This is a genomic window from Mesorhizobium sp. M0923 (assembly GCF_040319365.1).
Classification (GTDB): Bacteria; Pseudomonadota; Alphaproteobacteria; order Rhizobiales; family Rhizobiaceae; genus Mesorhizobium.
Map to the genome: position 1 here is coordinate 108,578 of NZ_JAMYNW010000016.1, position 51,980 is coordinate 160,557.

Annotated in this window: 44 protein-coding genes, 1 tRNA gene and 2 pseudogenes (1 of these 47 cut by a window edge); 19 read left to right on the forward strand and 28 right to left on the reverse strand. The window is 63.7% G+C overall.

Annotated elements, in window-relative coordinates:
* Positions 1–666: the 5' portion of an Ivy family c-type lysozyme inhibitor gene (locus NKH89_RS24710; RefSeq protein WP_352516119.1), read on the reverse strand. Its footprint begins 264 nt before the window's first position; only the first 666 of its 930 coding nucleotides appear in the window; the start codon lies at positions 664–666; the stop codon falls past the left edge of the window.
* 60 nt (positions 667–726) lie between these two features.
* The gene (leuD, locus tag NKH89_RS24715) at positions 727–1,332 is read right to left on the reverse strand and encodes a 3-isopropylmalate dehydratase small subunit (protein ID WP_023721924.1); all 606 of its coding nucleotides are present in this window, start codon (positions 1,330–1,332) and stop codon (positions 727–729) included.
* A 166-nt stretch (positions 1,333–1,498) separates the two neighbouring features.
* On the opposite strand from leuD, the gene NKH89_RS24720 reads away from it, so the two are divergent.
* Complete coding sequence (locus NKH89_RS24720) at positions 1,499–1,924, forward strand: GNAT family N-acetyltransferase (protein WP_352496013.1); 426 nt, start codon at positions 1,499–1,501, stop codon at positions 1,922–1,924.
* A gap of 16 nt (positions 1,925–1,940) precedes the next feature.
* On the opposite strand, the pseudogene NKH89_RS24725 reads toward NKH89_RS24720, so the two are convergent.
* The 8 genes and pseudogenes from NKH89_RS24725 to NKH89_RS24760 form a co-directional block, all read right to left on the reverse strand.
* Positions 1,941–2,106, reverse strand: a pseudogene (locus NKH89_RS24725) (IS630 family transposase); the annotation flags it as partial.
* Between the two features lie 58 nt (positions 2,107–2,164).
* Positions 2,165–3,040: an MBL fold metallo-hydrolase gene (locus tag NKH89_RS24730; RefSeq protein ID WP_352481087.1), complete on the reverse strand. Its 876-nt coding sequence runs from the start codon at positions 3,038–3,040 to the stop codon at positions 2,165–2,167.
* A gap of 235 nt (positions 3,041–3,275) precedes the next feature.
* On the reverse strand, positions 3,276–3,671 hold the full coding sequence (locus NKH89_RS24735) for a hypothetical protein (RefSeq protein WP_352481088.1): 396 nt from the start codon (positions 3,669–3,671) through the stop codon (positions 3,276–3,278).
* A gap of 210 nt (positions 3,672–3,881) precedes the next feature.
* Complete coding sequence (locus NKH89_RS24740) at positions 3,882–5,048, reverse strand: NAD(P)/FAD-dependent oxidoreductase (protein WP_023721929.1); 1,167 nt, start codon at positions 5,046–5,048, stop codon at positions 3,882–3,884.
* A 31-nt stretch (positions 5,049–5,079) separates the two neighbouring features.
* Entirely contained in the window at positions 5,080–6,579 is a 1,500-nt protein-coding gene (locus tag NKH89_RS24745) for an ATP-binding protein (RefSeq protein WP_502896940.1), read from the reverse strand.
* A gap of 74 nt (positions 6,580–6,653) precedes the next feature.
* Positions 6,654–7,346 carry a response regulator transcription factor gene (locus NKH89_RS24750; RefSeq protein ID WP_352481091.1) on the reverse strand — a complete coding sequence of 231 codons (693 nt, stop codon included), beginning with the start codon at positions 7,344–7,346 and terminating at the stop codon, positions 6,654–6,656.
* Positions 7,346–8,509 carry a DUF4153 domain-containing protein gene (locus NKH89_RS24755; protein ID WP_502896941.1) on the reverse strand — a complete coding sequence of 388 codons (1,164 nt, stop codon included), beginning with the start codon at positions 8,507–8,509 and terminating at the stop codon, positions 7,346–7,348. Before NKH89_RS24755 ends, NKH89_RS24750 begins: the two co-directional genes overlap by 1 nt.
* A complete protein-coding gene (locus tag NKH89_RS24760; protein ID WP_352910374.1) occupies positions 8,434–8,904 on the reverse strand; it encodes a hypothetical protein in 471 nt (156 codons plus the stop codon). Before NKH89_RS24760 ends, NKH89_RS24755 begins: the two co-directional genes overlap by 76 nt.
* 278 nt (positions 8,905–9,182) lie before the next feature.
* Here NKH89_RS24760 and NKH89_RS24765 point away from each other — a divergent pair, with 278 nt between their 5' ends.
* Together NKH89_RS24765 and NKH89_RS24770 are read left to right on the forward strand one after the other, a co-directional pair.
* The gene (locus NKH89_RS24765) at positions 9,183–10,064 is read left to right on the forward strand and encodes an HpcH/HpaI aldolase/citrate lyase family protein (protein WP_352910377.1); all 882 of its coding nucleotides are present in this window, start codon (positions 9,183–9,185) and stop codon (positions 10,062–10,064) included.
* Between the two features lie 24 nt (positions 10,065–10,088).
* Positions 10,089–10,295, forward strand: a complete 207-nt coding sequence (locus tag NKH89_RS24770) for a DUF1737 domain-containing protein (protein ID WP_023721934.1) — start codon at positions 10,089–10,091, stop codon at positions 10,293–10,295.
* A gap of 87 nt (positions 10,296–10,382) precedes the next feature.
* Here the strand turns inward: NKH89_RS24770 and NKH89_RS24775 are convergent, their stop codons facing one another.
* Positions 10,383–10,805, reverse strand: a complete 423-nt coding sequence (locus NKH89_RS24775; RefSeq protein ID WP_352910380.1) for a metallopeptidase family protein — start codon at positions 10,803–10,805, stop codon at positions 10,383–10,385.
* 183 nt (positions 10,806–10,988) lie between these two features.
* Here NKH89_RS24775 and NKH89_RS24780 point away from each other — a divergent pair, with 183 nt between their 5' ends.
* From NKH89_RS24780 to NKH89_RS24790, 3 genes are read left to right on the forward strand one after another with little or no spacing between them, the layout of a single operon-like run.
* The gene (locus NKH89_RS24780) at positions 10,989–12,041 is read left to right on the forward strand and encodes an ImuA family protein (RefSeq protein WP_352910383.1); all 1,053 of its coding nucleotides are present in this window, start codon (positions 10,989–10,991) and stop codon (positions 12,039–12,041) included.
* Positions 11,974–13,452 carry a DUF6504 family protein gene (locus NKH89_RS24785; protein WP_352481095.1) on the forward strand — a complete coding sequence of 493 codons (1,479 nt, stop codon included), beginning with the start codon at positions 11,974–11,976 and terminating at the stop codon, positions 13,450–13,452. Before NKH89_RS24780 ends, NKH89_RS24785 begins: the two co-directional genes overlap by 68 nt.
* Positions 13,449–16,751 (forward strand): error-prone DNA polymerase, encoded by a 3,303-nt coding sequence (locus NKH89_RS24790; RefSeq protein ID WP_352496001.1) that lies wholly within the window; start codon positions 13,449–13,451, stop codon positions 16,749–16,751. The genes NKH89_RS24785 and NKH89_RS24790 overlap by 4 nt, the downstream gene beginning before the upstream one ends.
* 90 nt (positions 16,752–16,841) lie before the next feature.
* On the opposite strand, the gene NKH89_RS24795 is transcribed toward NKH89_RS24790, so the two are convergent.
* The 4 genes from NKH89_RS24795 to NKH89_RS24810 form a co-directional block, all read right to left on the reverse strand.
* A complete protein-coding gene (locus NKH89_RS24795) occupies positions 16,842–17,078 on the reverse strand; it encodes a Trm112 family protein (RefSeq protein WP_023720580.1) in 237 nt (78 codons plus the stop codon).
* A gap of 205 nt (positions 17,079–17,283) precedes the next feature.
* Positions 17,284–17,955, reverse strand: coding sequence for an LON peptidase substrate-binding domain-containing protein (locus tag NKH89_RS24800; protein ID WP_023720579.1), 672 nt, complete (start codon positions 17,953–17,955; stop codon positions 17,284–17,286).
* A 163-nt stretch (positions 17,956–18,118) separates the two neighbouring features.
* On the reverse strand, positions 18,119–19,111 hold the full coding sequence (trxA, locus tag NKH89_RS24805) for a thioredoxin (protein WP_352910388.1): 993 nt from the start codon (positions 19,109–19,111) through the stop codon (positions 18,119–18,121).
* An 86-nt stretch (positions 19,112–19,197) separates the two neighbouring features.
* A complete protein-coding gene (locus NKH89_RS24810; RefSeq protein ID WP_352910391.1) occupies positions 19,198–19,695 on the reverse strand; it encodes a prolyl-tRNA synthetase associated domain-containing protein in 498 nt (165 codons plus the stop codon).
* 231 nt (positions 19,696–19,926) lie between these two features.
* Here NKH89_RS24810 and NKH89_RS24815 point away from each other — a divergent pair.
* The 3 genes from NKH89_RS24815 to NKH89_RS24825 all read left to right on the forward strand — a co-directional run bounded on the left by NKH89_RS24815 (position 19,927) and on the right by NKH89_RS24825 (position 22,173).
* Positions 19,927–20,001, forward strand: a tRNA-Gly gene (locus NKH89_RS24815).
* A gap of 278 nt (positions 20,002–20,279) precedes the next feature.
* Entirely contained in the window at positions 20,280–20,618 is a 339-nt protein-coding gene (locus tag NKH89_RS24820; protein ID WP_023720576.1) for a hypothetical protein, read from the forward strand.
* Positions 20,619–20,934: 316 nt separating this feature from the next.
* Entirely contained in the window at positions 20,935–22,173 is a 1,239-nt protein-coding gene (locus NKH89_RS24825) for a M24 family metallopeptidase (RefSeq protein ID WP_352910394.1), read from the forward strand.
* A gap of 15 nt (positions 22,174–22,188) precedes the next feature.
* Here the strand turns inward: NKH89_RS24825 and NKH89_RS24830 are convergent, their stop codons facing one another.
* Entirely contained in the window at positions 22,189–23,061 is an 873-nt protein-coding gene (locus tag NKH89_RS24830; protein WP_023720574.1) for a helix-turn-helix domain-containing protein, read from the reverse strand.
* Positions 23,062–23,167: 106 nt separating this feature from the next.
* On the opposite strand from NKH89_RS24830, the gene NKH89_RS24835 reads away from it, so the two are divergent.
* The 6 genes from NKH89_RS24835 to NKH89_RS24860 all read left to right on the forward strand — a co-directional run bounded on the left by NKH89_RS24835 (position 23,168) and on the right by NKH89_RS24860 (position 31,822).
* The gene (locus NKH89_RS24835) at positions 23,168–24,439 is read left to right on the forward strand and encodes an extracellular solute-binding protein (RefSeq protein ID WP_352910397.1); all 1,272 of its coding nucleotides are present in this window, start codon (positions 23,168–23,170) and stop codon (positions 24,437–24,439) included.
* A 261-nt stretch (positions 24,440–24,700) separates the two neighbouring features.
* Positions 24,701–25,561 carry a carbohydrate ABC transporter permease gene (locus NKH89_RS24840; RefSeq protein WP_352481102.1) on the forward strand — a complete coding sequence of 287 codons (861 nt, stop codon included), beginning with the start codon at positions 24,701–24,703 and terminating at the stop codon, positions 25,559–25,561.
* On the forward strand, positions 25,558–26,424 hold the full coding sequence (locus NKH89_RS24845; RefSeq protein WP_352481103.1) for a carbohydrate ABC transporter permease: 867 nt from the start codon (positions 25,558–25,560) through the stop codon (positions 26,422–26,424). Before NKH89_RS24840 ends, NKH89_RS24845 begins: the two co-directional genes overlap by 4 nt.
* An 8-nt stretch (positions 26,425–26,432) precedes the next feature.
* Positions 26,433–27,530 (forward strand): ABC transporter ATP-binding protein, encoded by a 1,098-nt coding sequence (locus tag NKH89_RS24850; protein ID WP_352481104.1) that lies wholly within the window; start codon positions 26,433–26,435, stop codon positions 27,528–27,530.
* A gap of 56 nt (positions 27,531–27,586) precedes the next feature.
* Positions 27,587–29,620: an aldo/keto reductase gene (locus NKH89_RS24855; protein WP_352910399.1), complete on the forward strand. Its 2,034-nt coding sequence runs from the start codon at positions 27,587–27,589 to the stop codon at positions 29,618–29,620.
* Positions 29,621–30,040: 420 nt separating this feature from the next.
* Entirely contained in the window at positions 30,041–31,822 is a 1,782-nt protein-coding gene (locus tag NKH89_RS24860; RefSeq protein WP_023720567.1) for an NAD(P)/FAD-dependent oxidoreductase, read from the forward strand.
* A 168-nt stretch (positions 31,823–31,990) separates the two neighbouring features.
* Here NKH89_RS24860 and NKH89_RS24865 read toward each other — a convergent pair whose 3' ends face one another.
* From NKH89_RS24865 to NKH89_RS24875, 3 genes are all read right to left on the reverse strand, one after another.
* Positions 31,991–33,226, reverse strand: coding sequence for an amidohydrolase/deacetylase family metallohydrolase (locus NKH89_RS24865; RefSeq protein WP_023718737.1), 1,236 nt, complete (start codon positions 33,224–33,226; stop codon positions 31,991–31,993).
* Between the two features lie 22 nt (positions 33,227–33,248).
* Positions 33,249–33,614: a RidA family protein gene (locus NKH89_RS24870; RefSeq protein ID WP_023718738.1), complete on the reverse strand. Its 366-nt coding sequence runs from the start codon at positions 33,612–33,614 to the stop codon at positions 33,249–33,251.
* A gap of 342 nt (positions 33,615–33,956) precedes the next feature.
* A complete protein-coding gene (locus NKH89_RS24875; protein ID WP_023718739.1) occupies positions 33,957–34,385 on the reverse strand; it encodes an Lrp/AsnC family transcriptional regulator in 429 nt (142 codons plus the stop codon).
* Positions 34,386–34,508: 123 nt separating this feature from the next.
* Here NKH89_RS24875 and NKH89_RS24880 point away from each other — a divergent pair.
* Positions 34,509–35,610 (forward strand): annotated as a pseudogene (locus tag NKH89_RS24880) (saccharopine dehydrogenase family protein).
* Between the two features lie 171 nt (positions 35,611–35,781).
* Here the strand turns inward: NKH89_RS24880 and lpdA are convergent.
* The 4 genes from lpdA to NKH89_RS24900 form a co-directional block, all read right to left on the reverse strand.
* A complete protein-coding gene (gene lpdA / locus NKH89_RS24885) occupies positions 35,782–37,179 on the reverse strand; it encodes a dihydrolipoyl dehydrogenase (protein ID WP_023718741.1) in 1,398 nt (465 codons plus the stop codon).
* A gap of 237 nt (positions 37,180–37,416) precedes the next feature.
* Positions 37,417–38,796 (reverse strand): dihydrolipoamide acetyltransferase family protein, encoded by a 1,380-nt coding sequence (locus NKH89_RS24890; RefSeq protein ID WP_023718742.1) that lies wholly within the window; start codon positions 38,794–38,796, stop codon positions 37,417–37,419.
* Between the two features lie 11 nt (positions 38,797–38,807).
* The gene (locus NKH89_RS24895; protein ID WP_352496005.1) at positions 38,808–39,821 is read right to left on the reverse strand and encodes an alpha-ketoacid dehydrogenase subunit beta; all 1,014 of its coding nucleotides are present in this window, start codon (positions 39,819–39,821) and stop codon (positions 38,808–38,810) included.
* Positions 39,822–39,823: 2 nt separating this feature from the next.
* Complete coding sequence (locus NKH89_RS24900) at positions 39,824–41,056, reverse strand: 3-methyl-2-oxobutanoate dehydrogenase (2-methylpropanoyl-transferring) subunit alpha (RefSeq protein ID WP_023718744.1); 1,233 nt, start codon at positions 41,054–41,056, stop codon at positions 39,824–39,826.
* A 314-nt stretch (positions 41,057–41,370) separates the two neighbouring features.
* Between NKH89_RS24900 and NKH89_RS24905 the strand changes: the two genes are divergently transcribed.
* Positions 41,371–42,321 carry a hypothetical protein gene (locus tag NKH89_RS24905; protein WP_352496006.1) on the forward strand — a complete coding sequence of 317 codons (951 nt, stop codon included), beginning with the start codon at positions 41,371–41,373 and terminating at the stop codon, positions 42,319–42,321.
* Between the two features lie 53 nt (positions 42,322–42,374).
* Positions 42,375–43,418, forward strand: coding sequence for a DNA polymerase III subunit delta (holA, locus tag NKH89_RS24910; RefSeq protein WP_023718747.1), 1,044 nt, complete (start codon positions 42,375–42,377; stop codon positions 43,416–43,418).
* Positions 43,419–43,733: 315 nt separating this feature from the next.
* On the opposite strand, the gene NKH89_RS24915 is transcribed toward holA, so the two are convergent.
* From NKH89_RS24915 to mnmE, 5 genes are all read right to left on the reverse strand, one after another.
* Positions 43,734–44,615, reverse strand: coding sequence for a ParB/RepB/Spo0J family partition protein (locus NKH89_RS24915; protein WP_023718749.1), 882 nt, complete (start codon positions 44,613–44,615; stop codon positions 43,734–43,736).
* 45 nt (positions 44,616–44,660) lie between these two features.
* Entirely contained in the window at positions 44,661–45,461 is an 801-nt protein-coding gene (locus tag NKH89_RS24920; protein WP_084642633.1) for a ParA family protein, read from the reverse strand.
* Between the two features lie 37 nt (positions 45,462–45,498).
* Positions 45,499–46,137: a 16S rRNA (guanine(527)-N(7))-methyltransferase RsmG gene (gene rsmG / locus NKH89_RS24925; RefSeq protein WP_023718751.1), complete on the reverse strand. Its 639-nt coding sequence runs from the start codon at positions 46,135–46,137 to the stop codon at positions 45,499–45,501.
* On the reverse strand, positions 46,134–48,023 hold the full coding sequence (gene mnmG / locus NKH89_RS24930; protein ID WP_352910403.1) for a tRNA uridine-5-carboxymethylaminomethyl(34) synthesis enzyme MnmG: 1,890 nt from the start codon (positions 48,021–48,023) through the stop codon (positions 46,134–46,136). Before mnmG ends, rsmG begins: the two co-directional genes overlap by 4 nt.
* A gap of 416 nt (positions 48,024–48,439) precedes the next feature.
* On the reverse strand, positions 48,440–49,768 hold the full coding sequence (mnmE, locus tag NKH89_RS24935) for a tRNA uridine-5-carboxymethylaminomethyl(34) synthesis GTPase MnmE (protein WP_352910406.1): 1,329 nt from the start codon (positions 49,766–49,768) through the stop codon (positions 48,440–48,442).
* A gap of 59 nt (positions 49,769–49,827) precedes the next feature.
* On the opposite strand from mnmE, the gene NKH89_RS24940 reads away from it, so the two are divergent.
* Positions 49,828–51,843, forward strand: coding sequence for a thioredoxin domain-containing protein (locus NKH89_RS24940; protein ID WP_352496011.1), 2,016 nt, complete (start codon positions 49,828–49,830; stop codon positions 51,841–51,843).
* Positions 51,844–51,980 lie beyond the last annotated feature (137 nt).

Sequence of the window (51,980 nt, forward strand, 5' to 3'; positions counted from 1 at the left end):
AAGCAGCGTCTCCGCTTGCTTGTAGACAGCCTCGTTGTGGAAGGCGTCGATGATGTTGTCGTATTTCGACGGATCGACGTCTTTCCAGTCGGTGCCCGGCTCCGGCATGTAGGTGAGATTGCCGGAAGTCATCAGTCCGGCTGTCGGCGACCATTGCAGCGCCGGCTTGGAATCGCCCGGCAGCAGATAGGGCACGAAATAGATGGCGCTGTCGGAGATCGCGGTCGGCGGCGCGCCGCATTCGTCCTGCTCGACCGTGACCGTCTGGATCGTGCCGCCTTCCGGCTTCCACACGATCACCTTGGCCGGGCCGCATTGATTGCCGCCGTCGCCGACATCGATCAGCGCCACCTTGACGCCGCCGACCTCGACGATCTTGTCGAAGAAGACGTCGTAATTGCGCGCCAGTTCCTTGCCGTCGAAGGCGAGCACCCGTTCCCCGTACTCTTCCTCCTGGGTGATGGTCAGTTGGCCGCCCTCGAACGGGATCGGCGCCTGTTTGTCATTGTCGGCTAGGGCCGCATTGCTCAACGCGCCCTGGTCGGCGGCCCTGCCGGGCGCATCGTCAGCCGGCACGAGCACCATGTCGGTCTGTGCATGCGCGCCAGCCACCGGCATCAGAATCCACGCCAGCGCGCAGGCGCCGACAAGAAGCGAACGTGTCATGACTGTCCCTCCGTTCAGCCGCCACGAACCCGGCCTGTCGCGGCCGGGGCATCGTACCGCTCAGGCCCAGGGGCGCTCAGCGGCGTTCCTCTTCTCGAACGAAGCGATGGCGCCGGCTTTTTCCATGGTCAGGCCGATATCGTCGAGCCCGTTGAGCAGGCAATGGCGCTTGAACTCGTCGAGGTCGAACTTGACCACGCCGCCGTCAGGCCCACGGATTTCCTTGGCCTCCAGATCGACCGACAGCGTCGCGTTCGAACCGCGCGAAGCATCGTCCATCAGTTTCTCAAGATCTTCCGGGCTGACGGTGATCGGCAGGATGCCGTTCTTGAAGCAATTGTTGTAGAAAATGTCGGCGAACGAGGTCGAGATGACGCAACGGATGCCGAAATCGAGCAGCGCCCACGGCGCATGTTCCCGGCTCGAGCCGCAGCCGAAATTATCGCCGGCGACCAGGATCTGCGCCTTGCGGTAGGCCGGCTTGTTGAGCACGAAGTCCGGGTTTTCCGAACCATCGTCCTTGTAGCGCATTTCGGCGAACAGGCCGGTGCCGAGTCCGGTGCGCTTGATCGTCTTGAGATAATCCTTGGGGATGATCATGTCGGTGTCGACATTGACGATCGGCATCGGCGCGGCGACGCCGGTGAGCTTGGTGAATTTTTCCATGTCCTTGCCCGTCTTCTTCTTGTTGCGGGAAATTGCTGGCGCCCGGTTTACACAAAGCCGCGGGCAAATAAAAGGCGGCTGTTTTTGGACCTCCGTCGTCGATCGAAACGCAAGATCGGTACAAAACAGCTTCAAAACCACCGGCCCATGGTGCACTTTTGTCGACATGACAACGCGATCCAAGGTCCTCTACGCCAGCGAACCGGGTCTCGGCATCGCCGAGTTCCGCCGCGTTCTGGTGGAATCCGGCCTCGGCGCCAATCGCCCCGTCGATGACGACACCCGATTGAACGCGATGCTGTCAGGGGCCAATTTGGTGCTCACCGCGCGTCTCGATACAGAAGGCAAGCCGCTGGTCGGTGTTGCCCGCGGTGTTACCGATTTCTCGTGGGTCTGTTACGTTTCCGAGCTCGCCGTTTGCAAATCGGCGCAAGGGCTCGGCATCGGCAAGGGCCTGCTTGATGAAGCGCGCCGGCAACTCGGGCCTTCCGTTGCCATAAGCCTGATTTCCATGCCCGACGCCGTCGGCTTTTATGAGCGCATCGGCATGAAGCGCGTGTCCGACGCGTTCTGGTTCGACCGCAAGCGCTGACGCGTTGCCTTGCCAGCTAGTGGATCGAATCTAACGTTTGGTGCCCGCGTTTGACCGCGGCGGCGATCCTGTCGGGGTCGGCGGTCCAGATGAAGGGTCTGGGCTGCTGGTTGTGCTCGGCGAGGAAGGGGTAGATTGCCGCCCTGGAGGTCGACCACCGAGTGAAAGACGCCGCGCTTGAGCGGCGCTTCGACAAGTGCGGGTGGCCGAGGGCGATCGCCCAGTCGGCGTCCTCGGCGACTACGGCGGCTGCTGATCCTCGAACCAGAATGATGACTGGCGTCGCGAGATGGTTCCCACCGACGGCAAGGGAAAATGCGACGTCATTACGATGCGGCCATTGTCCGAGCAAGCCTCCAGGAATGCCCATCTCGTCCGACGTGCCTGGTCAGGGTCCGTGTCGTACCGAAAGCTCCAGTCAGGGTATATGCATTGCATCGGCCAATGCATGAGATCGCCGGAAAACACTGCCCCTACGCCTCGAGATTTCAGGCCGATGGCTACGTGCCCCGGGGTGTGGCCCGGCGTCGGTTCCAGCCACACTTCGCCATCGAGTTCATAATCCATATCGACAAGCACAGCCCGACCAGCCTCGACGATTGGCAACACATTGTCCTCATAGGTCCGATCTTCGTCATCACCGGAGGCCGCCTGTGCGGCCTCGAACTCGCGCCGCGCCATGATGTAGCGGGCGTTCGGGAATGTCGGTATCCAACGCCCGTCCACCAATCGTGTGTTCCAACCGCAATGGTCGACATGAAGATGGGTGCACAGCACATAGTCGATCTGCTCGGGAGCAACACCTGCATTTGCCAGGCGCTCCAAAAAGGTGCCGTCATTGCGGCGATGCCAATGGGGGAAGTATGCGAACGTCTTATCGTTGCCGACGCAACTGTCGACCAGAATGGTGTGGTGTCCGGTACGAACAAGAAAACTCTGGATGGGAAGAATAAGCCGGCCGGTTGCAGGCGATATTAATCGCGGCGTGAGCCAATGAAGATGCGGTTCGAGCGCTTCATCGGTGCAGTCGGGAAACCATTCCGACGGCGTCCGCAGGGGGTCGCACATCTCCAGAATTCTGGTTATCCAGATATTCCCGATTCTCCAGTCATCCACTGACTGCATCCTTCTTCGATCGAGGACGGATCACTAGAGATAACATTTGCGGCCAGATGGCGTCAGACATTTCTGCCTGTAGGAGAAGGAGCGCTCGCGATGTGGCCGCGCTCACGATCGGGTACCAAGCGTTAGAACTTAACCACTAGTGGTCGAAATCTGACGCTTGGTTCCGGGGCCGTAAGCCCGCTCAGGGTGGAAAGCGGACGCTACCATGTACTTTTTGGCAAAGCGCTCAGTGCGCGCGTGACGCAAGGTGAATTTCAAGCGGCTTTGAGATGAGGCCTTTATCAACGATGGCTTCAAGCGTCTGCTTCGTCAGACTGATATCGTCATATTGCTGCGGAACCGACAGAATTAACCCACCCTCTTCGGGCGTGGCATAAAACACTACATAGCCTTTCGCCTCACCGGCGAGAGGGAAGGCGATAGTATTGATTTCAGTATCCATTACTCGCTTGCCAAAAAAATAATTGGCACGATTATTCTGCTGACGTAATTCAAACTCCTGATGCTGGAGAACAGAGTATATACGTTTGTTCTCCGGTGACTCAGGGTCGTTGCTGCATCCAGAGAATGGGATAATTGCGAACATCAACACTGAAAGTGCCTTCCAACTAGTGGAGGTCAAGCCAAATTCCTGCTTTCCATGGCTCTTTAAGTATCTGCCCTAGATGTCCGAAATGAGTCGGCAGCGGTATTCCGTTTCGGGTACCAAGCGTCAGGTTCTGACTACTAGCGTGCGGACTTTTGATATCGGCGGGGCAGCCTCCCCTCTGTCCGGCAGGACAGAGGGGAGGGCGGGAACTCGACAGAGCGGCTTATTCTGGGCGGCCTTCCCTCAAATCACGTTCAATTCACGAAACGCCCGCCCCTCAGCGACTCGGCTATACCCAAACGCCGAGCAATCCACCGTGCGATAGCCGCCATGGACGATCAGTTCGGCCAGCGCTTTGCCGACCGCCGGCGCCTGCTGCAAGCCGTGGCCGGAAAAACCGTTGGCGAAGAAGAAATTGCCGACCTCGGGATGCGAACCGATCACCGCGTTCTGGTCGAGCGTGTTGTAGTCGTAATGGCCGACCCAGGCGCGCGTCGGCTTGATCGCCTCGAAGGCCGGAATACGGGTCGCCAGCACCGGCCAGATCACCTCTTCGAACAGCGGCCAGTCGGGTTCGAAATCTGTGGGGTCGGCGGGGCCTTCGCCCTCTTCCGGCTCGGCGCCGCCGGTGATGTAGACCGAACCTTCCGGCCGGACATAGATGCCGCTCGGGTCGACCAGCAGCGGCATGTCGTCATATTTTTCGCGCGCCTCGAAGACGAAGACATTGCGCTTGCGCGGCTCCACCGGCAGCGCCAGCCCGGCCATTGCTGCCACCTTGCCGGCATTCGGCCCGGCAGCATTGACGACGATGCCGGCCTCAAGCCGCTCGCCATTTTCGAGGGTCACACCGGTGACGCGGCCGCCTTGCCGCTCGATGCCGGTCACCGACGCCGTGATGAAGTCGATATCCTTCGTCCGCAGCGCCTTGCGGAACAGCATCAGCATCGCATGCGCGTCGAACCAGCCCTCGCCGCTGCGGCCGTAGGCCCCGGCAGTGATACCCTCGGCCGATAGCCACGGAAACCGACGAACAAGCGCCTCGGCATCCTCGAGCACGATGTCGGCGCCCTCGGCCATCTGCGCCTCGTGGTTGGCCTGCAGGATAGGCAGCCCGTTTTCGCCGGCAAGGATCAGATAGCCGCCTTCGCGAAAGCCGATATCGGCGTCCGCCCCGAATTCTTCCTTCAACCGCCGGAACAGTTTCAGCGTGAACTGCGACAGCCGGATGTTTTCAGGGATCGAGAACTGCTGGCGGATGGAGGCGCAGGACAGCGTTGTCGCCGCATGGGAAAATTGCGGGTCGCGCTCGACAACCGCGATCGGGCCCGAAAACCCTTCCTCGCGCAGATAATAGGCGACCGAGGAGCCGACGATGGCTCCGCCGATGATGATGATGTCGTAATGCACCTTTTTCGCCCTTCCGGTCTGAACCGCCGAGTCACGCCGCCGGCAGGATGATCTCGAAGCGCGTGCCGCTCGCCGAGTCAACCAGCCGGATCGTGCCATCATGCGCTTTCAGGAGGGCCAGCACGATGCCGAGGCCCATGCCGGTGCCGCCGGAATCGCGGCGCGTGGTGAAGAACGGCTCGAAGATGCGGCCTCGGTTGCTGGGCGAAATGCCGGCGCCGTCATCGTCCACCACAATGGTGGCCTTGCCGTCCGCGCTTGCTGCCGTGACCGAGACCAGCGTCGCGCCGTGTCGCGCCGAATTGTCGATGAGATTGGCCAACACGATCGCGGCGTTTTCGGCCGATATGCGCAGGCCGATATCGGCGCCCGCCTCGAGGCGCACCGCCAGCCTGTGGTCGGCCGGCAGCAGCGCCAGTGCCGGAGCGAGTGATGTGCCTTGGCCGCTGGGCTCGAGATTTTCGGCACGCGCAAGGTCAAGCAGGCGGCGCACCAGCAGATTGAGCCGGCCGGCATCGGTGACGATATTGTCTGAAAAACGCCGCCGCTCGGCCTCGTCCATCGCGCCGCCCGAATCGCGCAGCAGTTCGGCTGCCCCCTGGATCGCCGTCAGCGGCGATTTGAGTTCGTGCGAGACGTGGGTGGCGAAGGTCTGGATGCTGTCGGAGCGCGCATGCAGCTTTTCGGCCATGTCGAGGAAGGCCGCGGAGAGCGCCGCCATTTCGCGCGTGCCGTGGTGATCAAGCGGCCTGATCGCCTCACGGTCGCCGGCGGCGATGCGCTCGGTGCGCTCGATCAGTGCATAGATCGGCCGGCTGACGGTGCGCAGGAAGACCAGCCCGATCAGCAGCGTGCCGCCGAGGATGGCGATTGCCGCCAGCGCCACCTTGCCGCGCTCGCCAAAGAGATGCTTGACGATGTTGTTCGGCGTCCGCGACAGATAGACCACGCCGGCGACCTTGCCGGAGACCGCAACTGGTATGGCGACGAAGACGCGGACTTTGGTGCCGCGGCTGACCGAATAGAGCGGCGGCGACGGCTGGTCGGGAACCCGCAGCCTGAGCGCGCTGGCGTAGCGGCCGGCAAGTGCTGCGCGAACCTCTTCGACAGCGGCGAGCGACAGGCCGGCCTCCTCACGCCCGGCGATGACCACGCCTCTGGGATCGAGCAGCCGGAAGCCGGCCAGCGTGGTTTTCTGCGTCGCGGCAAGAATGCCCGACAGCCGCGCGCCGATCGCCGCGACGGCAGGATCGACGCTGGCCGCCGTGGCCGCTGGCCGGGTCGGCAGTATCCTGTCGGACGCAAGATCGAGGCGCGGTTCGATCGGCTGATAGGCAGAAGCCCGATCCCTTGTACTGGGTGGAGGCATAGGTGTGCCGAGCTTTTCCGGGGCAAGGCCGGCCTCACGGACCTCTTGCGCATAGATCGCGGCAAGGGCGGCACCTTGCGCGATCAGCTCGGCCTCGGTCTGGCGGATCAGCTGGTTCTCGTACAGCCGGAAGAAGAACAGGCCGGCCAGCGGCAGTGCCATCACCATGATCAGGATGGCAATGACGACCGTGGCAAGCCGTGGCCGCCATTTGCTGCCAATCCGTTCTTGGGCGCTCACGCGCCGCATTTGCCGAGCCGGAAGCCGACGCCATGCACGGTCTCGATTGCATCGACGCAGCCGACCGCCGCCAGCTTGGCGCGGATGTTGCGGACATGGCTGTCGACGGTGCGGTCGGCGACGTGGATATTGGCAGCATAGGCATTAGCCATCACCATGTCGCGGCCGAGCACATGCGCGGGACGCGCCAAAAACCCTTTCAGGATCGCGAATTCGATGCCCGTCAGCACCAGCGGCTTGCCGTCGAAGCTGGCTGTATGGCTTGCCGGCACTAAGGCCAGTCTGCCATGCGAGAATTGCCGATCATCGGCATGTTCGGGCGCAGGCCGGGCGCGGCGCAGGATGACGTTGACGCGGGCGACCAGCTCGCGCGGGCTGAACGGCTTGGTGACATAGTCGTCGCCGCCCATTTCCAGCCCGAGGATGCGGTCGATCTCTTCATCCCGCGCTGACAGGAACAGCACCGGCACGTCGGATGTGTGGCGCAGCCGCCGGCACACTTCCAGCCCGTCCATTTCCGGCATGCCGATGTCGAGCACGACGAGATCGGGCGCGCGGCGTTCGATCGCCTGCAAGGCAGCCGCGCCGTCCGGCACCGCCAGCGTCTTCATGCCGGCCTTTTCGAGCGCGAAGCAGATGATTTCGCGAATGTGCGGATCGTCGTCGGCGACCAGTATGTGGTGCGGCATCAAATCAGCGGCCCGGCATGAAGGGTTCGGACATCGGAGGAACCACGAACGGGATACGTGTGTCGAGAGCACGAAGGCGCCGCCAGTCGCGAAAGCTCCAGGCGCGCCAGTTTTCTAGGCCGGCGCGGTAGCGGGCCTCGTCCTGCCCAAGCAAACGGGCGAGTTCGCGGTACGAGGAAACGCTGGCCGCATTCGTCCTGCCCTGATGCTCGAGGAAACGGTCGAGCGCCGGCCAGGCGCTGGGACCGAGCGTACGCAGATACCAGAAATCGAGTTCGGTGCCTTGGCCGGTCATTTCGAATGAAGTGCTCGACATTGTAGTTGGCGATCAGCGCCGCGAAGTTCACGAAGCAGCAGGCATAGAGCGTCATTGAAAGCGTCAGAAGATTGGCGGAAAGCAGCCATTCATTGGATTTTTCGAACGCGATGCGGGCGATGATCAGGGCAAGGCCCGCCGCCACCAGTCCCATCCAGACGAAGGCGGCGATGCGCCAGTAGGTCAGCGCGTAGATGCCGATATAGAGGTCGAGCCGCAGGATCGACGAGATGACCAGCACGATGTTCTGCGCCACCCAGACGTAGACCAGCCGGCGGATGAGCGGATCGCTGGAGGTCGTGCTGCCCGGCCGCAGCGCCGCCAGGACGAAGCCAGCTGCGAGCAGCGCTGTGATGATCAAGGGATAGGCGCCGCGATGCGCATAGGCGGCGTAGGTCAGCCCGTCGGGAAGCGCGATGCCGCCCCACAGATAGGTGGCGTCGAGCGCGGTCTGCATCGCGAAAAGGATGTTGAAGACGACCAGCGCACGAAGAATCGCGGCCTTGCCGAAGATGATGTCCTCGATCGCCTTGGCGGGTTTTGTCGTCGCCCGGCCGACAGGCACAGGCGACAGCACACGCGGAATGGAGCGGAGAAAGCGCGGTAGGCGCGGGCGCAGAAAGGCCCAGACGCCGACCAGCACGAACAGCCAGAAGGCGAGACGCGGCAGCTGGATGAGCTCGAGCAGTGCCATTAGGTCGATCAGCGACAGCCAGTATTCGACGACCGGATTGGCGGCGCCGAACAGCGCGAGAAACACCGCGCCGAGGCTTAGCGGCATGACCCAGACGGCAATCGTTGCAAGGCGCACGCGCCGTCGGCCAAGCTGCCGGCCGCCTTGCGCCAGCGAAAGAAATCCAGGACGAACCGAAAGGGCGTTGCAAGCAGGAATAGCGAGAGTTGGCCGGCAATGCGGGCAACCCCGTGCTTCAACCGCCCGGCCAGCGAAAGCGCGAAGACGGCCAGCGCCGCCAGCCCGATCGAGACGGACAGCGCACTGACATTTTCCGCGACCGGCAGCAGCGCCACAAGCAGCGCAACTGGCTTGAACCAGGGCCTGCCATCGTTGAAGGAGCCGAGAGGATGGACAGCCATGCTCGTGGTGGCAATCGCAACGCCGAACAGGAAAAGCGTGATGCCGGCCGGTTGGCTATAGAAGAAAAAATCGGCCAGCGCGACGAGCAGGACGGCAACGCCGAAGCGGCTGCAATAGCTCGGCGCCGGCGTGAGGAACGCTGTCATGATCGGGCTTTCTCGGCCGCTTTGATGCGGCCGGAATATCTGGGCGGGGATTTGCGGACGAAAGGGAGGAGGTTTGCCGGGGGCGGATCGACAAGCCACCAGCTGTCGCGGCGAAGCCGGTACGGCAGGGACCAACGGCAATTTGTTTGCTCTTGCATGCCGCCCTTGTCGCATTCTGTCGGGTGGCAAGCGGGGCGGAGACGAGGAGATTTTCCGAAATTGCGTGCAGTTTTTATGCACGGCTTGCCTCGGCCGTCTGCAGGCGGCATAGATCGGACATGACTGCCGAACCCTCCCGCCCGCGCCGCTCGGTGCTTTACGTCCCGGCTTCGAACGACAAGGCATTGGCCAAGATCCGGTCGCTGGCCTGCGATGCCGTCGTCATCGATCTCGAGGACGCCGTCGCCCCGGCCGACAAGCTTTCCGCGCGCGAAAAACTGGCGGGGATTTTCGCCGGCCGTTCCAACCGGCGCTGCGAGATGGTTGTGCGCATCAATGCGCTGTCGAGCGAATGGGGCGCCGACGATCTGCTGGCTGCGGCAAAATGCGCTCCCGACGCCATCCTGCTGCCCAAGGTCGACACGCCGCGCGACATTCTCGAGGCCGGTGACGTTCTCGACGACAATTTTGCGCCGGACGAGGTCAAGCTATGGGCGATGATGGAGACACCCAAGGCGCTGCTCAACATCGGCCCGATCGCCGAGCTTGGCCGCGACCCAGCCTCTCGACTGGTTTGTTTCGTTGCCGGAACGAATGATCTGGTCAAGGACACCGGAATTCTCACCACGCCCGACCGGCGCTATCTCGTGCCGTGGCTGATGCAGATGGTGCTCGCCGCGCGCGCCGGCGGCCTCGACCTGCTCGACGGCGTCTTCAATGATTTTAGCAATATGGACGGGTTTGCGCGCGAGTGCACGGAAGCGGCCGCCATGGGCTTCGACGGCAAATCGCTGATCCATCCGGCCCAGATCGAGGCCGCAAACCGGGCCTTTGCGCCGTCGCTTGAAGCGATGGCCGAGGCGGGCGCGATCAAGGATGCCTTCGCGCTCGCCGAAAATACCGGCAAGGCGGTGATTGCGCTGAACGGAAAGATGGTCGAGCGGCTGCATCTGGCGCAGGCCGAAAAACTGCTGGCGAAGGCCGCCGCTGTTCGCGCATGATTGCAACTCACGACGGGATTGAAAATGAAACTCTACCGCTTTTTGTCCGGCCCGGACGACGCCAGCTTCTGCCACAAGGTGACGGCGGCGCTCAACAAGGGCTGGCACCTGTTCGGCTCGCCGACCTATGCCTATGACAAGAATGCCAAGACCATGCGCTGCGGCCAGGCGGTGGTGAAGGACATCGAAGGCCAGGAATACGGCCCCGACACCAAGCTCAGCGACTGGTAGCGCTGACATCGCTTCGGGTGCCCGCGAATGCGGGACACTTCTGGACGCTGGCGCGAAGGAACGCTGCGCTCTCCAGTCAAAACGACGTCACTCCGCTGCCTCTTCGATCTTCTCCATATCATCGTCCGACAGGCCGAAATGGTGACCGATCTCATGGATCAGCACATGGGTGACGATGTCGCCCAGCGTCTCCTCGTTCTCGGCCCAGTAGTCGAGGATGGCGCGGCGGTAGAGCGTGATCCGGTTCGGGCCTTCGCCGGTCTGCGGATTCCAGCGCTCGGCGATGCCGCGCCCCTCGAACAGGCCGAGCAGGTCGAAGGGCGTTTCCAGCGAAAGGTCGTCCATGATCTCGTCGGTCGGGAATTCGGCGATCTGAATGACGATCTCGCCGGTCAGCTCGCGAAACTCCTCCGGCAGATGGGCATAGGCCTCCAGCGCCAGGAGCTCGATTTCCTCCATCGTTGGCGAAAGCTGGTCGTGCCAGATGCGTGTTTGGTAGATGCGAGCCATGCTTTGTCCTTTGATCCCGGCATATAGGCTTTCGGGCCGGACTCGGCAAATGGTCGGGCTGGAGCGCCCGGACCATGCCATCAAGGCAGGAATAAATTCCCCATGACTCCGCTTGACTCTTTGGCCGCCCTCTGGAATCTATAGGAACATAACAGGAACAATTGTGAGTGGAAGCTGACCGTCATGGCGACAAGCGCCGTGGCGCGGGAGACTGTTTTTGCCCTGCGCCGCCAGATCGCGAAGATCGAAGGGACCTTGTCCGAGCGCCTGGAAGCGCCGGCCGGTTCGTCGTTTGACGCGGATGTGCCTCGCCAGAGTCTGGCATCCTCTCGGAATCCGACACCCGCTCGGAATCTGACGATTGTCCGTCGCGGCCTCGCCGCGCCGCCCGATGCGTTTTTGCGCACCGGTGCCGAGCGCCTCGATGCTGCGCTGAGCGGCGGCCTGCCGAAGGCGGCGCTGAGCGAGTTTCATGGCGCCGCGACCCGCGATGCCGGAGCAGTCGCCGGTTTTGTCCTGTCGCTCATCAGCCTGATCCTCAGCCAGGGGCCGCGACTGCCGGTGCTGTGGATCGGCACATCCGAGGTTTTCCGCGAGGCCGGCTTTCCCTATGCCGGGGGGCTTCACGCCTTCTTCGGCATCGAGCCGGAGCAATTGCTGTTTTCCGAGGCGCCAAGGCTGCTCGATGCGCTGTGGGTCGCCGAGGAGGCCGCCAGGATGACGGCGCTGGCCGCAGTCATCCTCGAAATCCGTGGCAACCCGCAGCGGCTGGATCTCACCGCGACGCGGCGGCTGCACGCCCGGGCGCAGAGTGCCGGCCGGCCGCTTTTCCTGCTGCGCCAGGCCGGCGAGCCCGAGCCGACGGCAGCGCCCGTCCGCCTCATCCTGTCGGCGGCACCGGCGGCAGCGCGCGAGACGATCGCCGGGCCGCTCGCCGGCTCGATCGGCCGGCCCGCCTTCACCATCACCATCGGCAAGAGCCGCACTGCCTTGCCCGGAAAATTCACACTGGAGTGGAACCCCGATGAACGCATATTCGAAGAAAGACGGGGCGAGGAATGGGCAAAGAATCCTGTCCCTGTGGTTTCCACATCTCGCCGCCGAGAGGATCCTGCGGCAGCGCCTGGGGCGGTCCTGGCGTTCCCGGCCGTCGGATCACCTGCCGCTGGTGATCAGTCACCGCGACCGGAACGCCCAGCGCATCGCCGCCCTCGACGAGCGGGCCGAAGCGCTTAACCTGAAACGCGGCATGGGCATAGCCGATGCACGCGCCATGCATCCCTCGATCGACATCGTGGAGGCCGATCCGGAAGCCGACCGGCGCCTGCTCGAAGGCCTCGCCGACTGGTGCGACCGCTATACCCCGCTGGTGGCGCTCGACGGGGCCGATGGCCTCTATCTCGACGTCACCGGCTGCACCCATCTTTTCGGCGGCGAACGCTCGATGCTGGACGACATCCTGTCGCGTTTTTTCCATCAGGGCTTCGATGTCCGCGCCGGGCTTGCCGCCACGCCGGGCTCGGCCTGGGCGGCGGCGCGGTTTGCCGGCGACCGCATCGTTCCCGATGGTGAGGAGGAAGCGCTTCTCGCGCCCTTGCCGTTGGCGGCACTGCGCATCGATCCAGAGGTCCGCGCCAGCCTCGAAAGCGTCGGCCTGCGCACGGCGGGCGCCGTCATGGCGGCACCGCGCGCGCCGCTGGCCCGCCGCTTCGGCGCATCGCTGCTATTGCGCCTCGACCAGGCGCTCGGCCGCCTCGACGAAGCCGTGTCGCCGCGCCTGCCGGTCGCGCCGCTTTCGGTCGAACGCCACCTCGCCGAGCCGATCATGCTGACCGAGGACATCGAGCAGCTGACAGGCATGCTGGCGGCCACATTGAAGAAGGACCTCGAGCGTCGCGGCGAGGGCGCAAGGCGGCTGGCGCTGCTGCTCTTTCGCGTCGATGGCGGCGTCAGCCGCATCGCCGTCGGCACCTCGCGACCTTTGCGCGAGCCGCTGCTGATCCAGAAATTGTTTCACGAAAGGCTTGCCGCGCTCGAACAGGATATCGACGCCGGCTATGGTTTCGATCTCGTGCGCCTCTCGGTGCTGACCGCCGCCGCCTTCGACATGCAGCAGGCAGACCTTGCCGGCGAGACGAACGACGGGGGCGCCGACATCGCGCTTTTTGCCGACCGCATCCGCGCCCGGCTCGGCGAAGGCGCGGTCTTGAAGCCGGTCGCCGTCGAGAGCCATCTGCCGGAGCGCGCCGTCGCCGCCATTCCCTTCGCCGAAGCGCCGCAGAGAAGCTCGCCGCCGAAGCAGCCGGACAAGGTGAAGGATGCTCCCACGACCGTCTTCCAGCCGGAACGGCCGATCCGGCTTTTCCGTTCGCCCGAGCCGATCGAGGTGCCGGCCACCGAAATGCCGGAAGGCCCACCTTTGAACTTCCGCTGGCGGCGCGCGCTCTACCGGGTCGCGCGCGCCGAAGGGCCGGAGCGCATTGCGCCTGAATGGTGGCGAGAGGCGGCGGGACGGGAAGATGCGCCGACCCGGGACTATTTCCGCATCGAGGATGCCGACGGCCGCCGTTACTGGCTTTACCGCCAAGGCCTCTACGGCGCCTCGCAGCCCGCTCCGCGCTGGTTCATGCATGGAGTCTTCGCATGAATGCGCTGACAGCCGTTCCCTATGCCGAATTCGGCATCCAGTCGAACTTCTCGTTCCTGCGCGGCGCCTCGAAACCGGAGGAGCTGGTGGTCGCGGCGAAATTCATGGGGTTTTCAGCGATCGGGCTCGCCGACCGCAATACGGTGGCGGGCGTCGTGCGCGCCTGGCAGCAGGCCAAGGTGGAGGGTGTTTCCTATCATCCCGGCTGCCGCCTGGTATTTTGCGACGGCACGCCGGACATTCTCGCTTACCCGCAGAACCGCAAGGGCTGGGGCCATCTCTGCCGCATGCTGACGCAGGCCAATTTGCGCGACGAAAACGAAAAGGGAGCAACGCTTCTCAAACAAAGCGATCTTCTCGAATGGGGCGATCTCTTGTCGCTGGCCATCCTGCCGGATGTGTCGACGGGCGCGGCCGATAGCCTTGCTGTGCTTAGCCGGCTCACGGATCGCTTCGGCGAAAGCCTGCGGTTTGCGGTTTCGCCGGATTACCGCGGCAGCGACCGCTTCCGTATCGAGCAGGCGGCGGCGATGGCCGAACTGGCCGGCATCCCGCTGATGGCGACCAACGATGTGCTCTACCATACGTCGGAACGGCGCCCGCTGCAGGACGTGCTGACGGCGATCCGCCTCAATGTGCCCGTCGCCGAGGTGGGGCTGGAACTGGCGGCCAATGCCGAGCGTCATTTAAAGCTACCGCTGGAGATGGCACGGCTTTTCCGCAGGCATCCGCAAGCGCTGGCGGAAACGCTGCGTTTTGCCGGCGAGCTGAGCTTCTCGCTCAGTGACCTGCAATACAACTACCCCGACGAGCCGACGGAATCGGGCCTCGGGCCACAGGCCGAGCTGGAAAGGCTGGCCAAGGAGGGGGCCGCCATCCGCTACCCCTCGGGCGTGCCCGCTTTTGTGACGCAGCGCATCGAGGAGGAGCTCGCTCTGATCGAGCGCCTGAACTACGCGCGCTATTTCCTGACTGTCTACGACATCGTCAAATTCGCCCGCAGCCAGAACATTCTCTGCCAGGGGCGCGGCTCCGCCGCCAACTCGATCGTCTGCTTCTGCATCGGCATCACCGAAGTTGGCCCGGACAAGATCGACACGCTTTTCGAGCGCTTCATTTCCGAAGAAAGAAACGAGCCGCCCGACATCGATGTCGATTTCGAGCATGAAAAGCGCGAGGAGGTCATCCAGTACATCTATTCCAAATACAGCACCAAGCGCACCGCGCTGGCCGCCGCTGTCGTCAGCTACCGCGGCCGCTCTGCGGTGCGCGAAGTGGCCAAGGCGATGGGCCTGTCGGACGACGTCCGGAGCGCGCTGTCCAGTTCGATCTGGGGCTGGTCGACCTCGGAGCTCGGCGAAAAGGAGACAAAAGCCGGCGGCCTCGATCAGACCGATCCCTCGACAAGGCATGTGATCGAATGCGCCAACGAGATCATGGGCTTTCCCCGCCATTTGTCGCAGCATGTCGGCGGTTTCGTCATCACAAGGGACCGGCTCGACGAGATCGTACCCATCGTCAAGACGGCGATGGACGAGCGCAAGATGGTCGAGTGGGACAAGGACGACCTCGACGCGGTGAAAATCCTTAAAGTGGACGTGCTGGCGCTCGGCATGCTGACCTGCCTGCAGCGCGCCTTCACCCTGCTCCAGGATCATTATCCCGAGGCGCGGGACGCATATGGCCAACCCTATGTGTTGGCCACTCTCCCGGCCGAGGACAAACATGTCTACGACATGATCTGCCGCGCCGACACGATCGGCGTCTTCCAGATCGAATCGCGCGCGCAGATGTCGATGCTGCCGCGGCTGCGGCCGAAAAACTTCTACGATCTCGTCATCGAGGTGGCAATCGTGCGGCCCGGCCCGATCCAGGGTGACATGGTCCACCCTTATCTGCGCCGCCGGCAAGGCAAGGAAAAGCCCGAATACCCGAAGCCGGAACTGGAAAAAATACTCGGCAGGACGCTGGGCGTGCCGCTGTTCCAGGAACAGGCAATGAAGATTGCCATCGTTGCCGGCGGCTTCAGGCCGGGCGAGGCCGATGAATTGCGCCGCGCCATGGCCACCTTCAAGCGCACCGGCACGATCGGCAATTACCGCAAGAGGATGGTCGACGGCATGGTTGCCAAGGGCTACGAAAAAGACTTCGCCGAGCGTTGCTTCAAGCAGATCGAGGGCTTTGGCGAATACGGCTTTCCCGAAAGCCATGCCGCCTCCTTCGCCCTGCTGGTCTATGCCTCCTGCTGGTTCAAGACCTTCTATCCCGACGTGTTCTGCGCCGCGATTCTGAATTCCCAGCCGATGGGTTTTTACCAGCCGGCTCAGCTTGTCCGCGACGCGCATGATCATGGCGTCGAGATCCGAGAGGTCGACGTCAACTTTTCCGGCTGGGATTGCGCCTTGGAGCAATCGCCTTTCGATCCGGCCCGCATTCTCGACCGCCATGTTCAAATGCGCGGTGTCATCCGGACCAGCCATGCCGTCCGGCTTGGCTTTCGCCAGGTCAAAGGCCTGTCGAAGGAGCGCATGGAAGCATTTGTGGTGAGGCGCGGCGACGGCTACACATCCGTGCGCGATGTCTGGCTGCGCTCGGGCCTCAACGTCGACGAGATCGAAAAGCTGGCGCAGGCCGACGCCTTCCGCTCGCTTGGATTGAACCGCCGCAACGCTCTATGGGCGGTCCGCGCGCTCGACGGCAAGAGTGCCGCCGAAAAGCTGCCGCTGTTCGATCAGCCGGCGATCCGCTTGCGCGATCTCGAGCCTGAAACCCGGCTCCCGACAATGCCGCTCGGCGAGCACGTCGTCCACGACTACCGCTCGCTCGGCCTGTCGCTGAAGGCGCACCCGGTCGCCTTCCTGCGTCAAAGGCTGGATCGGTCCGGCGTCACGCCCAATGCGCGGCTCGGCCAGGTGCGGGACGGCCGGCGCGTTTCGGTCGCCGGCCTCGTGCTGGTGCGGCAGCGGCCGGGCAATGGCAAGGCGATTTTCCTGACGCTGGAAGACGAGAATGCGGTCGCCAACATCATTTTCTGGGAAAGGACTTTCGACCGCTTCCGCCCCATCGTCATGGGCGCACGTCTCATCCGCGTCACCGGCAAGCTGCAATCGGAATCGGACGTCATCCATATCGTCGCCGAGAAGGTCGAGGATCTGACGCCGTGGCTGTCGGTGCTGCTGGAAGAGGCAGGACCTGAGCCTTCGAGCCGTACAGACGAGGCTCGGCCGGGCAGCATCGCGCAAACGGAATTATTGGGAAAGGCGGAGAAGGTCATGCCCAAGGGACGCAATTTTCAATAGGCCCCCTGTCTTCGTCAGAGCGTTGCTGCGGTGCGGAATTTGATGACGGCAGGACAGAGGGGGGCGCGAAGGATCGCTGCGGAGCGGCCCTTATTCCGAGCCACCCAGGCGCGGCGGTGGCATGGCATCGTCTATGGCGATGACCCGCGCCTCCGATGGCAGCATGATAGGAATGCCGTCCCGCACCGGATAGGCAAGCTTTGCCACCCGCGAGACAAGCTCGCCGCGCTCCGGATCCCAGGCAAGCGGCCCCTTGGTCAGCGGGCAGGCCAGCAGTTCCAGCAGCTTGGGATCGACAGTCCTGTTCCCGTCACGTCCATCCGCCATTCGATCCGTCCTTCCACAAGGCAACCGCTTCGGGGTTTCGCGCGCGGACTTCCCTTCTCCCCTTGTAGGAGAAGGTGGCCGAGCGAATCTCGGTCGGATGAGGGGTGTTCCAGCTTGGCACCGACGGCACTCCGTCCAGCACCCCTCAACCGTCTCGGCGCTACGCGCCGATCCACCTTCTCCCACAAGGGGAGAAGGCAAGAGCCTACTGCAAACTCGAACCGAAATCCTCATTGTCGCGCGCCAGCGCCATTTCGGTGATGGCGATCAGCGTTTCGGCACGTGTCTTTAGATCGGCCGCTTCGAGCAGCGCCTGTTTCTCGGCCGGCCCGTAGGGCGCCATCATCGACAGCGCGTTGACCAGCATGGCGTTTTCGGCGCGGCTGACGCTTTCCCAGTCGGCCTCCAGATCGTTGGCCTGCAGATAGGCGCGAAACGCTTTGAGCAGCGCCGGCCGGTCGATCTCGGCTTCCGCCTGGTCGTCGTCGAGATCGGTGAGAAAGGGTGCCAACCGGCACTGGCGAAACGGCGTCCTGACGGTGAGTTCCTGGACAATGCGGAACCGGCACACGCCCTGCAGCGAAATCAGATAACGACCGTCGCCGCTCTCGGACAGCGCGATGATGCGCCCGGCACAGCCGACATTGCAGAGTTCCGGCTCGCCGTCGGGACGCAGCGCACCGTCGAGGCTGGGCTGGATCATGCCGATCAGCCGCGCCCCGGCGATCGCCTCATCGACCATCTGCAGATAGCGCGGCTCGAAGATGTTGAGCGGCATGCGGCCTCCCGGCAGCAGCAATGCGCCCTCAAGCGGAAAGATCGGCATGGTCGACGGTAAGTCCGCAGCGAGTCGGTAATGCGCGTTTCCCGCCTGCACCTCAATCCTCCGATCGCTTCGTCAGGAAGCGCACCAAACCCGTCTCCTCCCGGCCGGCACAAGGCGCGACACCGGAAACCCGAAATCGAATGCCGTCCGAAAACCTAATCTGGCGCAGCCGCCGCCGACCGCAAGCCCGCCGGACAAAACAGTCTGCGCCGGCTCAGGAAAACAGCAGCGACGACAGTTTGCGCCGTGCCGACAGCGTTGCCTCGTCGGTCATGCCCCATGCCTCGAAGAGCTGCAGCAACTGGGTTCTGGCGCCATCGTCGTTCCACGAGCGGTCGGCCTTGATGATCGCCAGCAGATTGTCGGCCGCCGCCATGCGATCACCCTTGGCGTTCTGGATCATCGCAAGCTCGAACCGCGCCTGGTGATCCCCGGGATTTTCGGCCAGCCGCCGTTCCAGTTCCGCCGGATTGCCGAGCACTGCTGCTTGCGCGGCGAGCGCCATCTTGGCGCGCAGCGCGGCGAGCTGCGGCGCATCCTTCTTTGCCTCCGGCGCCCGCGCCAGCATCGCATCGGCACCTTCGGTATCGCCGGCCTCGAACAGCAGATCGCCCAAGCTGGCGATCGCCTCGATCGTCTCCGGCGCCTGTTCCAGGATAGCGTCGTAGATGTCGGCCGCGGTCTGCACGTCACCGGCCTCGCGCGCCTCGGCGGCCGCGGCCAGCGCCTCGGCCACTTGCGGTGCGCCACCATCCTTGCCGCCGACCTTCTGGATGAATTGCGTGATCTGGCTCTCGGGAATGGCGCCCATGAAGCCGTCGACCGGCTGGCCGTCCTTGAAGGCAATGACCGCCGGTATCGACTGGATGCCGAGCTGGCCGGCGATCGATGGATGGTCGTCGATGTTCATCTTGACCAGCTTGACCTTGCCGCCGGCGGCTTTCACCGCCTTTTCCAGCAGCGGGGTCAATTGCTTGCAGGGGCCGCACCATGGCGCCCAGAAATCGACCAGCACCGGCTGGCGGCGCGATTCCTGGATGACGTCGGCGGCAAATCCAGCGGTCGTGGTGTCCTTGATGACGTCGGCCGGCACCTCCGCAAGTGCGACCTTCTCACGCGCGGCATCGGTGCCGCCATACTGCACGGTGGTGGCATACTGACCGCCATTGCTGCCAAATGGGCGGCCAAAGGGGTTGCTATCGCTCATCTCGTCGCCCTTTCGGTCGCGCCGCCGGCCAAGGGACAGGCGCAACATCCTTCTTCAGAACCCGGTTTCAGTCACCCATGTGGCGATCATGCCGAGACTTTCAAGATAACAGCATCATGTCCGGTTGCCTCGACGAATTTGACCAGGTCCGTGGCGGCGATGGAAGTCGTCGCCTCATTGGTCAGCGGGTGGGCGTTGACCACAGCATGGCTCATCAGCTCCTCGTCGAGAACGACCTTGACCCTTCGCTCCGTGTCGTTGACCAGCCCGAAAACGGTGACCGCGCCCGGGACGACGCCGAGAAGCTCCATCAGCATCTCCGGCCGGCCGAAAGACACGCGGCCCGCGGCGCCGATCAGATGATGGATCTGCTTTAGATCGACCACCGCCTCCTCGCCGACGCTGACCAGGAAGAAATTATCTTTCTTGTCCTTGAGGAACAGGTTCTTGGTGTGGCCGCCGGCGATCTCGCCGCGCAGCACCTGCGAATCGGCGACAGTGAACAGCGGCGGATGCCGCTGTGTCGATACCTCGATCCCGAGTCCGGCAAGAAAGGCGAAAAGGTCGGCTTCGGTCTTCGGCATCGGTCTTTCTTCTGATGGCCCGCTTTCAACGGCTTGTTCGGCCTACGCCGTTTACGGCCAATGATGCGGCCAAGACAAGCCCGTCGCGCAATGCAGGGGTGATTGCCTTGCGACGTGTCGCGGGACGGCTTGTCCGCATTGCCGGCGAAGCAAAAAGCCTGCGAATTCCCTGTTGCAATCGCCGCGCTCTTCAGCCATATAGGCGCGGCTTGCGGCCCGAAAGCCGCGCGAGCGGGTGTAGCTCAGGGGTAGAGCACAACCTTGCCAAGGTTGGGGTCGAGCGTTCGAATCGCTTCACCCGCTCCAGTTTCTCTCAAGGGAAATCAAGCATCGAAAAGCCGCGGTCCGCCGCGGCTTTTTCGCATTTGGGTGGCACAGGACGCACTTGCCAGCAGGCGCTGCGGTCGCGCCAAGTACGCTGCAGATAGAATTCAGGACTTTTGCGTGTCGTCCTCGGACCAAGGTCCGTCTTGCAGAATGCTCTATTTGAACGGAACTTGTTGGACAGCGGGCTCCACTTTGGAAAGTCCTCACGTTTCTCACTGGAACCCATCCTGGCGGGAGGGCCACTCGAAGGAGGAATTATGAAAACGCGCACCTATCTATTCGCAGCGGCGGCCGCTCTCACCCTTGTCGCGTCTCCGGTCCTCGCTGCCCCCGGCGGCAATGGCGGCGGGAACGGCAATGGCGGCAGCCACGGCAACGGCGGAAACTCGGCTGGGGCCGGCTCGCAGGGACACGGAGCCGCCACCTCGGCCGCGGCCAAGGACAAGTCGACGACCGGAGTTGCTCATGCAATGGCGGTCGTTGCCACGACACCGGCCTCACCGCAGGCCACCCTGGCCTTGCAGGCAGCGCTGGATAGGAAGGCCGCGAAAGACGCGGCAAACACTGCCGACGACACCTCTGACGAAACCGAGTAAGCATTCGAAACTGACAACTTGTCGCGTTGAAAGCCGTGGTTCGCCGCGGCTTTTTTTCGTTTCCCCGCCTGGCGTTCGAACTCTCAAGGCCTTTGATGCATGTCGCGCAAAACTGTGCAGCGGTTTTGCGACACCGACATGCATGAAACAAGAACCTGAAGCGCGTCGCATGAGGCCGGTCGAACGCAACGCGCTTTTAGGGTCGGCAGGTCAACAGCGCTTCCAGAAAAAAGCTGCTCCACAGCGGCACTGAAGCTACGCTGAGGCCAAACGCCGCCGCATCGGCGTCGGATTCGATTGCATGCGAGGAGATCCCGTGACCGGCTTTGTCGACCGAGAACGCGCAACAGACCTGATGCAGCGTGCCAATATCGAGGCATTGGTGCTTTGCGAGCCTGAGGCATTCCAATATGCCACCGGCGCCTGGATCGGCCCGGCCGGCCTGTTCCGCCGGGCCGGCGCCGGTTTCGTGGTCATCCCGAGACGAGACGACCTGCCGATCGGCGTAGTGGTTGCCGATTTCCAGGCTGCCCAGCTCCGGGCGGCGGTGGCGGATGCCGTGGTGCGCACGCATCCGATCTGGATCGAATCCGCGTCGCTTGAGCCGGCGACTGCCGGCCGGCCCGTTGCGCAGCGCATCGAGGCCGGCCTGGTTGGCCGCGCCCCCGGTTTTGCACGTCCAGCGACCTTTGAGCTTGCCCGCTCTGTCCGCGAGCTGAAGACGATGCTCGCCGAATTCGGGCTGGAGCGTGCAACGCTCGGCATCGAGCTGGATTTTGTCTCGGCCAGCGATTTGTCCGCGATGCAGGCGATGTTGCCCGGCACGGCCCTGGTCAACGGCTCGCCGATCCTCGACAGGCTGCGGGCAATCAAATCGCAAAGCGAGATCGACCTTCTGCAGCAGGGCATCGTCCTGTCGGAAGCCGGCCTGTCGCGGCTGCAGCAGCATGCAGCGGTCGGCATGCGTCAGTCGGATCTGGTCGCGCTCTACCGGCAAGGCATCGCCGATGCAGCCGCCGGGTTATCGCAACAAATCGCGACGGCCGAATACGTCACGCTGGGCGCTCGCCCAAAAAGCGCCGATGCGGTCGCCGCCGCCGGCGATCCGCTGAAGGCCGACATGGTCTGCAGCGTGAACGGCTATGCTTCGGACATGTCGCGGAATTTCACCTTCGGGCCGCCGTCGCCCGAACAGGCCGAATTGCATGCGATAGCCGAACGCGCCTTCGCCGATGGGCTTGCCGCGCTTATGCCCGGAAAGCCGTTCGCCGCCGTTCATCGCGCCGCCAGCGAAAGCCTGGCGCGCCAGGGCCTGCGTTCCTATCGCCGCGGCCATTTCGGCCACAGCGTCGGCCATTCCGTGTTTTCCGAGCAATGGCCGTTCATCTCGGCCGACAGCGATGTCGTGATCGAAGCTGGCATGGTGCTGGCATTCGAGATCCCGCTCTACATCGACGGTCTCGCCAGCTTCAATCTCGAAGACCAGTTCCTGATCACCGCGAACGGGCCGCTGCCGATGAACCACTTGCCGAGGCGCCTGGGGACTATAGGCTGAATCCAGCCGGTGCCCTTACCTGGCGCCGGCCACGCCCCTGCGGAAATCCGACGGCGACATGCCGGCAAGCTTGCGGAACGATTTGTTGAAGGCGCTGAGCGAGCCGAAGCCCGATTCCATGGCGACGCGCAGTACATTGGCATCCTGATGCATCAGCAGCGCCTGCGCGTAGCTGAGGCGCAGCAGATTCACATATTCGTTGAGCGTCATGCCGGTCGATTTCTTGAAGATGCTCATGGCGTATTTGGGATGGATGTCGGCCGCCGCGGCGATGTCGACGCAATCGATCTCGTAGAGGAAATTCTCGGCGATGAAGTCGCACATGCGCCCGACATTGCGCAGCGATTGCTGATCGAAGGGACTGCCTATCTCCTGTTCGACCGGGGTTTCGGGGGCGAGCCGGTAAGGCTCGAAGCGCACCCGCTCCAGCCGCAGCAAAAGCTCGTTGACGGCATGCTCGGCCTTGACCGGGTCGCCGGAGCGGGCATAGCGGTTCCAGCGCTCGAAATTGTGGTCGTCCGACCGGTCGGTGGCGTCGGTTACCAGCGTCGCGCCCGTCATCAGCCTGTTGCGGACGTCGACCGGCAAATGCAGCCGGAAGAAATGCACCAGCGGCAGATGCGCGCCGGCATAGATGGCATCGTCGGAGGCTTCGTCCATCTGGTGCGGCAGGCCGCCCCAGAACAGACACATGTCGCCAGCAGAAAGCGAAAGCTCGTGCCCGTCCATGCGGTAATGCACGGCCCCGCGCACGATGAAATTCACCTCGACCTGGGCGTGCCAATGCGGCTTGAGCATCACCAGGGGCTGGGTGTGAAACATCTGCAGCAGCAGCGGCAGGCCCTCCACGCTGCTGGCGCCAGGCTGGTAAAACGGCCTTTCCGGCATCTTACTTTCCGCTCATTTCTTATTCCCTTTGTCGCGGACAAGGCTTTCCCGAGGCCTAGTCTAGCCACGCTCGCAAACAGAGAGCAACTGAAATGGGAGGATTTCAATGCGCATAAAATTGACCTGCGCCGCGCTCGCGCTTGCCTTGGGCTCCAGCCCGGCCTTTCCGCAGTCCGGTGAAATCACGATCTGGAGCTGGAATATCGCCGCTTCGTCGCTGAAGGCCACCATAGCGGGCTTCAACAAGCAGTTTCCCGACATCAAGGTCACGGTCGAGGACCTCGGCAACCAGCCGACCTACGACAAGTCGATCGCCGGCTGTGCCGCCGGTGGCGAGGGCCTGCCGGACATCGTGACGATCGAGAACGGCGAAGCGGAAAACTACTGGAGCCAGTTCCCGGATTGCTTCGTCGACCTGCACACGCTCGGCTACACCGCGGAAGACCAGGCAAAATTCCCCGACTTCAAGCGCACCGAGCTCGAGGTGGACGACAAGGCCTATGCGATGCCGTGGGATTCGGGGCCGGTGGCGATGTTCTACCGACGCGACTTCTACGAGAAGGCCGGCGTCGATCCGTCCTCGATCAAGACCTGGGACGATTTCATCGCTGCCGCCAAGAAGATCCAGGCCGCCAATCCCGGCGTCACGATGACCAACGCCGATTTCAACGGCGATTCCGAATTCTTCCGCATGATCTCCAACGAGCAGGGCTGCGCCTACTTCTCCGCCGATGGTCAATCGATCACGGTCAACCAGCCCAAATGCGTCGATGCCATGACCAAGATCAAGGAGATGAAGGACGCCGGCATCATTTCCTCTGCCGACTGGAGCACCAAGATCACCAACAACACCGCCGGCAAGGTCGCCACGCAGATGTATGGCGGCTGGTATGAAGGCACTGTGCGCACCGAATCGCCCGATGGGACAGGCAAATGGGGCGTCTATTTGATGCCGAGCCTGACCGCCGACGGTCCGCGCGCCGCCAATCTCGGCGGCTCCTCGCTCGCCATCACCTCGGTGTCGAAGAACAAGGAAGCCGCCTACGCCTATCTGAAATACACGCTAGGGACGAATGAGGGCCAGATCACCATGCTGAAAGGCTTCGGCCTGGTGCCGTCGCTGATTTCGGCGCTCAACGACCCTTATGTCTCCGAGGGCCTGCCCTATTGGGGTGGCCAAGCCGTGTGGAAGGACATCCTCGGCACCCTGCCCAAGGTCGTCCCCAGCCGCGGTACGCCGTTCCAGAGCGACGCCGAAATCATCATCCGCGCGGTGCAGACCAAATATCTGGCCGGGGGCTATCCCGACGCCAAGGCAGCGCTCGACGATGCCGCAAGCCAGATCGCCGCGGCGACCGGCCTGCCGGTCAAGTCGTGATCTGACACGGAATGATCCCAGAGTCAGTTACCGGGCGCTTGCGCTGCCCCTCACCCTTACCCTCTCCCCGTGAAGAACGGGGAGAGGGGGTCACCAGCGTTGCGGCCCAGCCCCTTCTCCCCGTCACTTACGGGGAGAAGGTGCCGGCAGGCGGATGAGGGGCGGCACCGGCCTTCGAACAAGCCGCCGTTTGCGGCGCCGCATCACCTGAAACATCAACACCGCGCGCCCCAGCAGGCGAAAGCAGAAAGGAGGAGAACGATGCGCTACCAGAACGCCACGGCGTATCGCTTCCTTGCGCCCTATCTGCTGATCTTCTCGATCTTCTGGCTGTGGCCGATCATCGATTCCTTCCTGATCTCGTTCCAGGCGACGCGCACCGTGCCGTGGCGGTTCGCGCCGACCTTCAACTGGGGCCGGCTGATCGGCGATCCGGCCTTCTTCAATGCCTTGAAGAACACATTGCTGATCCTTGTCATCCAGGTGCCGGTGATGATTTCGCTAGCGATTGTGATGGCGGTGCTTTTGAACTCGCCGCTGCTCAAGGCGCGTGGCCTGTTCCGCTTTGCCTTCTTCGCGCCGGTCGTGGTCGGCGAGGTCGCCTATTCGGCGGTTTTCCGGCTGATGTTCAATCTGGACTACGGCATCATCAACAAATTGCTGAACAGCATCGGCCTGCCCAACGTCGACTGGTTTACCAACGTCACCCCGGCGATGGCGGTCATCATGATGGCGGTGACGTGGCGCTGGGCCGGCTACAACGCCATCATCCTGCTCGCCGGCCTGCAGTCCATCCCCGAGGATGTTTACGAGGCGGCGACCCTGGACCGGGTCAGCAAGGTCAAACAGTTCTTCTACATCACGCTGCCGCTGCTCAAGCCGATCATCGTGTTCTGCGCCGTGCTGTCGATCATCGGCACCATGCAGCTGTTCACCGAGCCCTTCCTAATCACCGAGCGCGGCGGGCCGGGCGGCGGCACCGAAACGCTCGGGCTGCTGCTTTATCGCCAGGGCTTCCGGTCGCTCAATTTCGGCTACGCTTCGGCCATCGCCTACACCATGGCCGGACTGGCGATTGCCATTTCGCTGGTGCAGATATGGCTGACGAGGGAACCGAAATGACCTCGCGCTCCCCAATCAGCCATTCCCGGGTCGGCCGTTCCCAGGCCAGATTGGGCCGCAGCATCGCGCTGCATCTGTTCCTGACGCCGCTGGCGCTGGTCTGGCTGTTTCCGCTGTGGATGATGGTGGTCTTTTCCACGATGCCCGACAACGGCATCTTCAGCCCCGACATCGAGCTTTTGCCGCACGGCAATTTCCTCGACAATGTCAGCAATCTGCAGCGCGGCACCAATTTCATCGGTGCCATCGGCATCTCCGTCTCGGTGGCGGTGACCTACACCTTCCTGTCGGTGATGCTGACCTCGATGGCCGGCTGGGCGCTGGCGCGTTACAACTTCTTCGGCAAGGGCATGGTCGTCGCCATCATCTTCGGCACCATCACGCTGCCCTATGCGGTCGTGCTGATCCCGCAATTCATCATGGTGGCGCGCGACTTCAAGCTCGCCAACACCTGGGTGGCGCTGATCGTGCCGCCGCTGTTCAATTCGCTGGGCGTGCTCTTCATGCGGCAGAGCTTTTCGATGATGCCGCACGAACTGTTCGACGCCGCCAAGGTCGAGGGCGTCAAGGAATGGCGGATATTCCTGTTCGTCGCACTGCCTCTGGCGCGGCCGATGCTGGCAGCGCTCGCCATCATCCTGTTCCTTGCCTCCTGGAACAACTATCTCTGGCCGCTGCTGATCAATTCCAAGCCGGGCGCAATGACCGCGCCCGTGGCGCTCGGCACGCTGATCGGTCTCACCAAGGTGTCCTGGGGCGGCATCATGGCGGGCGCGGTGATGCTGACGGCGCCAATGCTCGTCGTGTTCGTGCTTCTGCAGCGCCATTTCGTCGCCGGCATCGCCGCCGGCGCTATCAAGTAAGGATCAGCATGGCGGCAGTCACACTCAAAAACGTCATCAAGCGCTTCGGCGTCTTCGAGATCGTCCACGGCGCCAATATCGATATCGATGACGGCGAATTCGTCGTCTTCGTCGGCCCTTCCGGCTGCGGCAAGTCCACGCTGCTCCGGATGATCGCCGGGCTCGAGGACATCAGCGACGGCGAGATCGCCATTGGCGGCAAGGTGGTGAACGACGTCGAGGCGGCCGATCGCGGCATCGCCATGGTGTTCCAGTCCTACGCGCTCTATCCGCACATGACGGTTGAGCAGAATCTGAGCTTCGGCCTGAGAATGACCGGCAACCCCAAGGCAGATACCGAGCGGCGGGTGAAGCGGGCTTCCGAAATCCTGCGCATCGCCGAGCTGATGAAGCGGCGGCCGCGGCAATTGTCGGGCGGCCAGCGCCAGCGCGTCGCCATCGGCCGCGCCATCGTGCGCGAGCCGCAAGTGTTCCTGTTCGACGAACCGCTCAGCAATCTCGATGCCGAGCTCCGGGTGCAGATGCGCGTCGAGATATCGCGCCTTCACAAGGAGCTTGGCGTTACCATGGTCTATGTGACGCACGACCAGACCGAGGCGATGACGCTGGCCGACAGGATCGTCGTGCTCAACGCCGGTAATATCGAGCAGATCGGCGCGCCGCTCGATCTCTACGACGACCCCGCCAACCGCTTCGTTGCCGGCTTCGTCGGCTCGCCGAAGATGAATTTTCTGGCGGCGAAAGTGGTCGGAACCGACAACAGCGCGGCGATCGTGGAGCTGGTCAACCATCGCGGCGTGCGACTGCGCAAGCCGCTTTCCGATGCCTTGCCTGCGATAGGCGGCGATGTCGTGCTCGGCGTGCGGCCGGAGCATTTCTTCGACGCCGGCCAAGGCGATTGCGACCTTACCCTCAAGGCCGACGTCGCCGAGCACTTGGGATCGGTGAGCTATGTCTATGCCAATTCCGGGACCGGGGGCGGGCGCGAAGAACTGATCATCGAGCGCGAGGCCTCGCGGCATCGCGCCAACGGCGACGACCTGGTGGTGTCGATCAAGGCCGACCGCTCGCTTCTCTTCGACGCCACCGGCGCACGCATTCGCTAACCCATCTTTCTTTTGTCCGATCGCGATTGCTCGCGGCCACCCCACGGAGATTTGACATGACTTCCAAACCAGAAAAAATTCGCTGGGGCATTCTCGGGCCCGGCAACATCGCCAAGGCCTTTGCCGGCGGCGTCGCCCATTCGCGCACCGGCACCTTGGTCGCCTTAGGGGCGCGCAATCCCGGCAAGGCCGGGCTCACCGAGGCTTTCCCCGGCGCCCGCATCCTCGACGGCTACGAGGCTTTGCTTGGCGATCCGGATGTCGACGCGATCTATATTTCGACGCCGCATCCGAGCCATGCCGAATGGGCGATCAAGGCAGCCGAGGCCGGAAAGCATGTGCTTTGCGAAAAGCCGCTTGGCCTGACCGCCTTCGAGGCCGACGCGATGATCCATGCGGCGCGCAAGGCCGGCACCTTTCTCGGCGAAGCCTTCATGTACCGGCTGCATCCGCAGACGGCCAAGCTGGTCGAGCTGATCAGTGCCGGCGCGATCGGCGAGATCAAGATGATCAAATCCAGCTTCGGCTTCGCCATGCCGGGCTTCATGCCGGAGCACCGGCTTTACGCCAAGGATCTTGCCGGCGGCGGCATCCTCGATGTCGGCGGCTATCCCGTGTCGATGGCGCGGCTGATTGCCGGCGCCGCGGCGGGAAAGCCCTTCGCCGAGCCGGACAAAGTGGTGGGTACTGCGCATCTCGGCCAATCCGGTGTCGACGAATGGGCGTCGGCGCTGTTGCATTTTCCGGGCGGCATCGTCGCGGAAGTCTCCTGCAGCATCTCGCTCGCTCAGGACAATGTCTTGCGCATTCTCGGCAGCAAAGGCCGCATCGAGGTCGCGGATTTCTGGTATGCCGGCGGCCAGCAAGGCGGCACCGGCGAAATCCGCATCATCCGTCCGGGTTACACCGAGGTGGTCGAGGTCAAGGAGGACGGCTGGCTTTACGCGTTCGAGGTCGACGCCGCCGGCGAGGCCATTCTCGGCGGGAAGCAGGAGTTCGCCTGGCCCGGCATGGGCTGGGCCGACAGTCTCGGCAATCTGCGCGTGCTCGACAAATGGCGTGCCGCGATCGGGCTCGAATACGACATCGAGAAACCGGCAAAGCGCGTCAACACGATCTCCGGACGGAAGCTGCGCTCCGGCGGGACCGCCATCCCCAAGCGCAGCATTCCGGGCCTGCCGCGGCGGGCCTCGTGCCTGGCGCTCGGCTTCGAGGATTTCCGCACCTTTTCGTCGGGCGCCATCCTGCTCGACGCCTATTTCGAGGCCGGCGGCAATCTGTTCGACACGGCGTTCGTCTACGGTTCCGGCTATACCGAGACCCTGCTTGGCCAATGGCTGAAAAACCGCGGCGTGCGCGAGCAATCCGTGGTCATCGGCAAGGGCGCGCACTCGCCGCTCTGCTATCCCGACGTCATCGGCAAGCAGCTCACCCAGTCGCTCGAGCGGCTGCAGACCGACCATATCGACGTTTATTTCATGCACCGCGACAATCCGGACGTGCCGGTCGACGAATTCGTCGATGCGATGGACCGCGAGGTCAAGGCCGGCCGCATCCGCGGTCCGTTCGGCGGCTCGAACTGGACGATGGAACGCATGGACGAGGCGATTGCCTATGCCGAGCGCACCGGCAAGCAGAAGCCCGGCGCGCTTTCCAACAATTTCTCCTTGGCCGAGATGCTGGAGCCGATCTGGGCAGGCTGTGTCACCTCCTCCAGCGACGCGTGGAAGGCCTGGCTCACCGCCCGGCAGATGCCGAATTTCGCCTGGTCGAGCCAGGGCCGCGGCTTCTTCACCGACCGCGCCGGCCGCGACCGGCGCGACAATGAGGAGTTGGTCCGGGTCTGGTACTCGGACAAGAATTTCGGCCGTCGCGACCGTGCCATCGAGCTCGCCAAGCGGCTGGGCAAAAGCCCGATCCACGTCGCGCTCGCCTACGTCCTGGCGCAGCCCTTCCCGTCCGTCCCGCTGATCGGGCCCCGCTCGCTCGACGAATTGGAAGACAGCCTCCAGGCGCTCGACATCTCACTTTCGCCGGACGATCTTGCATGGCTGGATAGCGGTTCGGATCAGGCCCGCGCGCGGGCCTGACAGCAGGGAGAAAGGTTGCTAGAAGATGCGCTATGCGTGACTCGTGGGTTGGAAACGAGCTGATCAGAGTGCTTCTCGAGAACGACTCAGTGCACTTGGAGTTTGCTGGCGTTACCGTCCAACTCTGGACTTTATTCAAGGTGGCCTACGACGGAGGGCCTGACGTCTGGATAAAACCGGATAACCGTAGCGGCGATTTAAGCTTAATCTGGGCTTTGGTCGGAACGCGACTTGTAGAAGTAGCCTTGGAGGACACGGTTCGGGTCAGATTTGACAACGGCACGGAAATCATGGTCCCACCTGGCAACCGCCGAGGAGCCGTTATAACGGGAGTAGATGGCTACGATCCCTTCTGAATTTTGTACTGGCCCTACCGAATTTTGCGCGGCTTCTGGCACTCTTGGTCGACGAGGAGGATAGATGCTCGACATCTCACCGTCGAAACAGGCGGCCACCTGGCTCGGTTCGTTTGCGCGAGCGCTCGAAGCAGGCGACGTCGAGGCCGCAACCAATCTGTTCGTCGAGGACTGCTACTGGCGCGATCTTTTGACCTTCACCTGGAACATCAAGACGATGGAGGGGGCGGCCGCGATCCGCGACATGCTGGCGGCGACGCTGGCAACCACAAGGCCTGCTCAATGGCAGCTCAGCGGCGAAGCGACTTCGGACGAAGGCACCATCGAAGCCTGGTTTTCTTTCGAGACGTCATCGGCGTGGGGCCAAGGCATCATGCGCCTCAGGGACGGCAAGTGCCGGACGCTGTTCACGGCGATGAGCGATCTCAAGGGGTTTGAAGAGCGCAAAGGCCCGGCGCGGCCGCTGGGCGTCCGCCACAAGGCCGATCCGGAACGCGAAACCTGGCTGGAGGCAAGGCGCCGCGAGGCGCGTGACCTCGGCGTTAGCCAGCAGCCCTATTGCCTGGTCATCGGCGGCGGCCAGGGCGGCATCATGCTGGGGGCGCGGCTCAGGCAATTGGGCGTGCCGGCCATCGTCATCGAGAAGAACGCCCAGGCCGGCGATTCCTGGCGCAAGCGCTATCGCTCGCTCGTGCTGCACGACCCGGTCTGGTACGACCATCTGCCCTACATCCCGTTTCCCGAGAACTGGCCGGTGTTCACGCCCAAGGACAAGATGGGCGACTGGCTGGAGATGTATACGCGCGTCATGGAGCTCAATTACTGGACCTCCACGACATGCGTCAGTGCCTCCTATGACGAGACCGAAAAGGTCTGGACGGTCGAGCTCGACCGCGCCGGCGAGCGCATCACGCTGAAGCCGAAGCACATCGTCTTCGCGACCGGTGCTTATGGCCCGCCCAGGCGCATCGACCTGCCGGGCGCCGAGGTCTTCAACGGCGAAATCCTGCATTCCAGCCAGTATTCCAGCGGCGAGAAATTCCGCGGCAAAAAGGTCGCCGTCATCGGCGCGGCAAGTTCCGGCCATGACGTCGGCGTCGATCTCTGGGAGAGCGGCGCCGAGGTGACGATGGTCCAGCGGTCGCCGACGACGGTGGTCAAGTCGGACACGCTGATGGAGATCGGTTTCGAGATATTTTCGGAAAAGGCGCTGGCCCGCGGCATCACCACTGAGAAGGCCGACATGATCGTCGCCTCGACGCCGTTCGCGCTGCTGCCGCAAGGCCAGCGGGCGCTTTACGACGTCATCAAGGCGCGCGACGCGGCTTTCTACGACCGCTTGCGCGGCACCGGCTTCGCCATCGATTTCGGCGACGACGAGACTGGGCTCCTGATGAAGGCCTACCGCACCGGCTCGGGCTTCTACATCGACGTCGGCGCCTGCGATCTGATCATCGACGGCGAGATCGGCATCCGTAGCGGCGTCGGGATCAAGTCGCTGACGCCGACAGGCATCCTCTTCGACGACGGCACGGAACTGGCGGCCGACGCGATCATCGCCTGCACCGGCTATCTCTCGATGAACGAGACAGTGGCGGCGATCGTTTCGCGCGAAGTCGCCGACAAGGTCGGGCCGTGCTGGGGGATTGGCTCGGGCGTGAAAGGCGACCCGGGTCCGTGGCAAGGCGAGTTGCGCAACATGTGGAAGCCGACAGCGCAGGAAGCGCTGTGGTTCCACGGCGGCAATCTTGCGCTGTCGCGCTTCTATTCAAAATTCGTGGCGCTGCAGATCAAGGCGCGCATGGAAGGCATTCCGACGCCAGTCTATGGAGCGCCGGTGCGATAGGGCTGCCTTTCCCTTCTCCCCTTGTGGGAGAAGGTGGATCGGCGCGTAGCGCCGAGACGGATGAGGGGTGTTGGACGGATCGCCGTGGGTGCCAAGCTGGAGCACCCCTCATCCGTCGCCTTCGGCGACACCTTCTCCCACAAGGGGAGAAGGGGAGCCACATCGCCGTCAATAGTGGCTATGTCCGAAATGCCGGCTCGCCACCTCGACATGCGTGTCGTGCGCATGCGCTTCGAAGCGTTCGGTCTCGCCGAGATCGTCCACCGCCTCGTTCGGCCACCAGGTGCCGCCGACCACGATGCCGGCCGAGACCAGCCTTTGCTCGGCGACCAGCGAGGCGCCGACCGAATCGACAAAGGTGAAGTGGCCTGGACGCAGACGCAGCACCGCGACGTCACCGACCACGCCAATCGCCAGCCTGCCGAGATCTGGCCTGGCGATCGCTTCCGCTGGCCGCTGCGTTGCGGCGCGCAGCACCTCGACCAGTGGCATGCCGAGCGCCAGCAGTTTCGACATGCAGACCAGGATGTCGAAGGCCGGCCCGTCGACGCAGTAGAGATGCACGTCGCTGCTGATCACGTCCGGCGCCAGACCCTCGCTGAGCATCGCTTTGGCCACCTCGAAATCGAACGAGCCCATGCCGTGGCCGATGTCGAAGATGACGCCGCGCTCGCGCGCCAGCCGCATATCCGGCCGCACCGCCCCCGAGGCGAAGACCGGCGCGTTGGGAAACGGCCGGAAGCAGTGGGTGAGGATGTCGCCCTTGCGCAGCCGCGGCAGCACTTCCGAGCGGCCGGGCGGCGGCTCGTCTATATGCGCCATCAGCGGCAGGCCGGCCTTGTCGGCGGCTTCGAGCGCGAGATCGACCGGCGCGATGCCGCTGGTGCCACCGGCATGGCGACCCGAACGGACCTTGACACCGACAACCACGTCCGCGTGCTCGCGCGCCGCCGCCACCGTTTCGCGCGGTTCGCAGAGCCGGAGGTCGCTGCACTCGCCGACCGCCACGGTCTGCGAGAAGCCGAATATGCCGGCAAAGGAAATGTTGACGTAGGCCAGGATGCGGACTTTCGAGCGCTCTATGACGTGGCGGCGAAAGCCGAGGAAATTGCCGGCGCCGGCACTTCCGGCATCGATGAAGGTGGTCGTGCCGCTCTTTGCGGCGAGCCGGTCGGCATCGACGCCGAGCGAGGTGCCGCCCCAATAGACATGGCTGTGCAGGTCGATCAGGCCCGGCGCGACGATGGAGCCCGTGGCGTCGATGACGCGGGCGGCACGCTCGAAGGGGATTTCGGCGTCGATAGCCGCGATACGGCCGTCCACAATCGCCAGATCGCGTTGTGCGTCGAGGCCGGACGCCGGATCGATGAGGCGGCCGCCTTTTATCAGGAGATCGAATTGCATTGCGCCTGTCTCCGCTTTTCCGTCAGGCCGGCCTGTAGGCGACGGCTTCGACCTCGATCTTGATGTCGATCATGAGCCGAGACTCCACCGTCGTGCGTGCCGGCGGGTCTTTCGGGAAATGCCGGGCATAGACGGTGTTGAAGATGCCGAAATCGCGCGCGTCCTCGAGCCAGACCGTGGTCTTGACCACGTCGTCCAGCGTGCAGCCGGCCAGCGCCAGTGCCGCCTTGATGTTCGACAGCACCTGTTCGGTCTGCTCGGCGATGCCGCCCTTGACCACCAGCCCGTCGCTGCCGACCGGCACCTGGCCGGAGACATAGACGAAATCGCCGGCCCTGACCGCCGGCGACAACGGCACATGGGATTTTCCGAAACACTGCTTGGGCAAGGAGGCCTCCTCTGGAAATCTTGCGTGACCGCCCTTATGCCTGCCACCGCGGTTCTCATCCAACATTTTGGAAGCTATATCGCTTTGCTGCGGGAGCGCCAGCTTGGTCACCACGCTCGGTGACCCTTCGCGCCCCCCTCTGTCCTGCCCTCTTTCCCACTACTTGGCATCTCCCCCACTAGGAGGGAGATTGGCCGTCATCACTGATTTCGCCAACCACCGACCTTGCAAAAGGTGCGCTGCCAGCGAAGCTGCCGATCTCCCCCCAAGTGGGGGGAGATGCCCGGCAGGGCAGAGGGGGGCGCTGTCCCGCCAGCGTCTTGACCCGCGACGCCAGCCCGCTCAGCGATCGATTCGCGTCGACAGGATGATCGACGACGACGTCCGCTCGACCCCGTCCATGGCGCCGATCTGGTCGAGAAGCGTGTCGAGATCCCTGATCGACGGCGCCTCGACGATGACGATCATGTCGAAATTGCCGCTCACCGAATGCAGCGTCCGCACCGGCGGGAGCGACTGCAGGCTGCGCACCACCTTGTCGGCAAGCTTGGGCGTGACGGTGAGCAGGACATGCGCCCGCACCAGTCCCTGTTCGTAATCCGGCGAAAGCCTGACGCCGTAGCCGGTGATGATGCCGCGCTGCTCCAGCCGCTCGATCCGGCTCTGCACCGTCGTCCGTGAGACGCCCAGCCGCCGCGCCAGTTCGGCGGTCGAGGCGCGTGCATTGATGCGCAGCAGGGAAAGCAGCGCCTGGTCGGCATCACTAAGCATTTCGACGAACCTTGCCGGCGTATTGGTCAAACAGAGACTGCGTTTTGCACAATCCTACTCTTCCTTTCGACAGGCAAGCTGCGATTCTAGCCGTCTATTTAACATTGGTGCGAGGGACCGGTCATGAAGGAAATCATCGTCGTCGGCGCCGGCAAGATCGGCTCGACCATAGCCGAGATGCTGGCTTCCACGGGCGACTATCATGTCACCCTCGCCGACCGCTCGGCCACACAGCTCGGCGCGGCCGAACTGCCGGCCGGCGTAGAGACGCTGGAACTCGACATCGAGGCCGTCGGCACCCTCGAAGCCGCCCTGGCCGGCAAGTTCGCGGTGCTCAGCGCTGCGCCCTTCCATCTGACCACGCGCATCGCCGAAGCGGCGGCCAGCGCCGGCGTGCACTATCTCGATCTGACAGAGGACGTCGTCAGCACCAGGCGCGTCAAGGAATTGGCGCTCCGGCAACAGCGCCTTCATCCCGCAATGCGGGCTGGCGCCGGGCTTCATCTCGATCGTCGCCAACGATCTCGCCAGCCGCTTCGACACGCTGGAAAGCGTGCGCATGCGGGTTGGCGCGCTGCCGCAATACCCGTCGAATGCGCTGAACTACAATCTGACCTGGAGCACCGACGGCGTCATCAACGAATATTGCGAGCCTTGTGAGGCGATCGTCGAAGGCGAGCTGGTCGAAGTGCCGCCGCTGGAGGAGCGTGAAGAATTCTCGCTCGACGGCGTCACCTACGAGGCATTCAACACCTCGGGCGGGCTGGGCACGCTGGCCGAAACGCTGAAAGGCAAGGTGCGGACGCTGAACTACCGCACCATCCGCTACCCCGGCCACGCCGCGATCATGAAGGCGCTGCTCAACGACCTCGGCCTGCGCCACCGCCGCGACGTGCTGAAGGACATTTTCGAAAGCGCCCTGCCGGCGACGCTGCAGGACGTCGTCATCGTCTTCGTCACCGTCAGCGGCCGCAAGAATGGCCGCCTGCTGCAGGAGACCTACGCCAACAAGATCTACGCCAGGCGTGTCGGCGATACGGTACGCAGCGCCATCCAGATCACCACTGCCTCCGCCATCTGCGCCGTGCTCGACATGCTGGCCGATGGCACCTTGCCGGCAAAGGGCTTCATCAAGCAGGAGGACATCGCGCTCGACGCCTTCCTGGCCAACCGCTTCGGCCGCGCCTACGCGCAGCACGAGATGGTTAGCCGACTGGCGGGTTGAGCTGCGTAATCTCCCCCCCTTGAGGGGGGAGATGTCGGCGAAGGCGACAGAGGGGGTCGCCTCGCGTAGAGCGCCAACCTCCGACTGTCGTAAGGGAGGTCGAATCCAGTCGAACCGACCCCCTCTGGCCTGCCGGCTATCTCGCCCTCAAGAGGAGAGATCACCCTGCCCTCAAATATGCACCGCCCGCCCGAGCGCCTTCAGCGCCGCTTCCTGAAAACCCTCCCCTTGCGTCGGGTGGGCGTGGATGGTGCCGGCAATGTCCTCCAGACGCGCGCCCATTTCCAGGGCCAGGCCGAAGGCCGTCGACAGTTCCGACACGCCTTGGCCGACCGCCTGGATGCCGAGCACCAGATGGTTGTCGGCGCGGGCAACGACCCGGACAAAGCCCTCCTCACCCATCTTCGTCATCGCCCGGCCATTGGCGGCGAAGGGGAACAATCCGACCTTGATTTCGCCGCCGAGCCCCTTTGCCTCCTCCGGCGACAGGCCTGCGGTGATCAGCTCCGGATCGGTGAAGCAGATAGCGGGAATGCAGCGTTTGTCCCAGCTGCACTTGTGGCCGGCGACGATCTCGGCGACCATTTCGCCTTGCGCCATCGCCCGGTGCGCCAGCATCGGCTCGCCGGTGACGTCGCCAACGGCAAAGATGCCGCGCATCGAGGTGCGGCACTGGTCGTCGATGCGGATGAATTTTCCCGCCATGTCGAGATCGATCTGCTCCAGCCCCCAGTCTTCGACCACCGGCTTGCGCCCGACGGTGACCAGAATCCTGTCGGCAACGATCTTGGCATTCTTGCCGTCCTTCGTCTCGACCAGCAGCGCATCGCCCTTGGTCGACAACCCCTTGGCCTTGGCGCCCACAAGCACCTCGATACCGAGCTCGGCGAGCCGCTTCACGACCGGCCGGGTCAGTTCGGCATCATATTGCGCCAGTACGCGCGGCAAAGCCTCGACCACGGTCACCCTGGCGCCCATCTTCGCGAAGGCGATGCCGAGCTCCAGCCCGATGTAGCCGCCACCGACGACGGCAAGCCTTTCCGGCACTTCGCTCAGCGCCAGCGCTTCGGTGGACGAGATCACCAGGCCACCGAAGGGCAGCGACGGCAATTCGACCGACGCCGAGCCCGTGGCGATCACCACCGTCTCGGCGCGGACCACCTGCATCCCGGTTTCGGTCTGGACCTCGACGGTCTTGCCGTCACGGAATTTCGCCCAGCCGTGCACGGTCTTGACCCCGGCCTTCTTCAACAGGCCGGCAACGCCGCTGTTAAGCCGGCTAACAATGCCGTCCTTCCAGGCGATGGTCGTTTCGAGATCAATCGATGGTGTTGCGATTGAAATGCCGAGCGGGCTCTTGCCGCCGGCCAAGTGCGACGCCTTTTCGAACTCTTCGGCCGCATGGATCAGCGCCTTGGACGGGATGCAGCCGACATTGAGACAGGTGCCGCCCGGTTTACCGAACTCGACGATAACCGTGTCGATGCCAAGCTGCCCGGCGCGGATGGCGCAGACATAGCCGCCGGGACCGGCGCCGATGACGAGCAGCTTGCAGGAGATTTCCTTCATCATGGCACCTTAGTTCGACGAGCCGGCGGGACAGCGCCCCCCTCTGTCATCTCCCCCTCAAGGGGGGAGATTGGCAGCTTTCGCGCTCGGCTTAGTCCTGCAAAGCTGGAGATTGGCGAAAGGCGGGATGACGGCCAATCTCCCCCCTTGAGGGGGAGATGCCCGGTAGGGCAGAGGGGGGCGCGAAGGATCGCTACTGCTCTCATCCTGCGCCCCTGCGATCCTCTGTTCATCTCCTCAATCCACAAAAATCAGCGCTGGCGTTTCCAGCAGCGTCTTGATCCGTTGAATGAACACCGCGACTTCCCAGCCGTCGATGACGCGGTGGTCGAAGCTGGAGGACAGGTTCATCATCTTGCGCGGGATGAACTGGGTGCCGTCCCACACCGGCCGCATCATCATCTTGTTGACGCCGAGGATCGCCACTTCCGGATGATTGATCACAGGCGTCGTCGCCACACCGCCCATGGCCCCGAGCGAAGTGATGGTGATGGTCGATCCAGAGAGCTCGTCGCGCGTCGCCGTGCCGGATTTTGCCGCCTCAGCCAGCCTGACAACCTCGGCTGCGCAATCCCAGATGTCGCGCGCCTCGGCGTGCTTGACCACCGGCACCACCAGCCCCGACGGGGTCTGCGCGGCGATGCCGATATGGACCCCGCCATGCTGGTGGATTATGCCCGCCTCGTCGTCGAACAGCGCGTTGAGGTTTGGCTGGTCGGCGATCGCCTTGACCATCGCCCGCATCAGAAACGGCAGCAGCGTCAGCTTCGGCCTGTCCGCGCCCGGCCGCTTCTCCTTGTTGAGCGCGGCGCGCAAATCCTCGAGCGCGGTGACGTCGATCTCTTCGACATAGGTGATGTGCGGGATGCGCGATTTGGCCAGCGTCATCTTCTCGGCGATCTTTCGCCTGAGCCCGACTATTTTGATATCCTCGACCGCCTCGTTGCGGACAAGCCCGGAGATCTTGGCGGGCCCGGGTCCGCGCGCCAGGAAAGCTTCGATGTCCTCATGCTGGATACGGCCGGCCGGGCCGCTCCCCACAATTTGCCGCAGGTCGATGCCGGCCTCTTTCGCCCTGAGGCGGACGGCCGGCGAGGCCAGCGGCTTTTCGCCCTCCGGACGCCGCGCGCCGGAGATCGGCGCAGTACCCCCGCCGGAGGGGAATTCCGTTGCCGGCTCACTTTCGCGCACAGAAGCGCTTCCTGACGGAGGTGGGACTGGTTTGGCGTCGGCCTTGGGAGCCGAAGCTCGTCCCCCTCCCCCTTGTGGGGGTCCGAAGGACGGGCGAGACCCGTGGCTCGCCCCGGCAAGGTTAGGGGTGGGGGTACGCTTGGCGCCCGCCTCAACGTCCCGTGGCGGCTTGACGTTACCCTCGCCGGCCACCTTCAGGCGCACGATGGGCGAGCCGATCGCCACCGTGTCGCCGATCTCCGCACCCAGCCAGAGGATCTCACCATCGACGGGCGAGGGAATCTCGACCGTTGCCTTGTCGGTCATCACAGCGGCCAGCACGGCGTCCTCACGCACGAGATCGCCGACCTTGACCTGCCATTCGACCAGCTCGGCCTCGGCGACGCCTTCACCGACATCGGGTAGCTTGATGACATATTCGCCCATCGTCTTCCCCCTCAGGCTTCCATCGTTTCGACGAGCGCGCGGCCTAGCCGCACAGGACCGGGAAAATAGTCCCACTCCTGCGCATGCGGATAGGGCGTGTCCCAGCCGGTGACCCGCGCCACCGGCGCCTCCAGATGGTGGAAGCAGTTCTCCTGAACCAGCGCCGAAAGTTCGGCGCCGAACCCCGATGTCAGCGTCGCCTCGTGCACGACCACGCAGCGCCCGGTCTTGCTGACCGAGGCGACGATCGTCTCGAGGTCGAGCGGCAGCAGCGTTCTCAGATCGATGATCTCGGCATCGATGCCGGTCTCCTCGGCCGCCGCCTGGGCGACATAGACCATCGTGCCGTAGGCAAGTACGGTGACCGCAGCGCCCTGTCTGCGGATCACCGCCTTGCCGAGCGGCACCGTGTAATGGCCGTCGGCGACTTCGCCAAGCTCGTGTTTCGACCATGGTGTTACCGGCCGCTCGTGATGACCGTCGAAGGGTCCGTTATAAAGCCGCTTCGGTTCCAGGAAGATCACTGGGTCGGGATCCTCTATCGCGGCGATCAGCAAGCCCTTGGCGTCATGCGGGTTCGAGGGCACCACGACTTTCAGCCCGGAGACGTGGGTGAACAGCGCCTCCGGGCTCTGGCTGTGGGTCTGGCCACCAAAAATGCCGCCGCCGGTGGGCATCCTGACCACGATCGGGCAGGTGAAGTCGCCGTTCGATCGATAGCGCAGCCGCGCCGCTTCCGAGACGATCTGGTCATAGGCCGGATAAACATAGTCGGCAAACTGCACCTCGACGCAAGGCTTCAGCCCGTAGGCGGCCATGCCGATGGCCGCGCCGACAATGCCGGATTCGCTGATCGGCGCATCGAAGCAGCGGCTCTTGCCGTATTTCGCCTGCAGGCCTTGCGTACAGCGGAAGACGCCGCCGAAGAAGCCGACATCTTCGCCGAAGACGATGACACGCTCGTCGCGCGCCATCGACACGTCCATGGCGTCGCGGATTGCCTCGATCATGGTCCGTCGCGGCATGGTTAGACTCCCGCCTGCTGGCGCTGGCGCCTGAGGTGCGGCGGCATCTCGGCATAGACGCCCTCGAACATATCGCGCGCCGAGGGCTTGCCGCCGGCATGCAGCGTGCCGTGGCGCTCGGCCTCCCGCTGCGCCGAAATCACCGTGTCGAGGATTTCCGCCTCGGCCTGGGCGTGGCGTTCGTCCGACCAGACGCCGCGCTGGATGAGGTGGTTCTTCAGCCTGACGATCGGGTCGCCGAGCGGCCACGCGTCGGACTCGGCCTTCGGCCGGTAGGCCGACGGGTCATCGGAGCTGGAATGGGCGCCGACGCGGTAAGTGACATATTCGACCAGCGTCGGCCCGAGATTGTTGCGCGCCCGCTCCGCCGCCCATTTGGCCACCGCATGGACGGCGAGATAGTCGTTGCCGTCGACGCGCAGCGACGGGATGCCGAAGCCCAGTCCGCGGGCAGCAAAAGTGCCGGAGCCGCCCCGGGCGATCCCCTGGAAGGTCGAAATCGCCCACTGGTTGTTGACGACGTTGAGCACGACCGGCGCCTTGTAGGTCGAGGCGAACACCAGCGCCGAATGGAAGTCGGACTCGGCGGTCGAGCCGTCGCCGATCCAGGCGGCGGCGATCTTCTGGTCATTGCTGATCGCCGAAGCCATCGCCCAGCCGACCGCCTGGATGTACTGCGTCGCCAGATTGCCGGAGATCGAGAAGAAGCCGTGCTCTTTCGACGAATACATGATCGGCAGCTGCCGGCCCTTCAGCGGATCGGCCTCGTTCGAATAGATCTGGTTCATCATCGTGACCATCGGATAGCCGTCGGCGATGAGCAGGCCGGCCTGCCGATAGGTCGGAAAATTCATGTCGCCCGGCGCCAGCGCCTTGCGGAAGGCGCAGCTCACCGCCTCTTCGCCGAGATGCTGCATGTAGAAGGAGGTCTTGCCCTGGCGCTGCGCCATCTGCATGCGCGCATCGAAGCTGCGCAGCGTCACCATATGGCGCAACCCTTCCAGCAGTTCCTCGTCGGAAAGCAGGCCGGCCCACGGCCCGACCGCCTCGCCGGCGCGGTTGAGCACACGAATGATCGAGAACGCCAGATCGCGGATGGTGCGCGGATCGACGTCGATCTCGGGGCGCGGCACCGAGCCGGCCTTGGGGATGGTCACGTCTGAAAAATCCGGCGTGCCGCCCGGCCGCACCTCCGGCTCCGGAACATGGAAGCGCAACATTCCGGCATCGGCCATGATCTCGGTCCTCCACTGTTGCCCGGCGCGATATTTGCACACCGCCGGACCAGTGCCAATTCGTCGGGCAGGGCTTCGGTCCTTCGGCTCCCGCCGATGCAGCCTGCCGCGCACAAGATGAAGATGTGTCTGCGAAATTTCTTGTCGATGTTGGACGGCAGCACGCAACTTAGCAGAAATTTGCCGACGATTGCCGCAACAGACGATATGTCCCGGGGTGAGCTTGCCTTTGACGAGCCCGCACATCCAGCGATTCAAGTTGCGCCTACCATTCAGGACCTTATCCTGACGGCATCGTTGTAAGAGAGGCGGGAATGCAAGGCAGATCGAGGGCCGTCGTCGCGTTGGCGATTGTAGCTTTTCTGGTTGGATCCGGTCGACCAGCTTTCGCTCAGTCGGACGATTGCATCGGCACGTACTATCGCACGAGGGATGCTGCCTGCATTGACCGGCTTATCACAACCTTGGATCAAGCTCCGTCCAGCGCTGAAAACGGAACGATAACCGGGTTTTTCGCTGCATTGTTCGACGGCTCGCCGGAGATGCGACGAAAACTGCTGGATGGCGTGCCCTCCGATCGCGCGGCTGACCTTTATCTGGCCGCTCTGCACAAGGCTGGTCTCACGGACGAAGCGCGGCGTTTCGCGTCGAGCCGAAAGCTGGAGGATGCAGCATCCCCCGGTGCCATGCCTTTGAAAACGTTGACACCCCTCTTTGTCCCGTTGGACAATGATCTGCTGCTTGGCGCCTATATGGCGACAGGAGACTTGTCCTACATAGATCATATTCTGGGAGATCATATTCTGGGAAATCTTCGAACCAGCCGTGACGGCATCGCGGCGGACGCAATCTGCATCGGCCTTGTTATGGGGAAATTCGCGGGTGCGGTGGCTCCAGGTCGCCCCGAGAATATCATGATTGTCGCTGCATGCCGGAAATATGGGTGCCCCAAGAGCCAGGCATCAAAAGACATGATGCGTGTGATGACGGTGGCATCGGCTGTATGGGCTATACGGTCGCTGGCGAAGAATGACGTTGCAATCAAACAGGAACTCGATCGCTTTTTCCAAAACGACTCGCGTTTGGCCGCCATTTTCGGAAGAGAGCAGAACGCCTTCACAAATTATCTGGCCTCAGTGACTTTGTGGTCGGTCGAGAAAGGCAAATCGCTTGACACGGCAATGACGGACTATGAACGCCTCGGTGCTGCCGATACTTCGTTCAAGCCTGATAGCATCCTGCAATCCCCCGAGGACAAGAACTAGCAGGCCGGCGCCTGTGGTTCACCCGGAGCTCTCGCCATGCTAACCACAACACCATGGCACAGAAGAAAGCATACGAGGTCGATTCATGGCTCGCGAAGCCGGATCCGCGCGTCTCGATCGTGCTGCTTTACGGTCCCGATCGCGGGCTGGTCGCCGAGCGGGCAAAGGCCTTTGCCGCCAGGACCGGCCTGCCGCTCGACGATCCGTTCTCGGTGGTCAGGCTGGACGGATCGGAGGTCGATCGCGACGAGGGCCGCCTGCTCGACGAGGCGCACACCGTGCCGATGTTTTCGGAGCGGCGCCTGCTATGGGTGCGCAATGCCGGCGCTCAGAAGGCGCTTGCCGACGACGTCAGGGCGCTGACCGCCGAGCCGCCGCGCGATGCCATTATCCTGATCGAGGCCGGTGACCTGAAGAAGGGCGTCGGCCTGCGCGGCGTGGTGGAGGCGGCGGACAATGCCATGGCTCTGCCTTGCTACGCCGATGAGGCCAGGGACATTGACACGGTCATCGACGACGAACTGCGCAAGGCTGGCATGTCGATGACGCTGGAGGCGCGGCAGGCGCTGCGCCGCAACCTTGGCGGCGACCGGCTGGCCTCGCGCGGCGAGATCGAAAAGCTGGTGCTTTATGCGCATGGCCAGGCCGAAATCGGCCTCGACGACGTCAAGGCGACATCCGGCGATGTCTCCGGCCTCTCCTTCGATGCGGCCGTCGACGCCCTGCTCGAAGGCAGGATCGCCGACTTCGACAGCGCCTTCACCCGCCATTGCCAGTCTGGCGGCCAGCCCTTCCTGGTGCTTTCATCGGCGATGCGGCAGTTGCAGACGATCCAGGCGATGCGCGGCCTGATGGACGCCGGCGGCCGCAATGCCGCTTCGGTCGTAGCCGCGGCGCGCCCGCCGGTGTTTTTCTCCAGGCGCAAGCTGGTCGAGAAAGCCCTCGAACGCTGGAGCAGCGAGGCGCTCGGCCGCGCCCTGACCCGCTTGCAGACGGCGGTGCTGCAAACGCGCCGGCGGCCCGATCTGTCGATCGCGCTGGCACGCCAGGCGCTGCTCGGCATTGCCGTGGAAAGCGCAAGGCTGGCGCAGAGGTAAGCTCGCTTCGAGCAGATGGCAGCTTCAACTCAGTCGGAGACGACAATCATTGAGGCTGGCGCCGCCCCTCATGCCCTACCGGGCATTTCTCCCCGTAAACGGGGAGAAAGAAGCCGGCCGCAACGCCGGCACCTTCTTGCAATGCTGGAGATCGGCAAAACCGTCGAAGACAGCGCCCTTCTCCCCGTCACTATACGGGGAGAAGATGCCGGCAGGCAGATGAGGGGCGGCGCCAACACCCCGAACAGGAGCGAATTCTTGTCAGAACGGCAGTCGATTCACGAGTAGTTTGCCGGCTAAGGTACCGGGCCATACCTACTCCCGCTTCAGCCTTCGGCAAAGCTCGTCAAGCTGCTCCAGCGTCCGGTAGGCGACGCTGATCACGCCGCCGCGCTGGTTGTGCTCGATCGTAACGATCATGCCGATCGTACTGGTCATCTGCCGCTCCAGCGCCAGTGTGTCGGCATCCTTTTGCGGCGGTGCGGCGGGTTGGCGTTTTGCCGCCGGCGCGCCGACCGGCATCTGCGCCAGCGCCTCGGCCTGGCGCACCGAAAGCCCCTCATCGATGATCCGCTTGGCGAGCCCGGCCGGGTCGTCGGCCGTCACCAAGGTACGGGCGTGGCCGGCCGACAGCGCCCCATCGACCAGCATGTCGCGAATGACGTCGGGCAGCTTGAGCAGCCTCAGCGTGTTGGCGACATGGCTGCGGCTCTTGCCGATCACCTGGCCGAGATCGGCCTGGGTATAGCCGTGGTCGTCGATCAGCTGCTGGTAGCCCAGCGCTTCCTCGACCGGGTTGAGGTCGGTGCGCTGGACGTTTTCGATGATCGCCAGTTCGAGCGCCGTGCGATCGTTGACATCGCGCACAATGATCGGGATTTCGGTCAGCCCGGCGCGTTGCGCCGCACGCCAACGACGCTCGCCGGCGATAATCTCGTAGCGGCCCGTTTGGGTTTTCGACGGCCGCGCCACCACCGGCTGCACCACGCCGTGTTCGCGGATCGACTGGGCGAGGTCGGTCAGGTCGGCGTCGCCAAAATGCCGCCGCGGGTTTTTCGGGTTAGGGCTGAGGAACTCGATCGGCACCTTGCCGTCGGCCGCCAGCCCCGGCTTTTCCGGTGCCGCCGGGCGATCGATTTCGCCGATCAGGGCCGCCAATCCCCGGCCCAGTCTCTTTCTCGAAGGGTCTTCGTTCATCGTCCGTCCAGATCGTTTCGGTATCGAATCGCTTGTTGGCTACTGTTAGGCGGCACGCAATTTGCGCTCGCGGCGGATCACTTCGGAAGCAAGCTGCAGATAGGCCTGGCTGCCCGAGCATTTGAGGTCGTAGAGAATCGCCGGCTTGCCATAGGACGGCGCCTCGGAAACGCGGACATTGCGCGGGATGACGGTTTCATAGACCTTGTCGCCCATATGCGCCCGTACATCCTGCACCACCTGGTTGGCGAGATTGTTGCGCCCGTCGAACATCGTCAGCACTATGCCCTGGATCGTCAGATCGGGGTTGATCGAACGGCGCACCTGCTCGACCGTCTCCAACAGCTGGCTCAGGCCCTCCAGCGCGAAGAATTCACACTGCAGCGGTACCAGCACCGAATCGGCCGCAGCCATCGAATTCAGCGTCAGCAGATTGAGCGAGGGCGGGCAGTCGATCAGCACATAGCCGAAATTGGCCGAGCGCTCGGCCGAAGCCCGCAGCGCGTTGCGCAGCCGCAGCACCCGGTCCGGCGCCGAGGCGATTTCCATCTCGATGCCGAGCAGATCGAGCGTCGACGGCACGATCGACAGGCCGGGCACCGCCGTCGGGATCGCCGCCGCTTCCAGGTCGAGTTCGCCGGTCAGCACATCATAGGACGAGACGGTGCGGTCGCGCCGGTCGATGCCAAGCCCGGTGCTGGCGTTGCCCTGCGGGTCGAGATCGACGATCAGCACCTGTTCGCCTATAGCGGCCAGCGCGGTGGCCAGATTGATGGCCGTCGTCGTCTTGCCGACGCCGCCCTTCTGGTTGGCGACGGTGATGATTCGGGGGCCGTTCTTCATCATGGGTCTATGCCAGAAATTCATTCGGGGTCGCCGGTCACTAGCCAGGGTGCTGTCGCAAGTCGGATATTTCGAGAACGACGCCCTGCGCGTCGGTTACACTGGCATGTTCTACCAGATCGAAAGACCATCGTTGAGCGCTTTCTGCCACTTCGGCGCGGTAATCCCGGCCTTTGTGAAACAGGCCGCGCGCGCCCTTCGTAAGCCACGGCGCCGCCAGGTGGAGCAGGGCCGGCAGCGAGGCGAGCGCCCTGGCCGTGACGATTTGCGGTGCAGGAACAAGAGGATAGCTGTCGTCTATGCGTCGCGCGATGACCTTGGCAGGCAGGCTGAACTGTCCGACGACCGCTTGCAGGAACGATGCTTTTTTCCGATTGCTTTCAACCAGGTCGATGCTGGCCCCTTCACGCTCGACCAGTAGAAAGGCCAGCACAAGCCCGGGAAAACCGCCGCCGGAGCCGAGATCGACCCAGCGCTTCGCGTCTGGTTTGATTCGCGCCAGTTGCGCGCTGTCGAGGATGTGGCGGCGCCAGACATCGTCCTGCGTCGATTGCGCGGCCAGATTGATCCGGCGATTCCATTTCTGGAAGACGGCCTCGAACTCGACCAGACGATCGAATGTTTCACGTGAAACCGGGCCTGCTGCCTGTTGCAGGTTCGCCCAGGACGCAGCGCTCACGCGACCTGCTTTCGCGCGGCCGCCTCGGCGTTGCGGACATGCGCGACGATAATCGCCAGCGCCGCCGGCGTCATGCCTTCCATACGCTGCGCGTCAGCGATGGAACGCGGCTGGCGTGCCAGCATCTTTTGCTTCAGCTCATTGGACAGGCCGGGAACAGAAGCAAAGTCGAGCGACTCGGGAATAAGCCGGCTCTCCTCAAGCCTGATCTGCGAGACGTCCGCCTGCTGGCGGTCGAGATAGACGGAATATTTGGCTTCCGTTTCAAGACGTTCGGCCGTTTTGGCGTCGATTGCTCCAAAAGCAGGTTCGATGCGCCCCAGCCAGGCGATGTCGACACCGGGATAGGCCAGCAACTCATAGGCCGAGCGGCGTACGCCGTCCCGGTTGATCTCGAGCCCATGGCGCGCCGCCTCATTCGGGGTCATCGTGGTGCCGAGGGCGAGCTGCCGCGCCTTATCAAGGTCTTGCACGACAGTGTTGAACCGTTGCGTTCGCTCCGGCGAGGCGATCCCCAGTCTCATCGCCAGCGGCGTCAGCCGCTCATCGGCATTGTCCGCACGCAGCGACAGCCGGAACTCGGCCCGCGAGGTGAACATGCGGTAGGGCTCGGCGATGCCGCGGCTGGTCAAGTCGTCGACCATCACGCCGATATAGGCTTCGGTGCGGCTTAGCACGATTTCATCGCTCGCCGACGCCTTGCGCGCTGCATTCAAGCCGGCAAGCAGCCCTTGCGCGCCAGCCTCCTCGTAGCCGGTGGTTCCGTTGATCTGGCCGGCGAGGTAAAGCCCGGCGATCCGCTTGGTTTCCAGCGTCGACTTGAGTTCGCGTGGGTCGACATGGTCATATTCGATGGCATAGCCGGGCTGCAGCATCGTTGCCCGCTCCAGCCCCGGAATGGTTTTCAGGATGTCGAGCTGTACGTCCTCGGGCAGGGAGGTCGAGATGCCGTTCGGGTACACCGTGTCGTCGTCGAGCCCTTCTGGCTCCAGAAAAATCTGGTGGCCTTCGCGGTCACCGAACTTGACGATCTTGTCTTCGATGGACGGGCAATAACGCGGCCCGACGCCTTCGATTGACCCCGAATACATAGCCGAGCGGCCAAGATTGGCGCGAATCAGCTCATGCGTGACATTGGTCGTGCGCGTAATCCCGCAATGGATCTGCGGGTTTTCGATGCGGTCGGTGAGCAGCGAGAACGGCACGGGATCTTCATCCGCCGCCTGGCTCTCAAGCGACGCCCAATCGATCGTCCTGCCGTCCAGCCGCGGCGGCGTGCCGGTCTTCAGCCGCCCGAGCCTGAAGCCGGCGCGGCTCATCGTCGCCGACAGGCCGATGCTCGCTTGCTCGTTCATGCGGCCGGCGACGATTTTCTTCTCGCCAATATGAATCAGCCCGCGCAGAAAGGTGCCGGTCGTCAGCACCACGGCGCCACAGGCGAGCCTGCTTCCATCCGCCAGCAGCACCGCCGCGATGCGCCCATCGTCGATTTCCCCGTCATTGATGTCGAAGTCCAGCACCTCGCCTTCAATGACATCGAGGCCGGCCTGCTGCCGGATTGCCGCCTGCATGGCGAGCCGATAGAGCTTCCTGTCGGCTTGCGTCCGCGGACCGCGGACCGCTGGCCCCTTGCGACGGTTGAGCAGACGGAACTGGATGCCGGCCGCATCGGCGACGCGCCCCATCAGCCCGTCCATGGCATCGATCTCGCGAACCAGATGGCCTTTGCCGAGGCCGCCAATCGCCGGGTTGCAGGACATCACACCGATCGTGTCGAAGCGCAGCGTCACCAGCGCGGTTCTGGCGCCGGCACGCGCGGCAGCACTGGCCGCCTCGCACCCAGCATGGCCGCCACCCACCACAACCACATCATAGCGATTGGTCATCTGTATCTTCCGGTTCGAATCTGCCGACACATGTGCCCGCCGGGACGAGCTGTCAAGAACAGAGAGGCTTCAGGCGCATAACTGCGCTGACCATTGCAGATAGAGAACGCCCGGCGCTGCCCTGTCTGCCTTCTCCCTTTGTGGGAGAAGGTGGATTGGCGCGCAGCGCCAAGACGGTTGAGGGGTGCTGGACGGATCACCGTCGGTGCCAAGCTGGAACACCGCTCATCCAACCGAACTTCGCTTGGCCACCTTCTCCCACACGGGGAGAAGGCGAGAGCCGCACTAACCCCTCAACCTGCAGCACCTGCGACATTTGCACAGCGAATCGTTTCACGTGAAACAATGCCCTCCACTGACCGCCCAGCGTTTCACGTGAATCACTGGGGCGTATTCTTCCCAATGTTTCACGTGAGTCACTTGCCGATACAGAATTGCGAAAAGATCACGTCGAGCATATCCTCGACATCGACCGCGCCGACGATCCGTCCGAGCCGATCCGCCGCCAGGCGCAGTTCCTCGGCGCGCAATTCCTGTCCGCGGTCACTACTTGCCGCTGCCGCAAGCAGGAAGCGTTTTGTCTCATTGAGCAGCTCGACGTGCCGCAGCCGCGACGGCAGGATATCGCCGGCCTGGCCGATCTGCGCTGCGGCGTGCCGCCCGATCTCGTCCAGCAATTCGGCCACTCCCGTGCCGTCCTGCGTCGAGATAGCGATATCGCAGTGCGCCGCGGGCGAGGGTGATTCGCCCCTCAGAAGATCAACCTTCGTTCCGACCCTCAGCGCCGGAATGGCGCCCGGCAGCACACCGATCGCCATTGGCTCAGCCATATCCTCAAGCAGCAACAGCAGGTCCGCACTGTGCGCCTTGGCCCTGGCCTTCTCGATGCCGATCGCCTCGATCTTGCCGGGCGCCTCGCGCAGACCGGCGGTGTCGGTTACCCGGACCCGCACCCCTTCGAGGTCCAGCACCACCTCCAGCAGGTCGCGGGTCGTGCCCGGCTCATCGGTGACGATCGCCGCCTCGCGCCGCGCCAGAGCGTTGAACAGGCTGGATTTGCCGGCATTCGGCGCACCGAGGATGACGACTTCGAACCCGTCGCGAATGATTTCGGCAGCGCGGAAGCCGGCGACATGGCGCTCGATCTCGGCGATCATGGCCCGCACGTCGGACCAGACTGTGTCGGCGACCGAACCCGGCACGTCGTCCTCGTCGGCAAAATCGATCTCGGCCTCGATCATCGCGCGGGCGTGGAGCAGCCGTCGGCGCCAGCCCAGATAGAGTTCGCTCTGCACGCCTTCGGCATTGTGCACGGCAAAGCGCCGCTGCGCCTCGGTTTCGGCATTGATGAGATCGGCCAGCGCCTCGGTTTCGACCAGATCGAGCTTGCCGTTGACAAAGGCGCGGCGGGTGAATTCACCCGGCTCGGCATGCCTGACGCCGTCGAAGGAGGTGATCGTTTCCAGCATCTTCGCCACGACGGCGCGTCCGCCATGCACATGGAACTCGGCAACGTCCTCGCCGGTAAAACTGTCGGGACCGGCAAAGAAGACGACCAGGCCGCTGTCCAGCACCGATCCGTCCGGCGCCCGTAACTTGCGATAGCTAGCAACGCGGTTCGGCACGGCCGATCCGGCAATCGTTTCGACTACGAATCGACTCTGCGGCCCCGAAATTCGGATCACCGCAATGCCGCCCGGCAGGCGCCCGCTCGACAGTGCCACGATGGAGTCTTTTGAAATCATTTGCCCGCTCTGCCGAAGCGCCCTAGCTATGCCTGTTCAATCCACCATCGAGTTGCGCCGTGACATTGCCTGCACAAAACCTGCTTGCCGAAGAGGCCAGTCCCTATCTGCAGCAGCACAGCGGCAATCCGGTGCACTGGCGGCCATGGTCGCCTGCCGCTCTGGCCGAAGCACAGGCGCTGCAGCGTCCGATCCTGCTGTCAGTCGGCTACGCTGCCTGCCACTGGTGCCACGTCATGGCGCATGAGAGCTTCGAGAACGACGGCGTCGCCGCCGTCATGAACCGTCTCTTCGTCAATATCAAGGTCGACCGCGAGGAGCGCCCCGACATCGACCAGATCTACATGGCGGCGCTGTCCTCGATGGGCGAGCAGGGCGGATGGCCGCTGACCATGTTCCTGACGCCGGACGGCAAGCCGTTCTGGGGCGGCACATACTTCCCTCGCGAAGCCCGCTACGGGCGCCCGGGCTTCGTCCAGGTGCTGGAGGCGGTCGACAAGGCTTGGCGGGAGAAGAAAGAAAGCGTTAACCAAAGCGCCGACGGTTTGACTACGCATGTCGAGGCGCGGCTGGCGGGCAGCCATGCCAAGGCCGTACTCGACAGCGACACGCTAGCGAAGCTCGCCAACGGCATTGACGGCATGATCGACCGCGAGCTGGGCGGCCTGCGCGGCGCACCCAAATTCCCCAACGCGCCGTTCATGCAGAGCCTCTGGCTGTCCTGGCTGCGCGACAGCACCGCAGCCCATCGTGACGCCGTTCTCCTCAGCCTCGAAAAGATGCTGGCCGGCGGCATCTACGACCATGTCGGCGGTGGCCTCAGTCGCTACTCGACCGACGCCGAATGGCTGGTGCCGCATTTCGAAAAGATGCTCTACGACAATGCCCAACTCGTCCGGCTGTGCAATTGGGCCTACGCGTCAACTGGCAAGGAATTGTTCCGGTTGCGAATCGAAGAAACGATTGCCTGGCTGTTGCGCGAAATGCGGGTCGAGGGCGGTGCCTTCGCTGCCAGTCTCGATGCCGACAGCGAAGGGGAAGAAGGGCTGTTCTATACCTGGAGCAAGGATGAGGTCGAGCTTGCCCTTGATGACGAATCAGCATTGTTTTTCAACTACTTCACACTTGCCGACCCGCATGGCTGGGAGGGCAAGCCGATCATCCGCCAGACAGAAGCCCAGCAGACGCAAAGTGTGATCGACCGCCAACAGCTCGTCCCTCTGAAAGAAAAATTGCTCGCGGCGAGGTCACAGCGCATCCGGCCAGGGCGTGACGGCAAGGCCCTGACCGACTGGAACGGCTTGATGATCGCAGCCCTTGCCGAGGCCGGGCGATCGCTTGGCCGATCCGACTGGATCGAAGCGGCGGCAGCGGGCTTTGCCGCCATTGCGGGCGCCGGACGTGACGGCCGCCTGCCGCATTCGATGCTCGGCGCAAAGAGGCTGTTCCCGGCCCTGTCGAGCGACTATGCCGCCATGACCAATGCGGCGGTCTCGCTGTTCGAGGCGACCGGCAATCCCGACTATATCGATCGCGCCAAGAACTTCATTGAGCAACTCGATCTCTGGCACCGGGACAGCGACAAGACCGGCTACTATCTGACCGCGTCGGACAGCACGGATGTGCCGATCCGCATCCGCGGCGATGTCGACGAGGCCATTCCTTCCGCCACCGGGCAGATCATCGAAGCCATGGTCCGATTGTCGTCGCTGACCGGCGATCTCGATCTCTGGGAAAAAGCCTGGACAGTCGCCGAGCACGCGGCCGGGCGGGCGGAGCACCAGGGCCATGGCCAGGCGGGAATCGTCAATGCCTGTGCCCTGGCGCTCGAACCGCTGAAACTGGTGATCGTGGATGATTTGGCGAACCCGCAGCTCGTTCCGGTAGCGAATCGATCACCGGATCCACGAAGGGTTGACATTGTCGTGGCAACCCGCTCGGCAATAAACCTGCCGGCCCTACCAGGCGGCATTCTGCCGCCAACAGATAGGCCAGGCGCCTGGCTGTGCACCGGGCAGGTTTGCCTGCCGGTGGTAACGGAAGCCGAGGAACTTGAGCGGCATTTGCGGCGGTGATGGACCTGGCGCGACCCCTCCTTCTCCCCTCTGTGGGCCTGTTGCGTAATTCGCTGATTGTGATTCTCTGAGGTGGACGGTCTGAGGGAATCGCGATGGCAGTGAAGCAGACGGGCCAGTTGAGCTTGGCGGAGGCT

What these genes read in the sequence shown, in the direction of transcription:
- leuD (WP_023721924.1), bottom strand. Translation starts at nt 1,332, where the DNA reads ATGGAAAAATTCACCAAGCTCACCGGCGTCGCCGCGCCGATGCCGATC.
- NKH89_RS24720 (WP_352496013.1), top strand. Translation starts at nt 1,499, where the DNA reads ATGACAACGCGATCCAAGGTCCTCTACGCCAGCGAACCGGGTCTCGGC.
- NKH89_RS24745 (WP_502896940.1), bottom strand. Translation starts at nt 6,579, where the DNA reads ATGGCACTGCCGCTGGCCGGCCTGTTCTTCTTCCGGCTGTACGAGAAC.
- NKH89_RS24750 (WP_352481091.1), bottom strand. Translation starts at nt 7,346, where the DNA reads ATGCCGCACCACATACTGGTCGCCGACGACGATCCGCACATTCGCGAA.
- NKH89_RS24760 (WP_352910374.1), bottom strand. Translation starts at nt 8,904, where the DNA reads ATGACAGCGTTCCTCACGCCGGCGCCGAGCTATTGCAGCCGCTTCGGC.
- NKH89_RS24765 (WP_352910377.1), top strand. Translation starts at nt 9,183, where the DNA reads ATGACTGCCGAACCCTCCCGCCCGCGCCGCTCGGTGCTTTACGTCCCG.
- NKH89_RS24770 (WP_023721934.1), top strand. Translation starts at nt 10,089, where the DNA reads ATGAAACTCTACCGCTTTTTGTCCGGCCCGGACGACGCCAGCTTCTGC.
- NKH89_RS24775 (WP_352910380.1), bottom strand. Translation starts at nt 10,805, where the DNA reads ATGGCTCGCATCTACCAAACACGCATCTGGCACGACCAGCTTTCGCCA.
- NKH89_RS24780 (WP_352910383.1), top strand. Translation starts at nt 10,989, where the DNA reads ATGGCGACAAGCGCCGTGGCGCGGGAGACTGTTTTTGCCCTGCGCCGC.
- NKH89_RS24790 (WP_352496001.1), top strand. Translation starts at nt 13,449, where the DNA reads ATGAATGCGCTGACAGCCGTTCCCTATGCCGAATTCGGCATCCAGTCG.
- NKH89_RS24795 (WP_023720580.1), bottom strand. Translation starts at nt 17,078, where the DNA reads ATGGCGGATGGACGTGACGGGAACAGGACTGTCGATCCCAAGCTGCTG.
- trxA (WP_352910388.1), bottom strand. Translation starts at nt 19,111, where the DNA reads ATGAGCGATAGCAACCCCTTTGGCCGCCCATTTGGCAGCAATGGCGGT.
- NKH89_RS24810 (WP_352910391.1), bottom strand. Translation starts at nt 19,695, where the DNA reads ATGCCGAAGACCGAAGCCGACCTTTTCGCCTTTCTTGCCGGACTCGGG.
- NKH89_RS24820 (WP_023720576.1), top strand. Translation starts at nt 20,280, where the DNA reads ATGAAAACGCGCACCTATCTATTCGCAGCGGCGGCCGCTCTCACCCTT.
- NKH89_RS24830 (WP_023720574.1), bottom strand. Translation starts at nt 23,061, where the DNA reads ATGCCGGAAAGGCCGTTTTACCAGCCTGGCGCCAGCAGCGTGGAGGGC.
- NKH89_RS24835 (WP_352910397.1), top strand. Translation starts at nt 23,168, where the DNA reads ATGCGCATAAAATTGACCTGCGCCGCGCTCGCGCTTGCCTTGGGCTCC.
- NKH89_RS24840 (WP_352481102.1), top strand. Translation starts at nt 24,701, where the DNA reads ATGCGCTACCAGAACGCCACGGCGTATCGCTTCCTTGCGCCCTATCTG.
- NKH89_RS24845 (WP_352481103.1), top strand. Translation starts at nt 25,558, where the DNA reads ATGACCTCGCGCTCCCCAATCAGCCATTCCCGGGTCGGCCGTTCCCAG.
- NKH89_RS24850 (WP_352481104.1), top strand. Translation starts at nt 26,433, where the DNA reads ATGGCGGCAGTCACACTCAAAAACGTCATCAAGCGCTTCGGCGTCTTC.
- NKH89_RS24855 (WP_352910399.1), top strand. Translation starts at nt 27,587, where the DNA reads ATGACTTCCAAACCAGAAAAAATTCGCTGGGGCATTCTCGGGCCCGGC.
- NKH89_RS24860 (WP_023720567.1), top strand. Translation starts at nt 30,041, where the DNA reads ATGCTCGACATCTCACCGTCGAAACAGGCGGCCACCTGGCTCGGTTCG.
- NKH89_RS24865 (WP_023718737.1), bottom strand. Translation starts at nt 33,226, where the DNA reads ATGCAATTCGATCTCCTGATAAAAGGCGGCCGCCTCATCGATCCGGCG.
- NKH89_RS24875 (WP_023718739.1), bottom strand. Translation starts at nt 34,385, where the DNA reads ATGCTTAGTGATGCCGACCAGGCGCTGCTTTCCCTGCTGCGCATCAAT.
- lpdA (WP_023718741.1), bottom strand. Translation starts at nt 37,179, where the DNA reads ATGAAGGAAATCTCCTGCAAGCTGCTCGTCATCGGCGCCGGTCCCGGC.
- NKH89_RS24890 (WP_023718742.1), bottom strand. Translation starts at nt 38,796, where the DNA reads ATGGGCGAATATGTCATCAAGCTACCCGATGTCGGTGAAGGCGTCGCC.
- NKH89_RS24895 (WP_352496005.1), bottom strand. Translation starts at nt 39,821, where the DNA reads ATGCCGCGACGGACCATGATCGAGGCAATCCGCGACGCCATGGACGTG.
- NKH89_RS24900 (WP_023718744.1), bottom strand. Translation starts at nt 41,056, where the DNA reads ATGGCCGATGCCGGAATGTTGCGCTTCCATGTTCCGGAGCCGGAGGTG.
- NKH89_RS24905 (WP_352496006.1), top strand. Translation starts at nt 41,371, where the DNA reads ATGCAAGGCAGATCGAGGGCCGTCGTCGCGTTGGCGATTGTAGCTTTT.
- holA (WP_023718747.1), top strand. Translation starts at nt 42,375, where the DNA reads ATGGCACAGAAGAAAGCATACGAGGTCGATTCATGGCTCGCGAAGCCG.
- NKH89_RS24915 (WP_023718749.1), bottom strand. Translation starts at nt 44,615, where the DNA reads ATGAACGAAGACCCTTCGAGAAAGAGACTGGGCCGGGGATTGGCGGCC.
- NKH89_RS24920 (WP_084642633.1), bottom strand. Translation starts at nt 45,461, where the DNA reads ATGATGAAGAACGGCCCCCGAATCATCACCGTCGCCAACCAGAAGGGC.
- mnmG (WP_352910403.1), bottom strand. Translation starts at nt 48,023, where the DNA reads ATGACCAATCGCTATGATGTGGTTGTGGTGGGTGGCGGCCATGCTGGG.
- mnmE (WP_352910406.1), bottom strand. Translation starts at nt 49,768, where the DNA reads ATGATTTCAAAAGACTCCATCGTGGCACTGTCGAGCGGGCGCCTGCCG.